Source organism: Streptomyces sp. NPDC052052 (assembly GCF_040680455.1).
Lineage (GTDB): Bacteria > Actinomycetota > Actinomycetes > Streptomycetales > Streptomycetaceae > Streptomyces.
In genome coordinates this window covers 169,365-224,113 of record NZ_JBFAWU010000011.1, presented here as the reverse complement: position 1 = coordinate 224,113, position 54,749 = coordinate 169,365, and the positions used below count along the sequence as shown (strand labels likewise).

Annotated in this window: 56 protein-coding genes (2 of these 56 cut by a window edge); 21 read left to right on the top strand and 35 right to left on the bottom strand. The window is 70.6% G+C overall.

The features are described from left to right. The 8 genes from AB0L71_RS16070 to AB0L71_RS16035 form a co-directional block, all read right to left on the bottom strand. Positions 1–344 carry the 5' end (the start) of an ABC transporter permease gene (locus tag AB0L71_RS16070; RefSeq protein ID WP_365242898.1) on the bottom strand. It extends 532 nt beyond the left edge of the window, so 344 of the gene's 876 nt are visible here — the first part of the coding sequence; it begins with the start codon at positions 342–344; its stop codon lies off the left edge, out of view. After that, positions 341–3,004, bottom strand: a complete 2,664-nt coding sequence (locus AB0L71_RS16065) for an alpha/beta fold hydrolase (RefSeq protein ID WP_365242896.1) — start codon at positions 3,002–3,004, stop codon at positions 341–343. The genes AB0L71_RS16070 and AB0L71_RS16065 overlap by 4 nt, the downstream gene beginning before the upstream one ends. 153 nt (positions 3,005–3,157) lie before the next feature. After that, a complete protein-coding gene (locus AB0L71_RS16060; RefSeq protein ID WP_365242894.1) occupies positions 3,158–3,748 on the bottom strand; it encodes a DUF4291 domain-containing protein in 591 nt (196 codons plus the stop codon). 124 nt (positions 3,749–3,872) lie between these two features. Next, positions 3,873–6,011, bottom strand: coding sequence for a FlgD immunoglobulin-like domain containing protein (locus AB0L71_RS16055; RefSeq protein ID WP_365242892.1), 2,139 nt, complete (start codon positions 6,009–6,011; stop codon positions 3,873–3,875). A 323-nt stretch (positions 6,012–6,334) separates the two neighbouring features. Next, on the bottom strand, positions 6,335–7,672 hold the full coding sequence (locus AB0L71_RS16050; protein ID WP_365242890.1) for an MFS transporter: 1,338 nt from the start codon (positions 7,670–7,672) through the stop codon (positions 6,335–6,337). A gap of 33 nt (positions 7,673–7,705) precedes the next feature. Further along, complete coding sequence (locus AB0L71_RS16045; protein WP_365242888.1) at positions 7,706–8,473, bottom strand: IclR family transcriptional regulator; 768 nt, start codon at positions 8,471–8,473, stop codon at positions 7,706–7,708. A 260-nt stretch (positions 8,474–8,733) separates the two neighbouring features. Further along, positions 8,734–8,949: a DUF397 domain-containing protein gene (locus AB0L71_RS16040; RefSeq protein WP_365242886.1), complete on the bottom strand. Its 216-nt coding sequence runs from the start codon at positions 8,947–8,949 to the stop codon at positions 8,734–8,736. Continuing rightward, the gene (locus AB0L71_RS16035) at positions 8,855–9,772 is read right to left on the bottom strand and encodes a helix-turn-helix transcriptional regulator (RefSeq protein ID WP_365242884.1); all 918 of its coding nucleotides are present in this window, start codon (positions 9,770–9,772) and stop codon (positions 8,855–8,857) included. The genes AB0L71_RS16040 and AB0L71_RS16035 overlap by 95 nt, the downstream gene beginning before the upstream one ends. A 116-nt stretch (positions 9,773–9,888) precedes the next feature. On the opposite strand from AB0L71_RS16035, the gene AB0L71_RS16030 reads away from it, so the two are divergent. From AB0L71_RS16030 to AB0L71_RS16020, 3 genes are all read left to right on the top strand, one after another. Then, positions 9,889–10,116, top strand: coding sequence for a hypothetical protein (locus AB0L71_RS16030; RefSeq protein ID WP_365242882.1), 228 nt, complete (start codon positions 9,889–9,891; stop codon positions 10,114–10,116). Then, positions 10,113–10,256, top strand: a complete 144-nt coding sequence (locus AB0L71_RS16025; RefSeq protein ID WP_365242880.1) for a hypothetical protein — start codon at positions 10,113–10,115, stop codon at positions 10,254–10,256. Before AB0L71_RS16030 ends, AB0L71_RS16025 begins: the two co-directional genes overlap by 4 nt. A gap of 80 nt (positions 10,257–10,336) precedes the next feature. After that, positions 10,337–10,579, top strand: coding sequence for a hypothetical protein (locus AB0L71_RS16020; protein ID WP_365242878.1), 243 nt, complete (start codon positions 10,337–10,339; stop codon positions 10,577–10,579). 60 nt (positions 10,580–10,639) lie between these two features. Here the strand turns inward: AB0L71_RS16020 and AB0L71_RS16015 are convergent, their stop codons facing one another. Continuing rightward, positions 10,640–10,906: a hypothetical protein gene (locus tag AB0L71_RS16015; protein WP_365242876.1), complete on the bottom strand. Its 267-nt coding sequence runs from the start codon at positions 10,904–10,906 to the stop codon at positions 10,640–10,642. Positions 10,907–11,137: 231 nt separating this feature from the next. Then, entirely contained in the window at positions 11,138–11,635 is a 498-nt protein-coding gene (locus AB0L71_RS16010; protein WP_365242874.1) for a hypothetical protein, read from the bottom strand. A 111-nt stretch (positions 11,636–11,746) separates the two neighbouring features. Here AB0L71_RS16010 and AB0L71_RS16005 point away from each other — a divergent pair, with 111 nt between their 5' ends. Both AB0L71_RS16005 and AB0L71_RS16000 read left to right on the top strand, forming a co-directional pair. Next, positions 11,747–12,394 carry a class I SAM-dependent methyltransferase gene (locus AB0L71_RS16005; protein ID WP_365242872.1) on the top strand — a complete coding sequence of 216 codons (648 nt, stop codon included), beginning with the start codon at positions 11,747–11,749 and terminating at the stop codon, positions 12,392–12,394. A 17-nt stretch (positions 12,395–12,411) separates the two neighbouring features. After that, entirely contained in the window at positions 12,412–12,795 is a 384-nt protein-coding gene (locus AB0L71_RS16000; protein WP_365242870.1) for a hypothetical protein, read from the top strand. A gap of 37 nt (positions 12,796–12,832) precedes the next feature. Here the strand turns inward: AB0L71_RS16000 and AB0L71_RS15995 are convergent, their stop codons facing one another. The 5 genes from AB0L71_RS15995 to iolC all read right to left on the bottom strand — a co-directional run bounded on the left by AB0L71_RS15995 (position 12,833) and on the right by iolC (position 19,263). Next, positions 12,833–13,231 (bottom strand): hypothetical protein, encoded by a 399-nt coding sequence (locus AB0L71_RS15995; RefSeq protein WP_365242868.1) that lies wholly within the window; start codon positions 13,229–13,231, stop codon positions 12,833–12,835. Positions 13,232–13,881: 650 nt separating this feature from the next. Continuing rightward, the gene (locus tag AB0L71_RS15990) at positions 13,882–15,381 is read right to left on the bottom strand and encodes a CoA-acylating methylmalonate-semialdehyde dehydrogenase (protein ID WP_365242866.1); all 1,500 of its coding nucleotides are present in this window, start codon (positions 15,379–15,381) and stop codon (positions 13,882–13,884) included. 12 nt (positions 15,382–15,393) lie between these two features. Then, positions 15,394–17,283: a 3D-(3,5/4)-trihydroxycyclohexane-1,2-dione acylhydrolase (decyclizing) gene (gene iolD, locus AB0L71_RS15985; protein WP_365242864.1), complete on the bottom strand. Its 1,890-nt coding sequence runs from the start codon at positions 17,281–17,283 to the stop codon at positions 15,394–15,396. After that, positions 17,280–18,161 (bottom strand): 5-deoxy-glucuronate isomerase, encoded by an 882-nt coding sequence (iolB, locus tag AB0L71_RS15980; protein ID WP_365242862.1) that lies wholly within the window; start codon positions 18,159–18,161, stop codon positions 17,280–17,282. Before iolB ends, iolD begins: the two co-directional genes overlap by 4 nt. Before the next feature lie 64 nt (positions 18,162–18,225). Continuing rightward, positions 18,226–19,263, bottom strand: coding sequence for a 5-dehydro-2-deoxygluconokinase (gene iolC, locus AB0L71_RS15975; protein WP_365242860.1), 1,038 nt, complete (start codon positions 19,261–19,263; stop codon positions 18,226–18,228). Between the two features lie 220 nt (positions 19,264–19,483). Here iolC and AB0L71_RS15970 point away from each other — a divergent pair, with 220 nt between their 5' ends. After that, positions 19,484–20,410: a sugar phosphate isomerase/epimerase gene (locus AB0L71_RS15970; RefSeq protein ID WP_365242858.1), complete on the top strand. Its 927-nt coding sequence runs from the start codon at positions 19,484–19,486 to the stop codon at positions 20,408–20,410. Between the two features lie 156 nt (positions 20,411–20,566). Then, entirely contained in the window at positions 20,567–20,995 is a 429-nt protein-coding gene (locus AB0L71_RS15965; protein ID WP_365242856.1) for a peptidoglycan-binding protein, read from the top strand. Positions 20,996–21,066: 71 nt separating this feature from the next. On the opposite strand, the gene AB0L71_RS15960 is transcribed toward AB0L71_RS15965, so the two are convergent. Genes AB0L71_RS15960 through AB0L71_RS15935 form a run of 6 tightly spaced genes read right to left on the bottom strand, consistent with a single transcriptional unit; the run spans position 21,067 to position 27,808 of the window. Continuing rightward, complete coding sequence (locus AB0L71_RS15960) at positions 21,067–22,815, bottom strand: CocE/NonD family hydrolase (RefSeq protein ID WP_365242854.1); 1,749 nt, start codon at positions 22,813–22,815, stop codon at positions 21,067–21,069. Between the two features lie 18 nt (positions 22,816–22,833). After that, positions 22,834–23,775: an MBL fold metallo-hydrolase gene (locus tag AB0L71_RS15955; protein WP_365242852.1), complete on the bottom strand. Its 942-nt coding sequence runs from the start codon at positions 23,773–23,775 to the stop codon at positions 22,834–22,836. Positions 23,776–23,809: 34 nt separating this feature from the next. Then, a complete protein-coding gene (locus tag AB0L71_RS15950) occupies positions 23,810–24,733 on the bottom strand; it encodes an alpha/beta hydrolase (protein ID WP_365242850.1) in 924 nt (307 codons plus the stop codon). Between the two features lie 4 nt (positions 24,734–24,737). After that, entirely contained in the window at positions 24,738–25,853 is a 1,116-nt protein-coding gene (locus AB0L71_RS15945; RefSeq protein WP_365242848.1) for an FAD-dependent monooxygenase, read from the bottom strand. Between the two features lie 11 nt (positions 25,854–25,864). Beyond that, on the bottom strand, positions 25,865–26,818 hold the full coding sequence (locus AB0L71_RS15940) for a phosphotriesterase (protein WP_365242846.1): 954 nt from the start codon (positions 26,816–26,818) through the stop codon (positions 25,865–25,867). A gap of 36 nt (positions 26,819–26,854) precedes the next feature. Continuing rightward, positions 26,855–27,808 (bottom strand): phosphotriesterase, encoded by a 954-nt coding sequence (locus AB0L71_RS15935; RefSeq protein WP_365242845.1) that lies wholly within the window; start codon positions 27,806–27,808, stop codon positions 26,855–26,857. A 323-nt stretch (positions 27,809–28,131) separates the two neighbouring features. Here AB0L71_RS15935 and AB0L71_RS15930 point away from each other — a divergent pair, with 323 nt between their 5' ends. From AB0L71_RS15930 to AB0L71_RS15915, 4 genes are all read left to right on the top strand, one after another. After that, complete coding sequence (locus AB0L71_RS15930; protein WP_365242843.1) at positions 28,132–29,304, top strand: cytochrome P450; 1,173 nt, start codon at positions 28,132–28,134, stop codon at positions 29,302–29,304. Continuing rightward, on the top strand, positions 29,301–29,489 hold the full coding sequence (locus AB0L71_RS15925) for a ferredoxin (protein ID WP_365242841.1): 189 nt from the start codon (positions 29,301–29,303) through the stop codon (positions 29,487–29,489). The genes AB0L71_RS15930 and AB0L71_RS15925 overlap by 4 nt, the downstream gene beginning before the upstream one ends. Beyond that, positions 29,486–30,631 carry an FAD-dependent oxidoreductase gene (locus tag AB0L71_RS15920; protein ID WP_365242839.1) on the top strand — a complete coding sequence of 382 codons (1,146 nt, stop codon included), beginning with the start codon at positions 29,486–29,488 and terminating at the stop codon, positions 30,629–30,631. Before AB0L71_RS15925 ends, AB0L71_RS15920 begins: the two co-directional genes overlap by 4 nt. A gap of 188 nt (positions 30,632–30,819) precedes the next feature. After that, positions 30,820–31,746, top strand: a complete 927-nt coding sequence (locus AB0L71_RS15915) for a LysR family transcriptional regulator (protein WP_365242837.1) — start codon at positions 30,820–30,822, stop codon at positions 31,744–31,746. Between the two features lie 82 nt (positions 31,747–31,828). Here the strand turns inward: AB0L71_RS15915 and AB0L71_RS15910 are convergent, their stop codons facing one another. Next, positions 31,829–32,437, bottom strand: coding sequence for a TetR/AcrR family transcriptional regulator (locus AB0L71_RS15910; protein ID WP_365242835.1), 609 nt, complete (start codon positions 32,435–32,437; stop codon positions 31,829–31,831). Between the two features lie 310 nt (positions 32,438–32,747). Between AB0L71_RS15910 and AB0L71_RS15905 the strand changes: the two genes are divergently transcribed. Further along, positions 32,748–33,371: a pyridoxamine 5'-phosphate oxidase family protein gene (locus tag AB0L71_RS15905; protein WP_365242833.1), complete on the top strand. Its 624-nt coding sequence runs from the start codon at positions 32,748–32,750 to the stop codon at positions 33,369–33,371. A 73-nt stretch (positions 33,372–33,444) separates the two neighbouring features. On the opposite strand, the gene AB0L71_RS15900 is transcribed toward AB0L71_RS15905, so the two are convergent. From AB0L71_RS15900 to AB0L71_RS15845, 12 genes are all read right to left on the bottom strand, one after another. Continuing rightward, complete coding sequence (locus AB0L71_RS15900) at positions 33,445–34,269, bottom strand: SAM-dependent methyltransferase (RefSeq protein WP_365242831.1); 825 nt, start codon at positions 34,267–34,269, stop codon at positions 33,445–33,447. A gap of 50 nt (positions 34,270–34,319) precedes the next feature. Continuing rightward, a complete protein-coding gene (locus AB0L71_RS15895) occupies positions 34,320–35,735 on the bottom strand; it encodes an aldehyde dehydrogenase family protein (protein ID WP_365242829.1) in 1,416 nt (471 codons plus the stop codon). Next, positions 35,735–36,844 carry a phenazine antibiotic biosynthesis protein gene (locus AB0L71_RS15890; RefSeq protein ID WP_365242827.1) on the bottom strand — a complete coding sequence of 370 codons (1,110 nt, stop codon included), beginning with the start codon at positions 36,842–36,844 and terminating at the stop codon, positions 35,735–35,737. Before AB0L71_RS15890 ends, AB0L71_RS15895 begins: the two co-directional genes overlap by 1 nt. 25 nt (positions 36,845–36,869) lie before the next feature. Then, the gene (locus AB0L71_RS15885; protein ID WP_365242825.1) at positions 36,870–37,808 is read right to left on the bottom strand and encodes a flavin reductase; all 939 of its coding nucleotides are present in this window, start codon (positions 37,806–37,808) and stop codon (positions 36,870–36,872) included. A gap of 24 nt (positions 37,809–37,832) precedes the next feature. Then, a complete protein-coding gene (phzG, locus tag AB0L71_RS15880) occupies positions 37,833–38,471 on the bottom strand; it encodes a phenazine biosynthesis FMN-dependent oxidase PhzG (RefSeq protein ID WP_365242823.1) in 639 nt (212 codons plus the stop codon). A gap of 41 nt (positions 38,472–38,512) precedes the next feature. Then, the gene (locus AB0L71_RS15875; protein WP_365242821.1) at positions 38,513–39,346 is read right to left on the bottom strand and encodes a PhzF family phenazine biosynthesis protein; all 834 of its coding nucleotides are present in this window, start codon (positions 39,344–39,346) and stop codon (positions 38,513–38,515) included. 39 nt (positions 39,347–39,385) lie between these two features. Continuing rightward, positions 39,386–39,733 (bottom strand): hypothetical protein, encoded by a 348-nt coding sequence (locus AB0L71_RS15870; RefSeq protein ID WP_365242820.1) that lies wholly within the window; start codon positions 39,731–39,733, stop codon positions 39,386–39,388. After that, positions 39,730–41,757 carry an anthranilate synthase family protein gene (locus AB0L71_RS15865; RefSeq protein ID WP_365242818.1) on the bottom strand — a complete coding sequence of 676 codons (2,028 nt, stop codon included), beginning with the start codon at positions 41,755–41,757 and terminating at the stop codon, positions 39,730–39,732. The genes AB0L71_RS15870 and AB0L71_RS15865 overlap by 4 nt, the downstream gene beginning before the upstream one ends. Continuing rightward, positions 41,754–42,377: an isochorismatase family protein gene (locus tag AB0L71_RS15860; RefSeq protein ID WP_365242816.1), complete on the bottom strand. Its 624-nt coding sequence runs from the start codon at positions 42,375–42,377 to the stop codon at positions 41,754–41,756. Before AB0L71_RS15860 ends, AB0L71_RS15865 begins: the two co-directional genes overlap by 4 nt. 83 nt (positions 42,378–42,460) lie before the next feature. Then, on the bottom strand, positions 42,461–43,627 hold the full coding sequence (locus tag AB0L71_RS15855; RefSeq protein ID WP_365242814.1) for a 3-deoxy-7-phosphoheptulonate synthase: 1,167 nt from the start codon (positions 43,625–43,627) through the stop codon (positions 42,461–42,463). 38 nt (positions 43,628–43,665) lie between these two features. Further along, entirely contained in the window at positions 43,666–44,127 is a 462-nt protein-coding gene (locus tag AB0L71_RS15850) for a PhzA/PhzB family protein (protein ID WP_365242812.1), read from the bottom strand. A gap of 217 nt (positions 44,128–44,344) precedes the next feature. Next, entirely contained in the window at positions 44,345–45,496 is a 1,152-nt protein-coding gene (locus AB0L71_RS15845) for an acyl-CoA dehydrogenase family protein (RefSeq protein ID WP_365242811.1), read from the bottom strand. 525 nt (positions 45,497–46,021) lie between these two features. Between AB0L71_RS15845 and AB0L71_RS15840 the strand changes: the two genes are divergently transcribed. The 8 genes from AB0L71_RS15840 to AB0L71_RS15805 all read left to right on the top strand — a co-directional run bounded on the left by AB0L71_RS15840 (position 46,022) and on the right by AB0L71_RS15805 (position 53,574). Then, positions 46,022–46,720 (top strand): class I SAM-dependent methyltransferase, encoded by a 699-nt coding sequence (locus tag AB0L71_RS15840; protein WP_365242809.1) that lies wholly within the window; start codon positions 46,022–46,024, stop codon positions 46,718–46,720. A 93-nt stretch (positions 46,721–46,813) separates the two neighbouring features. After that, positions 46,814–47,692: a diiron oxygenase gene (locus AB0L71_RS15835; protein ID WP_365242807.1), complete on the top strand. Its 879-nt coding sequence runs from the start codon at positions 46,814–46,816 to the stop codon at positions 47,690–47,692. Further along, positions 47,689–47,934, top strand: coding sequence for an acyl carrier protein (locus AB0L71_RS15830; RefSeq protein ID WP_365242805.1), 246 nt, complete (start codon positions 47,689–47,691; stop codon positions 47,932–47,934). Before AB0L71_RS15835 ends, AB0L71_RS15830 begins: the two co-directional genes overlap by 4 nt. After that, a complete protein-coding gene (locus AB0L71_RS15825; protein WP_365242803.1) occupies positions 47,934–48,773 on the top strand; it encodes a hypothetical protein in 840 nt (279 codons plus the stop codon). The genes AB0L71_RS15830 and AB0L71_RS15825 overlap by 1 nt, the downstream gene beginning before the upstream one ends. A gap of 94 nt (positions 48,774–48,867) precedes the next feature. Then, positions 48,868–49,719 carry an alpha/beta hydrolase gene (locus AB0L71_RS15820; RefSeq protein ID WP_365242801.1) on the top strand — a complete coding sequence of 284 codons (852 nt, stop codon included), beginning with the start codon at positions 48,868–48,870 and terminating at the stop codon, positions 49,717–49,719. Further along, entirely contained in the window at positions 49,712–50,371 is a 660-nt protein-coding gene (locus tag AB0L71_RS15815) for a 4'-phosphopantetheinyl transferase superfamily protein (RefSeq protein WP_365242799.1), read from the top strand. Before AB0L71_RS15820 ends, AB0L71_RS15815 begins: the two co-directional genes overlap by 8 nt. 142 nt (positions 50,372–50,513) lie before the next feature. Continuing rightward, the gene (locus tag AB0L71_RS15810; protein WP_365242797.1) at positions 50,514–51,926 is read left to right on the top strand and encodes an FAD-binding oxidoreductase; all 1,413 of its coding nucleotides are present in this window, start codon (positions 50,514–50,516) and stop codon (positions 51,924–51,926) included. An 82-nt stretch (positions 51,927–52,008) separates the two neighbouring features. Continuing rightward, complete coding sequence (locus AB0L71_RS15805) at positions 52,009–53,574, top strand: MFS transporter (protein WP_365242795.1); 1,566 nt, start codon at positions 52,009–52,011, stop codon at positions 53,572–53,574. 74 nt (positions 53,575–53,648) lie between these two features. Here the strand turns inward: AB0L71_RS15805 and AB0L71_RS15800 are convergent, their stop codons facing one another. After that, on the bottom strand, positions 53,649–54,575 hold the full coding sequence (locus tag AB0L71_RS15800) for a LysR substrate-binding domain-containing protein (protein ID WP_365242793.1): 927 nt from the start codon (positions 54,573–54,575) through the stop codon (positions 53,649–53,651). Positions 54,576–54,676: 101 nt separating this feature from the next. Between AB0L71_RS15800 and AB0L71_RS15795 the strand changes: the two genes are divergently transcribed. Continuing rightward, a protein-coding gene (locus AB0L71_RS15795) for a nuclear transport factor 2 family protein (RefSeq protein WP_365242791.1) crosses the window boundary here: on the top strand, positions 54,677–54,749 show its start. It continues 293 nt past the right edge of the window; 73 of the gene's 366 nt are visible here — the first part of the coding sequence; the start codon lies at positions 54,677–54,679; its stop codon lies beyond the right edge, outside the window.

The following is a 54,749-nucleotide window of genomic DNA, read 5'->3' as shown; positions in this document are numbered from 1 at the left end:
GACCAGCCGGCCTCGGAGGCGACGGTGTCGCCGCAGAACAGCGCCACCGGGATGACGAGCAGGAACCCGGCGGACACGAACAGGCAGGTCGCGGCGAAGTTCGCGGCGGACGCGGTCGCGGTGTCCATCAGGGTGAGCCGGTCGCCGCCTCCTCGCGAGGAGGGCGTGCCGCCGATCGCGAACGCGGCGATCAGGATGAACGGCAGGGCCGCCAGCACCCCGCCCATGAGGAGGGTGCGGCGTCTGCGCAGCTGCCGCACCGTCTCGACGCGTAGCGGCAGGGTGTGCCGGGCGCGGTAGCCGGGCGCCGCGGCGGCTTCTGTCACATCGGCTGCGGCCTTCATGCGGAGCCTCCGGAGATCAGGGTGAGGAACGCGTCCTCCAGGCGGCGGTGCGGTCCGACACCGGTCAACGGCACGTCCAGGCGTACGAGTTCGGCGATCAGCTCGGGCGGGGTGGCGCCGTCGAGGCGGACGAGCAGGCCGCGGCCGTCGTCCGTCCTGACGGCCGATCCGATCCCCGGCAGTGCGGCGACCTTCCCCGCGAGGGGTTCGGACAGGTCCTGGGCACTGGTGACGAGCAGCATGTCGCCGGATCCGGTGATCTCGGCGACCGGGCCCGCCTGGACGAGCCGGCCGCGGTCCATGACCACGAGATGGGTGCAGGACTGTTCGACCTCGGAGAGGAGGTGGCTGGAGACGATGACGGTCCGGCCGCCGGCCGCGTACCGGATCATCACGTCGCGCATCTCGCGGATCTGGGGCGGGTCGAGTCCGTTGGTCGGTTCGTCGAGGATGAGCAGGTCCGGCAGGCCGAGCATGGCCTGGGCGAGGGCGAGCCGTTGCCGCATGCCCTGGGAGTACGTGCGGACGGCGCGGGCCAGGGCTTCACCGAGCCCGGCGATCTCCAGGGCCTCCTCGATGTGCGCGTCCTCGGCGGGGCGCCCGGTGGCCCGCCAGTACAGGTCCAGGTTGGCGCGCCCGGACAGGTGCGGCAGGAAGCCCGCCCCCTCGACGAACGAGCCGACACGGGAGAGAACGGGCGCGCCGGGTCGGATGGCCTGCCCGAAGACGCGGATCTCGCCGTCGTCGGGCGTGATGAGCCCCATCAGCATGCGCAGTGTGGTGGTCTTGCCCGCGCCGTTGGGGCCGAGGAGCCCCAGCACCTGGCCCTTCTCGACCCGGAAGGACAGGTCCTGCACGGCGTACCGGTCGGTGGACCTGGCGTACTTCTTCGACAGGCCGGTGATCTGGAGGGGCACGTCGGCGAGCGCCGGATCGGGTGCGGGGGTCGCGGTGCGGCGGCGGGCGGTGAGCAGCAGCAGGGCGGCGATCACCACGGCGGCAGCCGGGAGCCCCCAGGTCCACCAGGGCAGGGCGGCCGGGGCGGTCTTCAGTGCGGGGGCGGTGGGGACGGTCAGCGGGCCGGCGGCGGTGACCGTGTACGTCGTCGGCTCGGCCGGTGAGGCGTACCCGAGGTCGGTGGCGGAGAGGACCAGGCGCAGCCGGTGTCCCGCGGCGAAGGAGTGGTCGATGGCGGGGAGGGTCAGACGGACCGGTTTGCCCTGCTGGTCCGGGGTGATCCGGAAGGGGGCGACCAGTTGGGAGGGCAGCACCTGCTGCTCGCCGTCCGGCGACACGTCGTACACCTTCCCGAACAGCACCGCGTCGCCCTGCTGCGCGTCGACGGTGACCGGCACGGTCGGGGAGCCGGTGACGCGCAGGGAGGTGTCCAGGGGTGCGGAGTCGAAGCGGGCGTACTGGCCGGGGAAGTCGATCGAGAGGCCGACGCCGAGGGACGACAGCTGGGAGAGCCCGCCGCCCAGTCCGGGGACGGCGGAGATGGCGGGCGGGTTGGCCCCGGCGGGGTTGTGGACCGTCTGGGTCCGGCGCCCGAGGGCGATCGTTTCCGTTCCGCTGCTCAGCCCGGGGTACGTGTCGCTGCTCTCCCCGCGGGTGAGGGCGGCCCCGTCGGTGGAGTCGATGCCTCCGGTCCGGGTGACGCGGAAGGCCGGCCCGGTGTCGGCGTCCCGGTCGTCCTTCAGGTACCGGTCGAACCAGCCGCCGATCCGCTGCCGCACCCGGTCGGTCTCCGGGTCGCCGCCGTCGTGCCCGCCCGCGATCCAGTCGACGGCGACCGGTGCGCCGTTGCCGCTGATCGCGCGGGCCATGGCGTCGGCCTGGCCGAGCGGGAAGAGGGAGTCGGACTGCCCCTGCACGATGAGCGCGGGCACCTTGATGCGGTCGGCGACGGCGCTCGGTGAGCGTTCGGTCAGCAGCGCCCGCGCGGCGGCGTCGGGCTTCCCGCTGACGGCGACCCGTTCGTACATCCGGCAGAGCTGCTTCTCGAACTTCTGGCAGCCGCCGCCGGTGTTGATGAAGATGCCGGCCCAGAGCTTCTTGAAGACCCCGTCGGGGAAGAGGGCGTCGGCCAGGTTCCAGTAGGTGATCTGCGGTGCGATGGCGTCGACGCGTCGGTCGTACCCGGCGGCGAGGAGCGAGACGGCTCCGCCGTAGGAGGCCCCGGTGACCCCGACCCGGGGATCGCCCTGGGCGTCGAGCTCCACCTCGGGGCGCTGCGCCAGCCAGTCGATGAGCCTGGACACGTCCTTGACCTCGCGGTCGGGGGCGTTGAGCGAGATCTCCCCGCCCGACTTGCCGAACCCGCGGGCGGACCAGGTCAGCACGGCGTACCCGGCACCGGCCAGTTGTTCGGCCTGGTCCCGCACCTCGTCCTTGCTGCCGCCGAATCCGTGCCCGATCAGGACGGCGGGCCGGCGCCCGGTGCCGCCGGTGGTGAAGTACGAGGTGTCGAGGGACACCCCGTCCACCCGCATCATCCGGTCCTGCCGGTGCACGGCGGGTCCGTCACCGTCGCCGGTGACGGCGGTCCAGGTGACGGCACCGGCCAGTACGACGAGGGCGGCGAGGCCCGCGGCCCACCGGCCGCGACGGCGGGGCAGACGGCGCCGCCACCGGGACGTACGCGCAAGAGGGGTCTCCATGGTCCGACCCTAAGCGGACCGCCGCCGCGCACGGACAGCCGTACGGGGGAACTCTGCGGCCTTCTCGCGGCGTAGGGCGCTGCCCTGCCGTACTCCGTACGCGGTATGACGGGCCCCATGTGTCCGACTCCCTGAGGGACGCTCAGCGCACGGTCAGGCGCCGATGGGCCCTCGGGCCGGATACGGCGATTCGCGCGGCAGGACCGCCGCAGCGTCGTCGAGCCGCCCGGCCGCCACCAGCGCGTGGACCTGCCGGGCAAGCGGGGTGACGTCGCGGATCGACACCGTCCACTCGTCCGCGTACTGCCGCGCCGCCTCGCCGGAGAGGCCGAGTTGGAGCGAGCGGTACGGGAGCCGTTGCAGGTGGAGATCGCGTTCGGGGTCCCACTGCACGCGGGCCGGGCTCCGGCGCAGGTTGCGCTGCCAGGCGGCACGGTCGGGGTGAACTCCCCTGACGTAGTGGGAGAGTTCGGAGTGGTCCAGGGCCCAGTCGAAACCCTCGCGGGTGATCTCGACGGCCAGGACGGTCTCCTGCCCCTCCTTCTCGGCCCAGCCGCAGCGGTACATCATCCACAGAAAACTCGGCTTGATCCACGTCATGCGATCCCGCTTCCACACGTCCGGGAAACGCCCGTCACGCGCGGCGGGCAGGCCGATGGAGGGGGTGTACGCCTGATAGACGGTGATGGTCGTGTCCGTGTACTGGGCGCGGATCTCGTGTTGCGGCGTGGTCGGAGCGGTCATGGCTCCATCGGATCACCCACCGGACGGTCGCCGCGAGTGAGTTATGGGGACGCGCGGCGTCATACAGGGCCCGGCCCCTTCCCGGGGCGCCCCGGGAAGGGACCGGTGCCAGGTGCTGCGGTGCTCAGCCGGTGATTTTCACGACGCCGGTAACCGTCACGTCTGCGCCCGTGCCGTCCGCCGGGGTGGCGGTCAGCTGCCAGGTGTAGCCGCCGGTCGCCACCGGGGTGCCCGACTCGGACGTGCCGTCCCAGGTGACCCGGACCGCGCTGCGGGTGTCCTCACCGGTCCAGGTGCGGACGACCTCGCCGGTCGTACGCCTGGTGAGCGTCACCTGCCAGGACGCCGCGGGCTTGGAGAGCCACCATGCGGCGGCCCACTCACCGGACGCCGTGGCTGGTACAGCGGTATGGGCGACACTCAGCGCGGAGACGGCGTGCTGCGGCGCGGTGACGTGGATGGTGTTGTCCGCGCCGACCCAGGCGAGCTTGCCCGCATCCGCGTCAAGGGTCCAGGTGGTGCCGCGCCCGTCGCCGTTCGTGGGCTGCTTCAGTCCCGTGACGGTTCCCAGGTCAGCCGTGGAGCCGTCTGCCTGCAGACCGGTGAGGCGCAGCTCGCCGGAGGCCTCCCGGTGGGCCAGGAAGTGGTCGCCCAGCAGGACGTCGGACGTCGGAGCGGGGAAGGTCTGCTCGGTCGCCAGGTCGCGTACGCCTGCGATGTTCTGCGCAGCGCAACTCCAGTACAGCAGGGTGCCGCTGCTCTGCAGCTCGTCCGGGACGCAGGCGTTGCCGAGGTCGACGGAGCCGGTCACAGAGCCGGTGCGAGCGTTGATCACTTTTACAATGCCAGGTTTCTTCGGCGCCGCCTTGAACAGACGCTTCTGGTTCAGTACGGCGGCCTGCGCCGGCTGTTCACGGACGACGAGGTCACGTGCGGTGTCCACGACGTACTGTGTTCCGCCCGTCTCGTACAGCACGAACTCCGGTGCTGCGTCGAGGATCCGGCCGTTCGCTCCCGGCAGCGCGAGGCTGTCCGTCGGATGCTCGGGGTCGTCGCCGGTCACCAGCACGTCCATGCCCGTGTCGGGGTCTGCGACCAGCCGGGCCAGGCCCTCATCGGTGCCGTCGGCGAAGCGGCCGGCCGTCAGGCCCGGGAACTCGGCGAGCGTCGGGCCGTGCGCCGGTTCGAGCCCGGTGCCGATGTCCTCGCCGTGCAACGTGCGCGTACCGGCCAGGGAGTTGAGGTACCGCAGCTTCCCTCGGTCCAGACTCAGCGCATCGATCGCACCGTCCGCCGTTTTGGTTGCGGCCACTTGACGCAGCGGCAGATCAAAGACAAGCTCGAGGCCGTCGATGCTGAACAGGTGAACAGCCCGCTTGCCGTCGGTGTCTTTGCCGAGCGCAGCCAACGCACCCTTGCCCTCGCTGAGCAGGAAAACCTGCTCGACATCGCTCAGCAGGTTCCGCTCCTTGTCCGGCCCGCCGAACGGGGTGACGTGCAGCGGGCCGCCGTCGCCCTCGTACCAGAGCACGTTGTCGCCCACCACGAAGGACGTCACCTTGCTGTCGGCGGACTGGGTGGCGAGCGGCACGATACGCGGGGTGCCCGTGCTTCCCCGCGGCATGACCCGCACTCCCGGCTCCCCGCTGCGGGAGAACCAGCTGACGGTGGTCTGTGTGATGCGGAAGCTGCTTGCCTCGCCGGTCACGGGCAGCGGGATGACCGTGCCGTTGTACGCGGTGAGGATGCCGTAGCCTCGAGTGCCGTCTGCGGTGCGATAGCCGATGAGGAGCTGGTTGTAGTCGGCGCCGAATAGCTCGGGCTCGGCTCCTGTGGTGGCTCCGTCGGGCAGTTTGACGACGGGGTCGCTGCCGGGGTCCCCACCGCGCGCCACACGCAGCTGGTACGTTCCGTCACCCTGGTCGACGGTGGCCAGCGCCCATCCGTTCGCCACACGTGGGTTGAGGTAACCGGCCGGCACGCTGTAGGTGTGGGTGAGGGCGGCATTCTCTATGCCGACGCGCACGACGTCCGTGCCGCCGCCCTCGCGCGGCTTGAGGTAGGTGACACGGTTGTACTCGTCGTGGCCGGAGACGATGGCATCCTGCGGTACGCCGTCGAGGGCCGGGACAGGCTTCGTGGTGCTGTTGTACGTCGTCGTCCAGAGATAACCGCCGCCCTCGCGGTGCAGTACACCCTGGGCGCCGGTCGCCAGCACCGTCTCGGGCCCGTCGCCGTAGGCGTCGGGCGCGGGTATGAGCACTTCGGTCGCTTCAGCCGCGTGAGCCGATGTCGATACCACGGGTGTCAGTGCGGCGGCAAGCGCGGCGACGGCGACTACGGTAAGGCACGTTCTTCTGATCCGGTTGATTGTGCACAGGTGTTGGGACACCCGACCCCCCAAGTCTGGCTGTCTACAGGCACGTTCGGATAAGCGCAGCGAATATATGCGCATGCGGAGCGTGTAAGACAAGCGGCTCGCCGACGCGCGCGGCGCGGCGGGGGCCGCCTCCCGTGCACGGCTTGCCGGCTCGCCTGCCGAACTGGGCGAACTCATTGCACTGGGAGGGTTGTTCTCCCGCCGTCTCAGCCGATCGGGTCGCGGCGGGCGTCGGGACCCGCGCCCTGCGGGGCTATGTCCCCCGCCGAAGAGGCGGCCACGGTCCCGGGCCGGTCCGCCATGGGAGAGCCCGCGATCACACGGGACGCGGACAAGGTCCGCCGGGCCGCCCGTCGTTGGGCGATCATGATGACCACGCATGCGGCCACGGCGGCGAGCGAGAACTCGACCACAGCCGCGTCCATGCCCTGCAAGGTGATCAGCAGACCGACCGCGATGACCGGAACGCCCAGACCTGCGTAGACGATGGTGTAGAGGGCCGCGAGCACCGACCCGCGCACTTCGGGTGCCTCGGTGACCAGTACCCCGTTGACCTGCTGCATGCCGCCGGAGAAGGCCAGGCCGTGGCCGACGCCTGTGACGGCGGTGGTGACGAAGAGCAGCGGCAGGGAGTGGAGCAGATTCGCCAGGAGCAGGATCAGCATGCCCACGGCGAGCAGGACGAGCCCCAGGCGCTGTCCGAGCCGAGGAGGCAGCCGCCGGACGCTGAGCTGGGTGGCGGCCGAGCAGACCATGGTCAGGGCGGCGGCGGAGCCGCCCACGACCAGGTTTCCGGTACCCGTCATCTCGGTGATCCAGGACGGCACGACGGCCTGGAACAGTCCGACCACCGCCCAGGAGACCGCGGAGGTGGACACGGCGATGGTGAAGGGCGCGCGGATCGTGTGCGGCACCCGCGGAAGCGAGATGCGGATCTTCGGCCGGGTGCCGCGTCCGTGCCCCCGGGAAGCGGGCAGGAGGGCCACGGCCACCAGGGCGGGTACCAGGGTGCAGAGAAACACCAGATACGGCAGGACGAAGCCGTGCGGCAGATACTGGGCGAGAGCACCGGCGAACAGCGGACCGAGCGCCGCGCCGACAGCGGTGGTCGCGGTCGCCGCGGTCGCGGCCTTGGTGTGGTCTCCGTCCGGTTCGTGCTCGGCCAGGGCCGCGGCACCGGCGGCCGAGCAGGTGCCGACGGACAGGCCTTGCGCGATCCGGCCGGCCATGAGCCAGGAGGTGGAGTCGGCGCAGGCCATGAGGGTGGCTCCGAGCACGCCGAACAGCAGGGCAAGAGAGAGCACGGGTCGTCGGCCGATGGCGTCCGACAGCGGTCCGAACACCAGCAGGGCGGGCACGAGAGCCGCCGCGTAGACGGCGAAGATCACGGTCTGCATGACCGGTGAGAATCCGAAAGCCTCGCGGTATGCCCCGTACAACGGGCTGGGCATGTTCGCGCCCACGAGAAGCACGATGAGTATGTATCCGACGCCGTGAAAGTGACGGCGTATCCACCGGTTCGGCTTATGGCCTCCGGTTGTCATGGCCCTCCTTGTCCAGTGTCGATCGATCACGCATCAGCGCCGCTTGGCCCAGAGGGCGGCGGAGCGCTGCAGTTCTTCCGCCCACCGGGCAAGCGCGGCGTCGCCGCCGCGGTCGGCGGGCGCACAGGCCATCAGGGCGAAGCGGTCATGCCAGCCGGGGCCGCCGAGCGGCACTCCCACCGCGTGCATGCCCTCTACCGACTCGCCGCAGCTGACCGCGTATCCCCGCTCACGGGTGACGGCCAGCTCGTCGAGGAGTGCCGCCCGGGACGTGAGCGTGCGTGGGGTGAGCGCGACCAACTCCTCGTCCGGGTAGACCATGCCGACCTGCTCGTCCGTCAGTTGGGACAACAGCAACTTCCCACCCGCCGTGGCGTGTGCGGGGTAGGAGCGTCCGACCTCCAGGACGGCACATACCTCCCGAGGCGACTGGCGCCCGCCGGTGATGACCGTCCGGCCGCCGACGAGGACGACAACCTGGACCGTTTCCGAGGTGCGCTCCCATGCGTCGTCGAGCACGGGCCTCACCCGCTGCTGGGTGGCGTCGTCGAATCCCGAAGGGGCACCCAGACGCGCCAGTTCGGGGCCGGTGGAGTAACCACGACCGGCCGTGTTCCTCGCGAGGAAGCCCTGTGCCTCCAGCGTGGCGACCAGCCGATGCGCGGTCGACCGGGCCACGCCCAGCGCCTTCGCCGCATCGGTGACGGTCATGGCCTGGTCGGTGACGAACAGGCGCAGCAGGCGCAGACCGGCTTCCAGCGACTCGTTGATGTAGGTGGCCTTGGAGGGCTGCTCTTCCACGCTGTTCCTCACTCTTCACGCTCACGGGCCGCCCGCACAGGGGCGAAGGCGCGACGTGCGGGTGACGACAGCCGAGCCACGTGCTGGAGCCTGCCGAAATGTCTCCACCACGGTACACCTTTGCCACCAATGCCCAGAATTTGCATATTTTGTATCGCTGACCGATACAGATGTTGGTGCGGTGTTCTATGTGCGAGTGAGTTGCGGGCATGCGCAAGCCCCGGAATCCTCGGGGATTCCGGGGCTTGTGGGTTGCGATCTCAGAGGCGGCCGGGGGCCTTCAGCCCGGCGACGAACGCGGTCCATGCCTCGGCCGGGAAGACGAGCACCGGACCGTGCGGAACCTTGCTGTCGCGGACGGGGAGCGCATCGGCAAAGCCGTCAGCGACCTCGACGCATTCCCCGCCCTGCCCGTTGCTGTAGCTGGACTTGCGCCAGACGGCGGCGCGCAGACCGAGCCGGTAGTCGTACGTCACGGTACTCATCCTCCACAACGGATCGGATCAGCCCGGCGGATGCCTGCGGCGACAACGCCAGAGCCTGCAGTTCATCGAATGCTAAGGCGAACTCCTCGACCGTCCCAGCATGCTCGATCAACTCCCCCGAGTAGGCGCTCTCCACATACGCGACGTCGGGCTGGGTCGCGAACGACAGGACGGTCGTCGACCCACCCATGATGGGCGCTTCGCCGTGGTCGAACGGAAGCACTTGCAGCGTCACACGCCCCCACTCCGTTGCGGCGTACAGCAGATGCTCCAACTGCCCGCGCATAATGGCCCGGCTTCCGACACGGCGCCGCAGCACCGCCTCGTCGAGGATCACCGACAGCAATGGGGACTCATCGGTACCCAGAATCTGCTGGCGAGCAAGCCTCGCTGCCAGCATCTTCTCCAGTTTGTCGCCGACGCTCGGGCGAGCTCCGCCGATGATCGTCCGCGCATACGGCTCGGTCTGGAGCAGGCCGTGCACGATATGCACCGAGAACGTTCGGATCTTCCGAGCCTGCGGCTCGAAACTCACGTACCGCCGGGCCCAGTCCGGAATCGGCGTCCGCACCACGTGGTGCCACAGGCCCTGGAGGTCGCCCTCCGCCTTCAGCAGCCGGTCCAACGCCTGGGCCACGTTCGGAGCCGGGGTCTCGTTGCCCAGCTCGAACTGGGCGATCCGGCTGTGCGCGATCGGGATCCGGTCGCCGAGTTCGCGCTGCGTCCACCCAGCACGCGTACGGAGTTTGCGCAGCAGCGCCCCGTACAGCGCGGCGAGGGACTGGGTCGGGTCGAGTTCCTTGGGTGCGGGCATGGGGGACCCCGTTTTTCCGTGACGCCCTGAAAACCATTACCTCTGGTGACCGTAGCGTCACTCACCGATGCTGATGGTCGGAACCCGTACGCCAACCACTCGAAAGGAAAGGGCACATGGGAACGACCTCACGCATGGCTGCGGCCGAGCGGATCAGGGAAGCTGAGGGGGTACACGACGAGTTGCGGGACGCGCTCGTGGCGGTGGGGGTCCGCCTGCCGTCGTTGGGAATCGACGGCGCCTCGCTGGCCGCGCAGCATCCCGCGCCGCTCATCACCTTGGGGCGCTGCAACGTCGAGACGGCCCGCCAACTCACCGACGCGCTCAAGCGGAACGCCGCATGAGCGCGGGACCGGAGACCCCGGAACCGACACCGCGGGACGAGGACGGGCCGGTGGAGCCGGCGGAGGGCGAGCAGCGCCATGCGGCGCTGCTCGCCAAGGTCCGTGAGGCCAACAAGCAGAGCGCCAGTCGGCCACGCTGACCCCCCGCTCCCCGCCGGTGGCGTATCACCTGGCAGTGGCTCCCCGGCGGGGAGCGGGCCCACAGGGAACAGGAGAGAACATGCGGCAGTCCGTTGTCCAGACCGTTGCCCGGAACGTGGTCGTCACCGGGGACGGCGTACGCGTCGGCGATGTGATCAGCGTGGGCGGCACCCCGCACACGGTCTGCGATGTGCGCGGGGTCCAACCTGACCGTAAGCGACTGGAGTTCGAGGACGGCAACGTGTATGTGCTGGGGCGGTCACGTCCCGTCCGGGTGGTCCGCATGCAGCCGGCTCGGCGGGGCGGCGTCGGTCGGGTCTGACACTGAGGTACTCGTAGCGGGTCCGGTGGTCGTGGCCCAGGGCCTGACTGACGTCCGCGCTTATTGCGCGTCGTCCCACCGTGCCTGCACCCAGACCAGCTGTGTGTCGCTCAGCAGGGGATCGAATCCTTCGGGGAACAGAAGCATCTCCGGCTGCGGCCACATGTTCTCCGGCCCGTGCTCGTAGCAGTGCAGGGCGACGAGATGTGCCCCTTCCCCGCAGGACTCGTGCCGGTAGGGGCGGTCATGCGTCTGGCAGAAGTACCCGAACCTCCAGCAGTCATCCGCTTCTCTCGGCTCGTAGAAGCCGGGATCGCAAACGATCACGGTCGCAGGCTCCTGCCGGTTGAACCGAGGAGTGGGGCGAGGGTCGCTCCACAGCAGTCGGGGAGGTATCACGCACCCATCCTGCCGCGAGGCCGGTTCATGCGGAACACCGGTGCTGGGCCGGTCATGTCGTTGACTGATGTGCGGTGGTATCGGATTGAGTATTCCGCCTGGACCGGACCCGCGACGAGGCGGACGTTGCCCGATACAGCATGAGTGCCGTTGATCGGGTCATTCGGGCACATCACCCCACGTGATGACCTCGACGGCCGCCGGCCTGGGAAAAGGCATTGTTTCCCAACCCGCGGGCCAGTCTCCCTCGCGGTACTCCGATGCCTCGACCTCCAGGCGACGGGGAACCCGCCGGCCCCACCACCCGGCCCCGTCGTCGGGGCGGCCAGGCCAGGGAACTGTGGCCTGGCGATATCGCTCGTCGATGCAGTCGAGCTCGGACTGTCTGATCGACCGGACACGCAAGGGCAGCAGCGGCCAGACCTTCGCGAGGGCGCTGCGGCACCAGATGCTGTGGTGGAACTCGGGTGCGCAATCCGAGTAGCCTTCCTGCTCCAGATCCGCGGTCATGTCGCTCCACTGTTCGAGCAGAGAGTTGAGCGTGGGCGGCTGTCTGCCGACGCGAGGGTCGGCAACGACGGTGAGGGCTGCGCGCACTGCGTCGTATTCTTCGGCGCTCAGAACGATTGCGTCCACCTGGTCGTCTGCTGGGTTCATGCATCCCCCTCTCTGAACTCCTGCTGAGTGGTGATCGACTCAGGAGTGTCATTGCTCGCGAGATCGCGATTCTGTCGGCCCGCCCCAGCGCCACGAACTACTGTCGCGGGCATGGTCGAACACGATGTCCTCAACACCACCCGCGAGGCCTACGACGCCGCTGCCGCCACCTATGCGGAGATGTTCCGCGACTCGCTGCATGACAGGCCCCTGGATCGCGCGGTCTTGAACGCCTTCGCCGAAGTCGTGACTGCAGGCGGAGGCGGCGAGGTCGCAGACCTGGGGTGTGGACCCGGCCATATCACTGCTTATTTGGACGAGTTGGGCCTTGCGGTCTTCGGCATCGACACCTCTCCCGTGATGATCGAGTTGGCTCGACAGGCCTATCCGGGCCTGCGGTTCGACGTAGGCTCGATGGCCGCGTTGGACATCGCCGACGGCGTGCTGGGCGGCGTGCTCTCACGGTGGTCCATCATTCACACTCCGCCGCAGGAACTCCCCGCCGTCCTGGCAGAGTTCCACCGTGTGCTGGCCCCCGGTGGTCACCTTCTGCTCGGCTTCTCGGCAAGCGAGGGGCCGTCGCAGCCGACGCAGGTCTTCGATCACGCGGTCACGCCGGCCTATCGGTGGTCACCTGACCACCTCGCCGCGATGCTGCGCACGTCCGGGTTGACGGAGGTGGCGCGGATGGTTCGTGAGCCTGAGCCCACCGACCGGCGACAGTTCCAGGAGATTCAACTGCTCGCCCGCAAAGCCTGAGAAAGCAGGGAGGGCACATGGGGCTGGTTCTTTTCCCGGACGGCGGAGACAACAGCAGTCCGGATGTCTCCTGGTCCTACAGCAGCTTTGCCGCGTTCCGGCGGCGCCTGGCCGAGACCGAGGGGTTCGTCCTCTCCGAGATGTGGGGCTTCGGTGGCGAGCGCCCGTGGAGCGACGTGTCCACCGCTTTGGAGCCACTCCTCAATCATCCGGATGACAGCGGTGACGACCTCTCGCCCACCGCGTGCGCTTCGATTCTGCTCCGGCTGGAGGCGATCACCAACCAGTGGGCGCGGGAGGCCGACGACCAGCTCCTCCAGCAACACATCGAGGACGCCCGCCAGCTGGCGGGCGTCCTGCGGCTCTGCGTCGAGAAGGACGTCCCCCTGGCCTTCCTCTGACGCCCACCGACCACGGAACCCACTGACGGGACAACTCTCAGGGCTCGATGGTGATGGTGGTCTCGGCGGCATTGTTCGGGTTCGACGCACAGGCCATGTAGATGCTCTCCACGGTTCCGCGCTTGGCATGTTCGTTGATGTTGGTTATGCCAACGAGCGTTCCCGAGGGGGACTCTCCGGTGATGTCGGGCTTGAGCTCCGTAATGCCGATGGGGGATCTTGCCGTGGTCTCGCCTCCGATGAGCGCGCCCTCGGCACGCCCGCCCTGGCTGGGGTCCTCGCAGTTGCGCAGGGTCACGATGACGGTTGCGCCGGGCTTTGCGGTCTTGGGGAAAACGGTGCCGATGGGGTTGGGGTCCTCGGTCGCCATCGCGGCGGGGGACGACAATCCCAACACGACGCAGCCTGCGATGGCGGCAGCGGGTATTCGGAGCACGGTTGCCTCCCTCGGGCGCAGCCTGTGGGGGTCTCCCGAACAAGATGACCGCACCCCGTCCCTTCCGACCGTAGGAACGCAGGGCGTGCGCGGCGATGTCGATCAGCCCACATGGGTGAATGCCTCGGGCAGCGGTCACTCACGGCGAGACTCGCGTGCTTGATGGAGTAGGGAAACTTTTGCCGCCCAGTCGGACCTAAAGGACTGCCTGGCCGCGCGCGCGATCGGATCCGATCTGCCGGACGGGGAGCCGTCAGGCCCCCACGCATCGACTCGTGATCAAGGCCCATCACCCGTTCGCGCTCCGATCGGCTCTCTGGACTCCAGTCGGAGAAGAGGCAGCCGGTCCGTTCGTCGTCGATCTCGATGGAGAGGTTGCCGTCAAGAGTCCACGGATCGCGCTGCTGGGGCAGGTGTCGATCGAGCAACGCGGTGATCTCATCCCGCTCACCCGCGGGAAACGCGAAGACGCTGCGCATGGGAGGGAGCGTAGGCGGGGCAGCGGCGCGGCACCACGGGTATACGGGCCGGTGCGAGTCCGTGGGCGTGCCGGTGGTGCGGACGACCGCCGCCTCTCTGCGCCGACGGCCCGTACGGACACAGCTTCCGTACAGGCCGTCGGCGCAGTGGGACAGCGGAACCAGGGGCGGTCAGTGGTTGCGCGGGAAGCCCAGGTCCACGCCTGCCGGGGCGTCGGCCGGGTCGGGCCAGCGGGTGGTGACGACCTTGCCGCGGGTGTAGAAGTGCACGCCGTCGTTGCCGTAGATGTGGTGGTCGCCGAAGAGGGAGTCCTTCCAGCCGCCAAAGGAGTGGTAGCCGACCGGCACCGGGATCGGCACGTTGACGCCGACCATGCCGGCCTCGATCTCCAGCTGGAAGCGGCGGGCGGCGCCGCCGTCGCGGGTGAAGATCGCGGTGCCGTTGCCGAACGGGGAGGCGTTCATGAGGGCGACGCCCTCCTCGTACGTCTCGGTGCGCAGGACGCACAGCACCGGGCCGAAGATCTCATCCTTGTACGCGTCGGAGTCGGTGGAGACGTTGTCGAGGAGGGAGAGGCCGATCCAGTGGCCGTTCTCGAAGCCCTCGACGGTGAAGGCGGTGCCGTCGAGGACGACGTCGGCGCCCTGGGCGGCGGCGCCGGTGACGTAGGAGGCGACCTTGTCGCGGTGGGCGGCGGTGATCAGCGGGCCCATCTCGGACGTCGGGTCGTTGCCGGGACCGATCTTGATCTTCTCGGCGCGCTCCTTGATCTTGGCGACGAGTTCGTCGGCGATGGAGCCGACGGCGACGACCGCGGAGATCGCCATGCAGCGCTCACCGGCGGAGCCGTACGCGGCGGAGACGGCGGCGTCGGCCGCGGCGTCGAGGTCCGCGTCGGGGAGCACCAGCATGTGGTTCTTCGCGCCGCCGAGCGCCTGGACGCGCTTGCCGTTGGCGGAGGCGGTGGCGTGGATGTAGCGGGCGATCGGGGTGGAGCCCACGAAGGAGACCGCGGCCACGTCGGGGTGGGTCAGCAGGCCGTCGACGGCGACCTTGTCGCCGTGCAGGACGTTCAGCACGCCGTCCGGCAGACCGGCCTCGGCGGCCAGCTCGGCCAGCAGGTTGGCGGCCGACGGGTCCTTCTCGCTGGGCTTGAGGACGAAGGTGTTTCCGCAGGCGATGGCGAGCGGGAACATCCACATCGGCACCATGGCCGGGAAGTTGAACGGGGTGATGCCGGCGACGACACCGAGCGACTGGCGGATCGAGGAGACGTCGACCTGGCTGGAGACCTGGGTGGACAGCTCGCCCTTGAGCTGGGTGGTGATGCCGCAGGCCAGCTCGACGATCTCCAGACCGCGGGCGACCTCGCCGAGCGCGTCCGAGTGCACCTTGCCGTGCTCGGCGGTGATCAGTGCGGCGATGTCCTCGCGGCGGGCGTCCAGCAGCGCGCGGTAGCGGAAGAGGACGGCCGTGCGGGTGGCCAGCGAGGAGGTGCCCCAGGTGGCGTAGGCGTCCTTGGCCGCGGCGACCGCGGCGTCGACCTCTTCGAGGGAGGCGAGCGCGACCTGGGTGGTGACGGCGCCGGTGGCCGGGTCGGTGACCGGGCCGTAGTTGCCCGACGCGCCCTCGACGGTCTTGCCACCGATCCAGTGGTTGACGGTCTTCATGTCCAAACTCCTTCAGAGGTGATGGCGTCGGTCGGCGACATGGCGGTCGTACTCTTCCCGGGCTTTCACGGCCGACGGCCGGGTGGCCGTTTCGGCTACAGGAACATCCCACCACGCCTGCGCCGGGGGCGGGGCCGACACTGTGTCTGCCGTTTCGGTCTCGACGTAGACACAAGTGGGACGGTCCTCGGTACGCGCCTCGGCCAGGGCTTCCCGCAGGTCACGCACGGTCCTGGTACGCAGCACCCGCATGCCCAGCGAGGCCGCGTTGGCCGCGAGGTCGACGGGGAGCGGCGGGCCGGTGAAGGTGCCGTCGGCGGCGCGGTGGCGGTAGGCCGTTCCGAAGCGTTCGGCGCCGACGGTCTCGGAGAGGCCGCCGATGGACGCGTAGCCGTGGTTCTGCAGCACGATCAGCTTCACGGGGAGTCGCTGCTGCACCGCGGTGACGATCTCGGTGGGGTTCATCAGGTAAGTGCCGTCGCCGACGAGGGCCCAGACGGGGCGGTCGGGGGCGGCCAGCTGGACGCCGATCGCGGCCGGGATCTCGTAGCCCATGCAGGAGTAGCCGTATTCGACGTGGTACTGGTCCACGGAGCGGGTCCGCCAGAGTTTGTGCAGGTCGCCGGGGAGCGAGCCGGCCGCGTTGATCAGGATGTCGTCCTCGGTGACGAGGTCGTCGAGGAGGCCGAGGACCTGGGCCTGAGTGGGGCGCGCGTGCGGGTCGTCGGCGGTGAACGCGGCGGTGACGCGGCGTTCCCACTTCTCCTTGGCGTCGGTGTACTCGGCCTCGTAGGACGGGTCGACGCGGTGGGTGCGGAGGGCCGGTTCGGCGGCGAGGGCTTCGAGGGCGGTGCGGGCGTCTGCGACGAGCGGGAGTGCGCCGAGCTTGTGGGCGTCGAAGCCGGTGATGTTGATGTTGAGGAAGCGGACCTGCGGGTTCGCGAAGAGGGTGCCGGAGGCGGTGGTGAAGTCGGAGTAGCGGGTGCCGATGCCGATCACCAGGTCGGCGGTGCGGGCGAGTTCGTCGGCGGTCGCGGTGCCGGTGTGGCCGATGCCTCCGACGTCGGCGGGGTGGTCGTGGCGCAGGGAGCCCTTGCCGGCCTGGGTGGCGGCGACGGGGATGCGGGTGGCGGTGGCGAACGCGGCGAGGGTCTCCTCGGCCGCGCTGTGGTGAACGCCGCCGCCCGCCACGATCAGCGGCCGGCGGGCGGTGGACACGGCCCGTACCGCGCGGTCGAGTTCGTACGGATCGGGGGCGGGCCTGCGGACGTGCCAGGTGCGTTCGGCGAGGAACTCCTCGGGCCAGTCATGCGCCTGGGCCTGCACGTCCTGCGGCAGCGCGAGGGTGACCGCGCCGGTCTCCGCCGGGTCGGCGAGGGTCCGCATGGCCTGGAGGGCGGCCGGGATCAGGGCCTCGGGGCGGGTGATCCGGTCGAAGTAGCGGGAGACGGGGCGCAGACAGTCGTTGACCGAGAGGTCGCCCGCGAAGGGGACTTCGAGCTGCTGGAGGACGGGGTCGGCGGGCCGGGTCGCGAAGGTGTCCCCGGGCAGGAGCAGGACGGGGAGGTGGTTGATGGTGGCGAGGGCGGCGCCGGTCACGAGGTTGGTGGCGCCGGGGCCGATGGAGGTGGTGACGGCGTGGGCGGAGAGCCGCCCCGACTGGCGGGCGTAGCCGACGGCGGCATGCACCATGGCCTGCTCGTTGCGGCCCTGGAGATAGGGCATCGCCGGGCCCGACTCGACCAGTGCCTGACCGATTCCGGCGACGTTGCCGTGGCCGAAAATGCCCCAGGTGGCGGCGATCAGGCGCTGCCGGTGCCCGTCGCGTTCGGTGTACTGGCGGGCCAGGAAGGTCACCAGGGCCTGGGCGGTGGTGAGCCGGCGGGTGCGTGGCGTGCTCATGCGGTGGCCTCCGGGCCGGGGAACGGAAGTCTGGGGTCCACGGGCTGGGCGGGCCAGGTCTCACGGATCCAGGCGTGGTCGGGGTGGTCGCTGATCAGCCACTCCCGCTTCTCCCCCGGGCCCGCCATCACGTTGAGGTAGTAGAGGGTGCGGCCGGGTGAGGCGATGGACGGGCCGTGCCAGCCGTCCGGGATCAGGACCGCGTCGCCGCTGCGGACCTCGGCGAGGACGTCCGTACCGCCGTCCCTCGACGGTGACACCCGGTGGTAGCCCAGGCCGTCGTGCTCCACCTCGAAGTAGTAGATCTCCTCCAGCACGGATTCGATGCCGGGGCGGTGCTCGTCGTGCTTGTGCGGAGGGTAGGACGACCAGTTGCCGCCCGGGGTGAGGACCTCGACCGCGATCAGCCGGTCGCAGGGGAAGGTGTCGGCGGCGGCGAAGTTGTTCACCTGGCGGGAGCAGTTCCCGGCGCCGCGCAGTTCGACGGGAACCTCCGACGCGGGACCGTGACGAGCGGGGAGTCGTCGCTCGCACTTCGCTCCTGCCAGGGCGAAGCGGCCCCCTGCGCCGGAGGCGATCTGTGCCTGGGCGTCACGCGGTACGTACGCGAAGTCGGACACCCCGCTGAACACACTTTCCCGGCCCAGCAGTTCAAAGATCTCATCTGAGGTGTGCACCGTACAGCCACCGGACAACGGCAGAATGATCCACTCGCTCTCCCCGGTGACGAGGGTGTGAACTCCACCCGGCTCCAGATCGAGCACGCGCAGGCTCGACCGGTCCCAGCCGGCCCGCTTCGGGTCGATGTCGAGGGTGTAGGGGCCGCTTGCGGCGCTTCCCGCACGGAGGTGGTGGAGCGAGGGGTTGTGCGTCGTCATGCTTCCTCCCTACCCGCTCCCCGGCCTCCGGCCGTGCTTCTCGGGGGCCGATGCGGTCGGGGTGTCATGGGGTGGCTCCGGTAACTCCCGTGGCTCCTGTGGGTGGGGGGACGACCGCGCCTTCGGTCAGGGCCGCTTCGACTTCGTGCGGGAACGGCATGGCCGAGGAGCAGGCGAGCCGGGAGGCGACGATGGCGCCGGCGGCGTTGGCATAGCGCATGGTGCGTTCCGTTCCCCATCGGGCGAGCAGTCCGTGGCAGAGCGCCCCGCCGAAGGCGTCACCGGCGCCGAGCCCGTTGAGGACCTCGACGGGCAGCGGCGGCACCTCGGCCACGGTGCCGTCGCGGTGGACGGCGAGCACACCCTTGGGGCCCTGTTTGACGACGGCGAGTTCGACCCCTGCGGCGATCAGGGCGCGGGCGGCCCGGTACGGTTCACGCTCGCCGGTCGCGATCTCGCACTCGTCGAGATTGCCGACGGCGACGGTGGCGAGGGCGAGGGCCTCGCGGTAGCGGGCGGTGGGGACGTCCGCGGCCGGGGAGGAGGTCTCCTCCGCGGTGGCCCGGTCCGCCGCGGGCCAGAACATCGGGCGCCAGTCGAGGTCGAAGACCGTGATGCCGGACCGGTCGCGGGCGCGCAGGGCGGCCAGGGTCGCGGTACGGCTCGGTTCGGCGCACAGCCCCGTGCCCGTCATCCAGAAGACCCGGGCGGAGCGCACCGCGTCGAGGTCGAGTTCCGAGACATGGATCTCCAGGTCGGGGGCCTTGGGCTGCCGGTAGAAGTAGAGGGGGAAGTCGTCCGGCGGGAAGATCTCGCAGAAGGTGACCGGCGTCGGATACGCGTCGACCGGCGTCACCCACCGGTCGTCCACCCCGAACTCCCGCAACTGGTCGTGGAGATAGTCCCCGAAGGCGTCGCGGCCGGTACGGGTCACCACCGCGGTCCGCCGGCCGAGCCGGGCCGCCGCGACGGCGACGTTGGTGGGTGAGCCGCCGAGGAACTTTCCGAACGTGTCGACCCGGGCCAGCGGCAGACCGGCCTGGAGGGGATAGAGATCCACGCCGATCCGGCCCATGGTGATCACGTCGTACGGCTCAGGCATCTGCATCCCTTCGAGCGGCGACCGGGACGGCTGCTCCCCCGTCCAGGTCCAGGAGGTGTCCCGTGGAACGTGTCGGACTCACGGCGCCTGGATGACGCGCCCCGATCCCGCCTGATCCACAGGACACCCCCTACCTCTTCCCTGGAAACCTGTCAACGTTTTGTCCAGACATATGCGCGAATAATTGACACGTATCCCGGGGGCCGAGAGGCTGGGCGGCATGACCTCCTCGGCATCGGCTCCGGCCCGTATCCGTATCGGTTCGGCACCCGACTCGTGGGGGGTGTGGTTCCCCGACGATCCCCGGCAAGTGCCCTGGCACCGCTTCCTCGACGAGGTCTCCGAAGCGGGCTACGAGTGGATCGAGCTCGGCCCGTACGGGTACCTCCCGACCGACCCGGCCCGCCTCGCCGACGAGACCGGCCGCCGGGGGCTCAGGGTCTCGGCGGGCACGGTCTTCACCGGACTGCACCACGGGCCGGACGTCTGGGACCGGACCTGGGCCCAGGTCGCCGATGTCGCGGCTCTCACCCAGGCGATGGGCGCCGGGCATCTCGTGGTCATCCCGTCGTTCTGGCGGGACGACCGGACGGGTGAACTCCTGGAGGAGCGCACGCTCACCGCGGAGCAGTGGCGCTTCCTCACCACCCAGACGGAGCGGCTGGGCCGCGAGGTGCGGGACCGCTTCGGGCTGCGCATCGTCGTCCATCCGCATGCCGACACCCATGTCGACAGCGAGGAGAACGTCAGCCGGTTCCTCGACGGCACCGATCCCGACCTGGTCTCGCTCTGTCTCGACACCGGCCACTACGCCTACTGCGGCGGCGACAGCGTGAAACTGATCGAGACCTACGGGGAACGGATCGGCTATCTGCACCTCAAGCAGGTCGATCCGGAGATCCTGGCCGACGTCGTGGCCGAGGAGGTGCCGTTCGGGCCCGCCGTGGCGCGCGGGGTGATGTGCGAACCGCCGGGCGGGGTGCCGGCGCTGGAGCCCGTGCTCGCCGCCGCCCGGAAGCTGGACGCCGATCTCTTCGCCATCGTCGAGCAGGACATGTATCCGTGCCCGCCCGACCGGCCCTTCCCCATCGCCCGCCGCACCCGGGAGTTCCTGCGTTCCTGCGGCAGCCCGCGCCCGGCGCCCTGACACGCCGAGCGGGCCCGGACAGTGACGTACGGGCGGTACGCGGTGTTGTGCTCGGTGAGGACGGTGCGCGGCTCGGGCCGGGCACCGGCACCCCGTCGCACCGGCACCACCCGCACCATCCCGCCCGTACCACCACCGCACCAGGAGCAGCTCACCATGATCCGGAAGATGCTGTCGTTCCGCAGGACCGCCAGGGTCTCGGCCCTGGCCGCCATCGCCGTGGCCACCGTCGCCCTGACCTCCGGCTTCACCGCCGCCCCGGGCGCCTCGGCCGACTCCGGCGCCCCGACGCCACCGCCCGGGTCCGGGGCCGTCTGCGTCTTCTACGAGGGCGACGAACTGACCGTGTACGGCGAGCAGGGCGACCGGGTCTCCCAGGTGCAGTGCATGCTGGCCAACCGTCACTATCTGCCGTGGACCGCGGTCGACGGAACGTTCGGGCCCCGGACCCTGCTCGCCGTGCAGAGCTTCCAGGCGGACCATCCGCCGCTCCTGCCGAGCGGCCTGGTCACCCCGGTCACCTGGTCGGCGCTCTGGCACGCGGGGCCGACGCGGACGAGCCCTCTGCCCTATCCGCCGGTGTGACCGGGCAACGCCGGGGCCCTCTCCTCCTGACGCGTCGGTGACGCGTCAGGAGGAGAGGGCCGGTCTCCTTCTCAGTCGTCCGCGGAGCCCGCCCGGGTCTTCGCCGTCGTCGTGAACGGCAGCACGAGCCGGGACGGGTGCGCGGCGTCACGGTAGATCTTGTGCGTGACGGGGCGGCCCACCGGCAGGTGGAACGCGTCCGGCGGCAGCAGGGCGTTGTGCTCGTCGGCCAGCGGCTCGTCGTTGGAGAGCTCCGCGACCAGCTTGTGCCCCGGCAGGAACGTCGCCGCGAACGGGTAGACCCGCAGCACGTACTCCTCGATCTTCCCCGGCTCGACCGGCACCGCGCGGGTGTGCGGGTGGTAGGGGTCGCCCTCCGTGGTGCGCTCCTCGTCCAGCTCGCGGTGCGATGCCTTGAGGTAGGCGGTCGTGAGGAGCTGGCGCTTGCCGTTCGGGGCCTCGTCCCACATGCGCAGGATGAAGTTGGTGTCGGGCTGGTCGATCTCCACGAAGAGGTGCGCCGCGCCCTGGCCCATCATCTCGGTGGGCTCGGTGAACGGGGCGGTGCTCCAGCTGAGGATCTCCACCTTGTCGGTCACCGTCAGCGGTGCCTGGTAGAAGCCGTCGGGCGCGGCGTGCTCGGCGCCCATGAGCTCGGGCTCGAAGGAGAGCTTGCGGCGCGGGCGCAGGTAGAGGGACTTGTGCTCGATGTCCTTCGGCGGCCACTGCGCACCGGTGACGGTCTCGCGCGATCCCTCGACGTGGACGGTCACGGCGGGCTCGTCCATGATGCCGTTGTCGATGCCCTTGAGCCAGTACTCGTACCAGCGGAACATCTTGTCGTGCTCTTCGATGAAGGGGCGCGACTGCATCGGCGGGTACGGGCCGATGTCGAGCTTCTTCGGGCCCTTCAGGGCGTGGTACGTCTCGATGGTGCCGTCCATCGTCCAGCCGCGGCCCTGGTCGATCTGGAGCCAGACCGGGATGTCGATGCGGGGCGCGAGCGTGATGGGGTTGCGCTCCTCGTACCACTCGCCGTCGACCTCGTTCATCACGATGTCGAACCAGGCCTCGTGATTCTTCGGGTAGTTGAGCACATGGAACAGGTTCGGCCAGGCGGCCACGTCCGGGTCCTGGAGCCGCTTGGCGACGCGCTCCTTGATCTCCTCGGGCGAATAGGTCTCCAGCATGCGGGACTTGACGCCGTCGGTGAAGGCCCAGCCGGAGTCGCCGCCGCGTCCCTCACGGGCGGCGCGCGGCATGAACCACATGACACCGCCGTGGTAGGTGGTCTCGTAGAAGTCGTAGTGACCGCCGCTGACGAAGATCGCCTTGAGGCTCGGCGGACGCTCGGCCGCCGCCAGCACCTGCATCGAGCCGAAGTAGGAGATGCCGATCATGCCGACGTTGCCGTCGCACCACGGCTGGGCCGCGACCCACTCGATGAAGTCGTACGCGTCCTGGCCGAGCGAGACGCCACCGGCGTTGTAGTTGCCGATGTGCTCGCCCTCGGAGGCGCCGGAGCCGCGCAGGTCGCCGATGACGTGGACGTAGTCCTCCTTGACGACGCGCGCGATGTCACCCGCCTCGATGCAGCCGTCCCACATCGGGCTGGGGCGCCGCTGCGGCGGCGTGGTGAGCGCGAGCGCCTGGAGCTCCTTGCCGTACGGGCTGAGCGCGACGAGCGCCGGACGCGGCTTGTCGTCGACGCCGCTGTAGGTGTCGGCCGCCAGCGTGACACCGTCCCGCATCGGGACCCGGAGGTCCTTGCGGACGGCGATGTCCTGCTCCCCCGCTCGGATCGTCTGGAAGTCAGTCATGAGTGCGAAGCTCCTGTGTCACGAGTTCTGGTCGAGGTGCGTGCGGTAGCCGTGCATCGACGTGAAGAACGGCGACGGCTCGAGCGTGGGGTCGCCGGTGTAGCCGAGGTCCGCGGCGGCGCGGGCGAACGGCGAGTACGGCGAGTCCGTCTCCGGCAGGCCGGCCTGCAGACAGCCGCAGGCGGCCGCGTTCACACGGCCCTCGATGGTGAGGCTCTGGGTGATGGCCTCCTGGGCCTGGTCGGCGTCGAGCTCGACGTCGTACGGCGTGCCGTCGGCCCGGCGGTAGGGATGCCCGAGGTACAGGTGCCGCGGGCGGATCTCGTCGCGCAGGTACTCCAGGCTGGTGCGGTAGGCGACCGGGTCCGTGTAGCCGGGGAAGCCGTTGGCCGCGCCGTGGACCTGCACGGAGTCCCCGACGAACACCGACTGCTGCCCGTCGACGACGTAGGCGACCGACCCGGGCGTGTGGCCCGGGATCGAGTGCACCGAGACGGTGACATCGCCGCCGAGCGAGAGCGTCTCCCCGCCCCTGACCAGCAGGGAGGGCTCCATCTCCCCGGAGATGACGGCGTTCCCGGCGGCGGTCACCTTCGCCTCGCCCTCGGGGTCGCCCAGGTACTGGCCCCGCGCCGCGAGGTACTCCTCCACATGGGCCCGCCGCGAGCGGAGCATGGGCGCGTCGGCCTCGTGGATGACCACCTTGGCGCGTCGGCCGGTGAGCTCCCACAGGGCGTACGCCCCGCCGACGTGGTCGATGTGACCGTGCGTCAGCAGGATCCATCGCACGTCCTCGATGCGGCGCCCGATCGCCTCCAGGGCGGGCGCCATGCCCTCGGCGGGCGAGGTGGCGATGCCGGTGTCGACGATGGCCGGCTCCGGAGCGTCGATGAAGAAGCTGTAGAGACCGAACCGTCCCCAGGGGGAGAACAGGGGATGGACGGAGACTTCGTGCGTCATGGCCCTCTTTCCGAACTCGTACGCGGGTGTGCCGTCAGCGGCGACTGAGGAAGTCGCGCGTCTGGGTGAAGGCCTGGTGGTACTCCGGGAGCCAGGAGAAGTGCTGGACGAATCCGTGCCCGGCGCCCTCGTACCGGCTCACCGTGGCGTCCACGCCGGCCTCCGCCAGTCGCTGCCCGTACAGCTCGCCCTCGTCGCGCATCGGGTCGAACTCGCCGGTGAGGACGAGCGCCGGGGGCAGCCCACCGAGGTCGGCGCGCTTGATCGGCGAGACCAGCGGGTCGGCGGGATCGGCGCCGCTGTCGAGGTAGAAGGCGTTGAAGGGCTTCAGCCCCGCCGTCTCCAGGCCGTAGCCCACGGCGTTCTCCCGCAGCGAGGCGTAGCGGTCGACGTCGAAGTCCAGGTCGAGCGAGGGGTAGTAGAGGATCTGGTGGGTGATCCGGTCGAAGCCGTCGTCGTGGGCCCGGGCCGCGACCGCGGCGACGAAGTTGCCGCCCGAGCTGTCGCCGGCGAGGGCGAGGGTCGTGCCGTCCCAGGTCGGGACACCGCCCTCCTCGCCGACCCAGCGCACCACCGCGTAGCAGTCGTCGAGACCGGCCGGGAAGGCGGCCTCGGGCGCCAGGCGGTAGCCGACGGAGACGACCGTGAGCCCGGTCTCCTTCGCCAGCGAGCGCGCGACGTGGTCGTGCGTCTCCAGGCTGCCGAGGAAGAACGCGCCGCCGTGGAAGTAGACCAGCACACCGTGGCGGTCGGCCTCGGTCGGCGTGTAGATCCGCACCGGTACGTCACCCGAGGCAGTCCGTGCGGTCAGGTCCTCGACCGCGTGGAGCGGCAGGCGCTCCTCGACGGGGGCGACGTGGGCCTCGTCCGCGGCGCGCATGGCGACCGGGTCGAGCGGCCCCTCGGGCGGGGTCGGCAGGCCGGCGAGGAAACTGGCGATCTCGGGATGCAGGGGCATCAGGTCACTCCTGTCCGGCAACGGTTGCGGGCTTCTGGCCGGGGAAGACGTCGTCGATCTCCTCCTCGGTCCACCCCGAGCGCGAGATGCGCTGCAGCTCGTCGGTCACCGGCTTGCGGGTGGCCTGGTACAGGGCCAGGGCCTCCTTCACCGAGTCCGCCTCCCGCAGGGCCTCGGCGAGCGCGCCGGCGTCCTCGATGGCCGAGTTCGCGCCCTGGCCCTGGTGGTGCAGCATCGAGTGGGCGGCGTCGCCGACGAGGACGACGGAGTCCGAGTGCCAGGTGTCGACCGGGTCGATGTCGTAGACCGCGCGGATGTTGACGGTGTCCATGTCGAGGTCGCGCGTGATGTTGACGATGCGCTCGTCGAAGCCTTCCACCGTCGCCAGGAGGTCGTCCTTGGTGATCTGCGGCGCCCAGGTGCTGTCCGGGCACAGGGCGGTGATGTCGAACGAGACCTGGCCCCGGTGGCGCAGCGGCAGCAGGTAGACCTTCGTGCCCCGGCCGATGTACATCCGGAGGTTGTCGTCGGTGACCATCCCGTAGGCGTCGTCGGCGGAGATCACGGCGCGGTAGGCGTGCTCACCGGAGAACACCGGGCCCTTGTCGCTGAAGAGCTGCTGGCGCACCACCGACTTGATGCCGTCGGCACCGACGACCAGGTCGGCCTCGACCGTGTTGCCGTTGGCGAAGGTGAGGACGGAGCGGTCGCCGTTGTCCTGGATGCTCTCCAGCTTGTGGCCGAGGTGCACCATGCCCTCGGGGAGTACGCCCAGGAGCGCCTCGATGAAGTCGCCGCGGTGGATCAGGTGGGTGTGGACCTGCTCGCCCGCGACCGGCCACGCCTCCTTCATGATCCGTTCGTCGGTGGCCGTGAGGATCTCGAAGTAGTCGCTCGGCGAGGTCACCTTGGCGATCGCGTCGAAGATGCCCCACTTGCGGAACCAGTTCATGGTGGACGGACGCAGGCCGATGCCGGCGCCGACCTCCCGGATCTGGTTCGCCTGCTCGTAGACGTTGACGTCGGCGCCGAGCAGGCTGAGGGCCTTGGCCGCTGCCGCGCCGCCGTACCCGGCCCCGACGATGGCGATCTTCAGGTTTTTCAGGTCTGAGAGCTGCATGGTGGTTCTCTCTACTTCTGGATGGTGAGGAAGTCGGCCGGGTTGTCGACGAAGATCGTCTTGATCGCGGCCTCGTCGAGGCCGGCGGCGCGGAGGTCCGGGATGAGGTCCTCGAAGATGTAGTTGACGGTGTGGCCCTTCACGCCCGGCCAGCCCAGCGGGCTGCAGTTGGCGTCGGCCGAGGCGAGGACCTGGTTGATCCGGCCTTCGCCGATGAACCGGAGGAAGTGGTCGAGCCGTTCCTTGCGGGGGCGGGCCCAGAACGGCGGGTCCGGCAGCTCGGTCTCGTAGCCGAAGGTGTCGAAGCCGATCCGGCCGCCCTGCTCGGCGATCCAGACGTCCCGGGTCTTGTCGGCGTTCACACCGTCGTCGACGTGGCCGAACAGGACGCGGTGCAGCGGAAGACCCTCTTCTTCGAAGATCGCGATCGCGTTCTCGGCGTCGATCGCGAGGTGGGTCAGGATCGGCACGCCCGTGGTGAGCGAGGCGCGGGCAGCGGCGCGGTAGATGCGCTTGTCCAGGTCCGTCATCCGGCCGCCGCGGCTCACCCCGACCTTGATGACACCGGCGAGGCTGCCGGTGTTGCCGATGCCGACGGTGATCTCGTGGACGAACTGCTGGGTCAGGTAGTCCACATCGGCCTGGGCGAAGTGCCGCAGGGCGGTGTCGCCACCGACGAAGCCGGTGCAGGCGACGATGTGGACGCCGGTCTTCGCGGACAGCGACTTGTAGTAGTCGACGTCACGGCCGTTGCAGATCCCGGTCGCGTCGACGAACGTGCCGCCGCCGTACTCGTGGAAGGCCCGCAGCTTCGGGACGGTCTCCTCGTACCGCTGCTCGGGGGTCTTCCACCACTTCGTGTCCAGTTCGGAGCCGGGCATGCCGTAGCCGACGTGCTCGTGGACGGCGACAAGGCCCAGCTCCTCGGCCGGGATCGGCCCCAGGACGGTGTTCACTCTCGACACAACACTCACCTTCGAAGAAAGAGACTTGACGGTCGCTCAGCGCACCGACAGCAGTTCGCGCGGGTTGTCCACGAGAATCCGCTGCGCGTCCTCGTCGCTGAGGCCCTGGGCCTTCAGGAGCGGGACGAAGGTGGTCAGGACGTAGCTGTACGGCAGGTCGTTGCCGGGATGCCCCTTCGCCACCCCGGTCGCGCTGCTCGACAGCAGGATCCGGTGGCCGAAGCCGGCCCGCACCAACTCGACGACCAGGGCGGCGCGTTCGGCGTCGGCGATATGGGCCTCGTCCTCCACGCCGACGTGGTCGAACGCGACGTAGGCGCCCCGGCGGGCGATCTCCTGGGGCGCGCCGGCGGCGACGGCGTCCTTGCGGTCGAGTCCGCCGACGACGACCCGGTCGGCCGGGAGCTTCTCGTCCAGGACGACGTCGAGGTCGTGCACGGCGTCGCTGCCGTACTGGAGGGAGACCGCGACGCCGGTGCTCAGCGCGGTCCGGGCCGCACCCCGGAACAGGCTCTCGTCGGTCGCGGTCATGCCCTCCGGGGTCGCGACGGTGGCGACCAGGCCGGCCCCGCCGCGCCGCTCCACGCGGGGCACCACCATGCCCTCGACGACCTCCTTGGTGAAGAGGTCGGCGAACTTGTCGGCCGGCCACGGCGTCGGCGGGTTGGTCTGGGGCGTGAGGAAGTAGCCGCCGAGCGACTCCTCCGGGCCCTGGCCCGTCGAGGCGACGATGTGCACGCCGGTCGTACGGGAGAGGCTCTCGTACAGCCGGACGTCCCGGCCGTGGAACATGCCGGTGCTGTCGACGATCGTGCCGCCGCCGTGGGCGCGGAAGTCCGTCAGCTTCGCGGCGAGGATCTCGAAGATCTCCGCGCGGTCGATGGTGATGTCGAAGGCGTACTCCGCACCCGGCACCACCGACAGCAGCGCCTCATGGACCGAGACGACGCCCAGTTCCTCGGCCGGCACCGGGCCCAGAACGGTGTTCACGGTATTGCTCTTGACGCTCATGCCTGCCCTCACGTGTCCGGGTGGGATGCGCTGCACCCTGTTGGCTGCTGGCACACTAGCCACTCGTTTTACACGGCGTCAATGAATTGAACACACAGAAAAAACAATGTACGCGGAGGGTGTACTCGACGGTGGGAGGCGGCCGCGTGTCGCCCGCAAGCAGGGCGGGAACCCAGTCGCGGGGCGCTTCGACGGCCACGGAGGCCCCGCGGCATGGAGAGCCGGGCCATGCATGACGTGCATGTCGCCGCATGCAAAACATTCATTTGTTGGATGTAAGGTCTGCCACTTTCACTGGGGGCATGAGCACCCCACCCACCTCGGACATCGACCTCTTCGCCGACGAGGTCCTCCTCGACCCGTACCCCGTCTACGCCGAGCTGCGGGAACAGGGCTCCGTCGTCCACCTCCGCGGCAACGACGTCTACGCGCTGACGCGCTATGACGTCATCCGTGGCGCGCTCGCCGACTGGCAGTCGTTCTCCTCGACCTCGATCGGGTTCAACCCGATGGCCAACGAGGCCCTCACCGGCACCTCGCTCGCCTCCGATCCGCCGCTCCACACCCAGCTGCGGGCCACGCTCACCGAGAACCTCTCGCCGCGTGCGCTGCGCGGCCTGAAGGGGCAGATCGAGGCGAAGGCCGACGCTCTGGTCGCTGAGCTCGTCGAGAAGGGTTCCTTCGAGGCGATCGACGCACTCGCCCGGACCTTCCCGCTGGAGATCGTCGCGGACCTGATCGGCTTCACCGGCCATGTGCGCGACAACATGCTCCGCTGGGGGCAGGCCGCCATGCAGGTCATCGGGCCGATGAACCAGCGCACGGCCGACAACTTCCCGATCGCCGGCGAGCTCTACGCCTGGTGCTCCCAGGTCAGGGCCACCGACCTGGCCGAAGGCTCCGTGGGCCGCGGCATCTTCGACGCCGAGGCCCGGGGCACCATCCCGCCCGACACGGCCGGTCACATCATCCACCAGTACCTCGGGGCCGGCGTCGACACCACCATTGCCGCCATCGGCAACCTCGTCGCCCTCTTCGGCTCCCACCCCGACCAGCTCGCCCTGGTCCGCGAGGACCCGTCGCTGGTGCCGGCCGCGTTCAACGAGGCGCTGCGTTTCTGGGCCCCCGTCCACGCCTGGGGCCGACGGGCCACCCAGGACGTCGAGATCGACGGGACCGTCATCCCCGCGGGGGCGCAGATCGCGATCCTGTTCGGCGCGGGCAACCGCGACCCCCGGCACTACGAGAACCCGGACGCCTTCCTCGTGGAGCGCAATCCGGTCGACCACCTGTCGTTCGGCTACGGCCCGCACGGCTGCGCCGGCCAGGGACTCGCCCGCCTGGAGGCCCACGCCGTGATCGAGGCGCTGTCCCGGCGCGTCGAGCGCCTCGTCGTCGGGCCCGAGGTCCGCGTTCCCAGCAACATCACCCGGAGCATCGAGGAGCTCCCCGTCCTGGAGGTGATTCCCGCATGAAGATCGTTCTTGACCGCCCCCGTTGCGAGGGCCACGGCCTGTGCGAGGAGGCCGCCCCGCAGCTCATGCACCTCGACGACGAGGGCGAGCTGGTGCTCGACCGCGAGCAGGTCGACGAGGCCGACGCCGCTCTGGCGAACGCCGCCGTCCGGGTGTGTCCGGTCGCGGCGCTGAGGATCGTATGAACGGCGACCGGATGGACCGCGTCGTCGTCGTCGGCAACGGGATTGCCGGACTCACTGCGGCCGACACGCTCCGCGAGGCCGGCTTCGACGGCGAGCTGACCATCGTCGGCGACGAACCGCACCCGGCGTACAGCCGCCCGGCCCTGTCGAAGGCGCTCCTGCTCGACAGCGACGACCTGTCGTCGCACGAACTGCCGCCCGCCGGCCACGGGGCGAAGGAACTTCTGGGCGTACGCGCGACCGGACTCCGGCTCGACGAGCGGCTCGTCACGCTCGACGACGGTACGGCGCTGCCGTACGACCGTCTCGTCCTGGCCACCGGCTCCCGGGCGCGGCGCCTGTCCGACCTTCCCGAGGAGCTCACCCTGCGCGGCCTCGATGACGCGCTCGCCCTGCGCAGCCGGCTGGCGGGCCGGCCCTCGGTCCTCGTGATCGGCGGAGGCCCGCTCGGGATGGAGATCGCCTCGGGCTGCCTGGCCGCGGGCTGCCGGGTCACCCTCGTCTCCCAGGGGGCGCCGCTGCTGCTCCAGCTCGGCCCGTACCTCGCCGATGTCTTCGTCAGGGCCGCACGGGAGCAGGGGCTCACCATCGTCGAGACCCCCGGATCGGCACGGCTCGAACGGCACGACGGAAGCGCTCGCGCCGTCCTCGACGACGGCTCGGTCCTGGAGGCGGAGGTGCTCCTGTCCGCCGTCGGCGACATCCCCAACACGGAGTGGCTCGCGGACACGGGCCTCGTGGTGCGCGGCGCCGTCCCGGTCGACTCGCACGGGCTCGTCCGCCCCGACGTCGCCGCCGTCGGGGACCTCGCGGCCTTCCCCACCCCGCAGGGCCTGCGCCGCCTCCCCTTGTGGAGCAGCGCGATCGAACAGGCGAAGGTCGCGGCACGGGCACTCCTCCACGGTGACGACGCGCCGCCGCTCCGGTTCCAGCCGTACTTCTGGACCGAGCAGTTCGGTCTGAGCCTCAAGGCGGTGGGCCATCTCCCGCTGGAGGGCGAACCGGAGTACGTCGACGGAGAGCCCGGCGGTGGCCCGGCGTTGATGCGCTGGCCGCACGAGGACGGCACCGGTGTGGCCGCGGCACTGAACTACCGGATCCCGATGCCCCGGTTGCGCCGCATGACGCAGCAGGCCGCTTAGGGCGTGCTTCGAAAGTCCCGCCTGCTCGGCGACGCCTGGCACGCACGCTCGCCGCGTTGTCGGGCTCACCCCGATACACCCGGTATCGGGGCGACCCTCCGCCTTGCGATCGCACGCACCAGACGCCGCCGAGCCTGCCCTTCGGGCAGACGACGCTACTTTCGAAACACGCCCCTAGAGTTCACTCCATGGACGACACCGAAGAAGGCACCACGGGTTCGGGGTTGGACCGGCTCGCCTCGGTCAACCTCAACCTGTTGGTCCCGCTCCTCGCGCTCCTGGAGGAGCGTTCGGTGACCAGGGCGGCGGAGCGGGTCGGCCTGTCACAGCCGGCGATGAGCCATGCCCTCACGAGAATGCGACGCCTGCTGGGCGACGACCTCGTCGTCCGGCAGGGGGCGGGCGTGACCCTGACCCCGCGCGCGCTGGAACTGATCGCGCCGCTGCGCAGTGCGCTGCAACAGGCGGCACAGATCGTCGACTTCCCCTGCTTCGATCCCGCCACGGACCGGCGCGTCATCACGATCGCCATGACGAACAGCACGGCGTTCGTCGTCGCCCCTCGGCTGACCCGGCTCATGGCCGAGCGTGCTCCGCACGTCCTGCTGCGTCTGCGGACGATCACGGTGCCGACCGAGGCCACCTTCACCGACAAGGGCGTCGACGTCGTCCTGATCTCCGAGGGGCACTTCTCTCCGTACCCGCGCGAGCGCCTGTACAACGACCGCTGTGTGGTGGTGGCCTCGCCGGACGCGCCACCCGAAGCGAGCGCGCTCGACCTCCTGACCACCCAGCCGCACATCGTCGTCGACACCGACCGGCGGGTCTTCCCCTATTCGGTGCTGGAGGACATGGGTGTCCCCTACCGCGTCGGCGAGTTGGTCTCCGACTTCCTGCTGGTGCCCTTCCTGGTCGCCCGCGCGGGCGGCAGCGTCGCTCTCCTTCGCCACCAGGTGGCCGCCACCATGCGGACGCTCTCCGAGCTGCGGATCGAGGAGTTCCCGTTCCCGCTCCCGGGGCTCGGGATCGACATGGTCTGGAATCCCCGGCTGGCCGATCAGTACTTCATCGAATGGCTCCGGGCGCTGCTCTTCGAGGTCGCGACGCAGCTCTGAGGCGCGGACCGCCGCACCGGGCCGGGCGGAACCGCTTGAACGGCACGGCCCTGCCCCCGCACTCCCCGTCCCGGGGGCGGGATCAGGTCAGCAGCTGTACCCAGCTGGCGCTGAGCTCGTCGAGCATCTGGTCACGCGTGAGCTTCCAGTCGGCGCCGGCCCAGTTCTGGGCGACGAAGTCGAGCTGCGCCATCGCGAGCACACCACGGAAGTGGCGCTGATGGGGCTCGAAGCGCCCCGCCGTCACCAGACCGTCCTCGATGTCGCTGATGGCCTCGCCCATCCACCGCTCGACCAGGTCGGTGAGTTCCGGGTCGATCACCGCGGCATCGCGGCCGCAGCGGATGATCGGCCGGATGGCCGGCCAGTTGTCGGCGGTCCGCCGCAGCCACGCCGTGATCGCCTCCGGTGTCCCCTCGACGATCGTGGCGACGAGGTCCTGCGCCGTGGAGCCGTGCTCGGGGGAACTGACGCGCTGCAGCGCCTCGTTGAGCCGCTCGTCGATGAGCGCCTTCATCAGTTCGCTGCGGGAGGAGAAGTACGCGTAGAAGGTCACTCGCGTGGTGCCCGCCGCGGTGGCGATGTCGTCGACCGTGGTGGCCGCGTACCCCTTCTTCTCGAAGAGCTCGAGTCCAGACTCCAGCAGCAGACGACGGGTCATCCGCTTCTGTGCCTCACGAAGGTTCGCCATGACCGGAATCCTAACGCGCCACCGCAAAGTGACCGCACATACCGGCTTTACATATCACACATTGCACAACATTTTTACGCTCCGTAAAGCGCGACGAGCACCATTCGCGCCGGCCGGCCGGGAGGTCACCGGTGTCCTTTGCCCGCAACGGATCCGCGGCTATGGTCGGCCTCGAACGCGGCTTGCTCTCCTTCGCGAACGGAGGATCGGCGCACTGCGGTTCGCCCCGACGGCGAGCCACGGCTTGTCGCCCTGCTCTGCGGAGTCCGCCTCCCCCTCCGAACAGCGAAGCATCCACGGAGGACATCAGATGAACCGATACGCCCATCTCGCCTTCACGGAGAACGTGCGCAGCGTCCAGCGGGAGCGGGGAAGCGCCGAGGCGATGGCACGGATGCTCGGTGGGGACCCGGAGGAACTCGACCGGATCGGCCGGGACGAGGCGGCGTTCATCACGCAGAGGGACGGTTTCTACCTGGCCAGCGTGACCGCCGACGGCTGGCCCTATGTGCAGTACCGGGGCGGGCCGCCGGGCTTCGTGCACGTCCTGGACGCCGGGACCCTGGCCTACCTGGAGGTACGAGGCAACCGGCAGTACATCACCACCGGCAACCTCAGGGGGGACGACCGGGTGTCCCTCTTCTTCATGGACTACGCGCGCCGGATCCGGCTGAAGGTGATGGCGCGGGCGGAGACCCTGGACACCGCGGAGCAACCGGAGTTGAGTGAGCGGCTCGCCGACGTCCGTACCGACGGCAGGCCCGAACAGCTGATGGTGATCCGCGTCGAGGGGCTCTCCTGGAACTGCTCCAAACACATCACCCCCCGCTTCTCGGAAGCCGAGCTCGCCGAGGCACTCCAGCCGGTACGGGAGCAGCTCGCCGCCCTCGCGGCGGAGAACGAGATGCTGCGCGCGCAGCTCAGGGACCGCTGACCGCTGCCCTCGCACGGGCGGCCCGGCGCCGTGGGTGGACCCCATGGCGCCGGGCCGCCCCATTGCCGCGTGGTCAGCCCGCGGCGAGCTTCGCCCGGATCAGCCAGAGCCGGTTGGCGTGCCGCCGTCCGCGCGGCTGCACGTCGTAGGGCCAGCGGCCCTCGCCGGCGCCGGGCTGTCCCGGCTCCTTCAGGTCCACGACGTCCCAGCCGTTGGCCTCCAGGAAGGGCTCCGGCTCGTCGGTGCCGAAGATCCACGGGGTGCCGTCGGCAGCCAGCTTGTCCAGGAAGGGCCTGGAGAACGGGGAGCGCAGCAGAGCCCGGCCCAGGATGTCGAAGGCCAGGTGGCTGCCCGGCGCGGAGGCCGAGGCGAGCAGCCGCAGCAGGCCGGCCGCCTGCTCCTCGGTGAGGAAGAAGGTCAGTGCCTCCGCGACCCACAGAGTGGGCCGGGACGGGTCGAAGCCCGCCTCCTCCAGGGCGGGCAGCCACTCCTGGGTGAGGTCGGCGGACACCTCGTTGCGGCGCACCGCGGGCTTGGCCCCCAGAGCGTCCAGACGGCGCCGCTTCTCCTCGATGAGGGGGCCGTGGTCCACCTCGTAGAGGTCGATGTCCTGGGGCCAGTCCAGACGGAAGGCGCGGGTGTCCATGCCGGCGGCTATCAGCACCACCTGCTGGATGGAGCCGTCGGCGAGCAGGTCGCGGATCGCGTCGTCGAGGTAGCGGGTGCGGATGGTGATGAACGGCAGCAGTCCGCCGCCCGCGTAGCGGTCGATCAGATCGAAGCCCTTGGGCTCGGCGAGATCGCGGGCCAGCGGGTCGACGTACAGGGCGTCCTCGCGCTCTGACTCCAGGGCGCGGGCGGCGGCCATCCACTGGGCGGTGTACGAAACGGCGTGCATGGGTGAGGTGATCCCTTCTGAGATGGAACGGAGTGTGGTGGGGTGACGGTTCAGCGCCGGATGACCGCCTTGCTGCGCATCAGGAACTCACCGAGGAACCCGTCGTGCGGCAGGCCCGGCTCGATCCGGTGGGTGGGTTCGTCACCCACGTACACGTTGCTGATGGTCGGTTCGTCCAGGAGCCGGTCGATCAGCTCCTCCTGTCGGGTGAGAACGGTGAGGACGAGGCTGTCCCGCAGGACCTTCGTGCCCGCCTCCGGGGTCCAGGGGGCGACCCAGACGCAGGGGAACGGAAGCTCGATCCCGGTCTGTGGCGCGTCGGGGCGGTCGACCTGGTGCACGGCCGGCCGCAGGGCGGCGCTCCCGTCGCCGAGCTCGGCGACCACCGCGTCGGCGCCCCGCCACGCCCGGGTTCCCTCGGCCCGCCGTGCGAGGTGCGCCGCGATGGCCCGGGCCGTGGCGCCGGGCTGGACGGGGAGCACCGCCTTGGGATCGTCCGGTGGCAGGGCCGGAAGTGCGCCGAGGCGTTCGGCGAGGGCCTCGCACAGGGGGGCCGGGTCGCCCTCGACGTAGACCGCGGTGGCGTTGACGCAGCCGGTGCCACCGTGGTGGGCGATGGAGTCGACGACGGTGTCGAGATGGTCGCGCCAGTCGACGTCCCCGGTCAGCAGGACCTTGGACCGGCCGGGTCCCTGGGTCAGCACCGTCGGGTCGGTCCGGTAGCGCCGCACCACGTCCTCGCCGCCGTAGACCATGCCGAGGTCGGCTTCGCGCAGCAGGTCGTCGGCCCGCTCGTGGTCGGTGGGCAGCAGGGCCACCTGGTCGTCGCCGAAGCCCTCGGCGCGCAGGGCGCTGATCAGCCGGTGCGGAGTGAAGGGTTCGCGGCGGGAGGGGCGCACCGCGACGCGGTAGCCGAGCGCCAGCGCCTCCGGCCACAGGCTGTGGGTCCCGGGGTGGTTGCCGGCCGCGTTGACCGCGAACACCTCGCCGCGCCGGGTCCACACCGCGCGGCCGGCCCGGGTCCTCGGGTCGCGCCAGTGGTCGGCGGCGCCCTGCGGACGGGCCTGCTGGGCGCTCTCCCAGGCCGCCTCCAGCCGGGTGGCGATGGCACGGGTGGCCAGGCGGACGACTCCGAGCGGGACGCCGCCGACGCGGCTGACGTCACGTTCGTGTTCCTCGACGGTGCGGCCGGCGACCGTGCCGGTGGCGAACCGTTCCGCGGCGCGGCGCAGTGCGGCGACCCGTTCGTCGGGGGGCAGCGGGGTGGAGTTCCGCAGGGCCGCGAGGGTCCGGTTCACGAACAGGGCCGGGACCAGGCTGAGTTCGGCGGCCGGGGCGCCGCGTACGTCGGTGACGGTGAGCCGGTTGCGGGCCCGGTAGGGGCCCTTGGGGCCCAGTGCCTCCAGCGTGGCGGGGGCACCGGCCCCGCCCTGTGGCCGGTCCGGGGTGCCGGGGGTGCCGGCCATCAGTAGACGCCCTCGATGACCTGCTCGCTCTCGAAGGTCTCGACGGGGGCGATGTCCGCGACCGAGTCCCCGAAGCCGCCCTCGGGTGGCGCCATGCGGGTGGCCAGGTCGCGTTCCAGGTTGTTGGGCAGCAGGAAGGACCGGCTGAGGTGGTGCGCCACCACCCGCCCGCGCTCCCCGTAGGCGACGGGCTCGCGGGTCTCGGGGTCGACGACGCCGAACGTGACGTGCGGGCCGAGTGTGTCGAAGACGCACGGGTCGTCGTCGGACAGCCCCGGACGCTCGCCGGCGAAGCCGACGATCATGGTGCTGCCGTAGTTGCCGGCGAGCACCGTGTCGGGGAAGACCTCGGTGCGGTAGAGGTGGCGGGAGTCGGGGTCCAGCTGGGTGCCGCCCCAACGGATCGCCCGCACCTTCTCGTTGACCAGCTCGACGAGGTCCTCGCGCCGGGCCAGCCGTTCCAGCAGCGGCGGGGTGATGGTCATGACGCCGATGTCCTGGCTGCGCAGGACGTCGGCGGCCTGGTCGATCACGTGCTCGGCGTACGCGGACGCCTCCGCGCCGCGCCCCTCGGCGATGCACCGCTTCACCCAGCGCGGGTCGAGGTCGATGGCGAAGCCGTGGCGCCCGAAGGTGGCGGCGGAGTGCCGGAAGTACTCGCCGACGATGTGCGGACCGGTGGGGACCAGTCCGAGCCAGTCGGTGCCGCGCGGGAAGCCGTGTGCGTCCAGGGTGGCGTTGCTCCAGGCGAGCATCCGCTCCAGCCAGTCCCGCAGCAGGACGACCCGCTTGGGCACGCCGGTGGTGCCTCCGCTCTCGAAGACGCCGACGATGTCGGGGTGTTCGCCGTAACCGCGCGGCACGAGGTCCGCGACCGGGGTGTGCCGCAGTTCGCCGGAGACGTTCGGGAAGCGGGCGAGATCGGCGAGTGTGCGGATGTCCTTGCGGGGGTCGAAGTCCAGTGTGCGGGCCCGGTCCAGCCAGAAGGCGGATCCGGTGGCCGGGCTGAAGTGCCAGTCCATGGCGGCGCGTACGAAGGCGTCCGGATCGGTCCGGGTGTCCGGCGGCGGTTCGAGCAGTTCGGTGAGCTCGGCGATGTCCAGCGTCATGGTGCGTCCCGGGGGAGGTATGTGGTCAGGGGGTGATCGCGCAGGCGACGGCGACGGGGTTGCCGTCGGGGTCCAGGACGTGGGCGATGCGTTCGCCCCACGGCATGTCCGTAGGGGCGCGCAGCAGGGGCACGCGTCCGTCGGTGAGCTGCTTGAGGGTGGTGTCCAGGTCCTCGACCAGGACGAACATCTCGAAGCGCGGTCCGGGGCCGGGCGGGATGCCGCACTGGGTGACGGACCAGTCGGCGGAGACCACGGCCAGTTCGGTGGAACCCCGCCGCAGACCGATGTACGTGGGCTCGCCCTCGGGCGGGTTCCGGCTCTGCCGGGTGAAGCCGAGCAGTTCGTAGAACTCGGCGGTGGCCTCGACTCGTTCGGCGAAGATCAGCGGGAACGCGCGTCCGGGCATGGGCGGTTGGCTCCTGGAGTCGGGTCCGGCGAGCCGTCCGGTCGGGTCCGGCCGGTTCGGGGCGGGATTGGTCGGGGCGGGGTGGTTCGGGGCGGGGTGGTGGAAGAGGCGGTCGACATGGACCAAGGGGGTCCGGTCGCTGGTGAAGGTCTCCTCGACGCGACCGAGCAGGGCCGTGTGGTCGCCGGCATCCAGCACGGAATGCAGGCTGCAGGCGATCCGCGCACTGGCACCCGGCAGCCCCGGCAGCCCGAGCTCCTGAGGGCTCATGTCCCCGGCGGCGAACCGGTCGATGCCGGAGGTCGCGAAGCGGCCGGCCACCTCCTGCTGTCCCCGTCCCAGCACGTTGACGAGGAACCGCCGGGTGGTCGAGAACGCCGGGTGGGTGCTCGCGCCCTTGTCCAGGCAGACCAGGACGAGGGGCGGATCCAGCGAGGCGGAGCAGAACGAGCCGGCGGTGAACCCGTACGGGACGCCGTCCGGACCGTACGTCGTCACGACGGTCACCGGGCTCGGCACGCGTGCCATCGCCGTGGTGAAGCTGACCGTGTCCATGAATGCCGCTCTCCCTTCGCTGCGCTACGGCTGGAGCCGGGTGGCGTGCCAGACGTCCCCGTCCCGGCGGTAGAGCAGCCGGTGGTGGAGCCGGTCCGAACGCGCGCACCAGAACTCCACCTCGTCCGGGCGCAGCCGGTAGCCGACGTACCGTTCGGGGCGGGGCAGGGCCGACCCGGTGGCGGCCAGTTGCTCGGCATGCGCCTGCAGGCCGGCCGGGTCGGCGAGCGGCTCGCTCTGCCGGGACGCCGCCGACATGGCGTGCAGCGGGACGGGGCGGGCGGCCCACAGGGCGTCCGCCCGGTCCTCGGGGACTGCTGTCACCGGGCCGTTCAGGCTGATCTGCTGGCCGGTCTCGCGCCAGTAGAAGAGTCCGGACGCCCAGCCGGTCTCGGCGATCTCGCGGCTCTTGCGGCTGGTGCTGTGGGTGGTGAACAGCAGGCCGTCGTCGTCGATGGTGATCACCGCGACGATACGGGTGGAGGGGCGTCCCCGTCCGTCGGCGGTGGCCAGCGCCAGCGCCCGCGGCTCGCGGACCTCCAGCTCCACCGCGCGGTCCAGCCAGCTCCGCACCAGCCCCGTCGGGTCGGCCGGCGGGTCGTCGTACTCGGGGAACCGGAGATCGGTCGCACCGGTGAGACTCTCGAACCTGCTCGTGTTCAACTCCCGTGCCTTTCTCGCTGCTTCGTGCCGCCGGAGCGTGTTCAGACGAAGAGGGTGCCTCTCCCGGCCGTGACACCGTGGCCCCCGACATGGACGGATTCGACGCTCTCACCGGTGCCCCGGGCGGTGGCGCGCATCAGGGAGGGCCGGCCCATCTCGACCCCCTGCCAGATCTCCAGTGCCTGGCCGTAGCGGGCGAGGCCGTGCCGGGCCAGATGGATGGCGAGAGGTCCGGCCGCCGAACCGGTCGCCGCGTCCTCGACGACCCCGTAGGCGGGGCTGAACATGCGGGCCCGCCAGTTCGTCCCCTCCCCCGCGAAGCAGTTGGCCGCCATGTCGGGGAACCGGGCGAGGGCCCGGTGGTCCGGCCGCAACGCGGACAGCGCGGACACGCTCTCCAGGCCGACGAAGACGTGCCGGGGGCCGTTCCGGTAGACCTCGACGGGGGCGACGGACGCGGACACGCCCAGTGCCGCCAGGAGTTCCTCGGCGTGCTCGTACGGCTCCCACACGGGGTGCGGCTGACGCATCCGTACGGTGACCGCGCCGTCGTCGTCGCCGAGCTCCACCGGGATGACGCCCATGGCGGTCTCCAGTCGCAGCCGGTCCTGCTTGCGCGTCTCCCCGAGGGCGACCGCGGTGCCGAGCAACGGGTGCCCCGCGAAGGGGAGTTCGTTGACCGGCGTGAAGATCCTGATGCGCGCGTCGCCACCCTCCCGCGGAGGCAGCACGAAGGTCGTCTCGGAGAGGTTCATCTCCCGTGCGATGCGCTGCATCTGATCGTCACTCAGGTCCACGGCGTCGAGGAACACCGCGACCGGGTTGCCGTACAGCGGTCGGCGGGAAAAGGCGTCCACGAGCATGTATGCGTGCATGAGAACGTCTCCTGGGGCATCGGGTGCGGGCGGGAGCGGTCAGTGGGGCGCGGGCGGCGACAGCGCGGCACCGAGGCCGTGCAGGACGGGCTGGGTGTACAGGCCCTCCGCCACGGCTTCGACCTCGAAGCCCATGCGGTGGCCGACGGGCCGTCCGATGAGTTCGGCCGCCCGGTTGGGCGGCAGGGCGGCGAGGTCGGGGCGGTCGTCCTCCCACACCATGACGGCGCCCCAGCGGTTGCGGTCCCGGTCGGCGATCCAGAACTTGGCACGCAGTCCGGGGACGCCGGCCCAGTCGTCGGCGACCCCCTCCCGCAGATGTGCCCCCAGCGAATCGACCGTCTGCGGCGTGCCGTCCAGGTCCCACCAGGCGATTTCCAGTCTCACCGGGCCAGCACTCCCTTCAGGGCGTCGGCGAGCAGCCGGGGCCCGTCCACGGTGAGCACCGACTCCGCGTGGAACTGGAAGGACGCGAAGTGGCCGCCGCGCAGCGCGGCCACCTCGCCGGTGGCGGGATCCCGGCCGACCGTCACCCGCCCCACGTCGGGCACGTCGAGGTGGGCGGCAGGGCTGACCGCGGAGAAGGTGTTGTAGAAGCCGACCCGTTCCGGCCGTCCGAACAGGTCGATGGTCCGCTGCACGCCCTGGTTGGGCTCGTCTCGCTGCACCAGCTCCAGGCCGAGCCGGAGGCTGAGGACCTGGTGGCTGAGGCAGACCGACAGGAACGGGACGCGGTCGCGCAGCAGCCGCGCGGTGGCCGCGTCGAGCGCCGCGATCTTCGGGTCGCCGAGGGCGCGCGGGTCTCCGGGGCCCGGTCCCATCACGACCAGGTCGAAGCCGTCCGGGTCGTACGGCTCGTCGTACCGCACGACCTGTGCGGTGGGGCCGAGGGCTTCGAGCTGCTGCACGATCATCGCGGTGAAGGTGTCCTCGGCGTCCACCACCAGGGCCTTCAGGCCGAGCAGGGACGGCACCGTCAGGGAGCTCGGTGCGGTGGACGCCAGCCAGAAGTCGGCGATGCCCGCGTTGCGTCCCCGGAGCGCCTCGCGGACCGCCGGGTGGTCGGCGAAGCGCGTCGGCCCCGGACCCCCGGGCCGGTTCGGCCCGTTCACCCCGTTCGCCCCGGGGGACGGCGCAGGGCCGTGCTGCTCCGCCTCCAGGGCCTGGAGCAGCCCGGCAGCCTTGGCGCGGGTCTCCGCGGCCTCCGCCTCGGGCGACGAGTGGCGCACCAGCGTCGCGCCGACCGCGAGGCGCATCCGGCCGTCCGCGTCGATGTCGGCGGTACGGATGAGGATGGCGGAGTCCAGCGACCGTTCACCGCAGGAGTCGCGTCCGATCAGCGCCGCGACCCCGCTGTAGTAGCCCCGCCCCTGCGGCTCGTAGCGCGCGATGACCCGGGCCGCGCTCTCCACCGGGCTTCCGGTGACAGTCGGCGCGAAGAGCGTCTCGCGGAGGATCTCCCGTACGTCGCGGCGGGTGCGGCCCTCGATGAAGTACTCGGTGTGGGCCAGGTGTGCCATCTCCTTGAGGGCGGGCCCGGTGACCCGGCCGCCCTCGGCGCAGACCCGGGACATCATCTTGAGTTCCTCGTCGAGCACCATGTAGAGCTCGTCGGTCTCCTTGGGGTCCCGCAGGAAGGCGGTGAGGCCGTCGAGGGTCGGCCCGTCCGGCGGGTAGCGGTAGGTGCCGCTGATCGGGTTCATCACGGCGCGGCCGTCGCGCACGGAGATGTGCCGTTCGGGGGTGGCGCCGACGAACACCCGGCCGTCGACGTGGATGACGAACGTCCAGTAGGCGCTCGCCTCCCGTTCGGTCAGACGTCGGAAGACGGTCAGCGCGGTGTGCGGGGAGTAGTCGCCCATGTCCGCCAGCAGGGTGCGCCGGAGGACGAAGTTCGCACCCTCGCCGGTGCCTATCTCGTCGGCGACCACCCGCCGCACGATCTCGGCGTACTCCTCGTCGGACAGGTCGAAGCGGGAGGGCGACAGGTGGACCGGCGCCGTCGGCAGCCGGTCCAGGACGTCCGCCAGCGGCAGTGCGGTCTGTTCGGTCACGGCGAGGGCGAGCAGCGGCGCCCCGTCGTCGGGGGCCGCGAAGCCGCGCTCGGCGAGCTGCCGGTAGGGCACCAGCACCAGGGCGTCGTGGCGCGGGGCGCCGGGGGCGCCGGCCGGCAGCGGCAGCCGGGCCAGCGAGTCGGGGTGGGAGACCTCGCCCACCAGGACGTCGACCGTATCCGGGCTGCCGCTCTCGGGTCGGTGCAGCAGGGCGAAGGCGGGCGGGTGCGGATCGGCCAGCAGCCGGTCCAGGAGGTCCGGCCCCGTCTCCGTCCCCCTCTGTGTCCCCGCCCGTTCCGGGGCGGGGACGGATGCGGCGGTCCCGGCGGCCGGGGCTGCGGGTGCCGGGGCGTTCATATGAACACCCGTTCGCTCAGGACAACCACCCCGCACCGCTGGGCGACGTACTCCAGCGCGAACCGGTGCTGCTCGGCGGAGAAGTCCGCGACGGCGTCGGCGGCGAGGAACACCTGGATGTCATGGCTGAACGCCTCGATCGCGGTGGCCAGCACACCGATATGGGCGTAGACCCCGCACAGCACCAGCTGGTCGCGACCGGCGGCGCGCAGCCGCTGCAACAGGTCGGAACGGAAGAAGGCGCTGTAGCGGCGCTTGGTCAGGAGCCAGTCGCCGTCCGCCGGGGCCAGCTCGTCGACGATCTCGCGGTCCTCGGCCGAGATGCCCATGCCCGGCCCCCAGAAGTCGGCCAGCAGCCCGCGCTCCTCGGGCGTCATCCCGCCGGGCTGCGCGGAGTAGGCGACCGGTACGCCCAGGGACGCGGCCCGCTTGCGCAGCCCGGCCGCGTGGTGGAGGAGCTCGGAGCGCAGCGGGTCGGGGAAGGGGCGCAGGAAGAAGCGCTGCATGTCGTGGACCACCAGAGCCGCGCGGTCCGGGACCGGCGTCCAGTCGGCCAGGTTCACCGGGAGGCTCTGCTGGGTCGGCAGGTCGTACGGGACGATGGCGGGGATGCCAACCATGGGGCCGGCTCCTTTCGGTGCGGTGGGGGTGCGAGCGGACGGGCGCGTCGCCGCGGGGAGGCCGACCGGGCCGGCCGGTGTGCTCAGAGCGTCCGGGCCCAGGCCTGCACGAGTCGTACGGCCTGCTCGGGGTTGAGCCGGGGGTCGCAGAGGGTGGTGTGCCGGTCGCCCACCGAACCCAGCTCGGATGCGTCCGCGGCGCACTCGGTGACGTCGTCCGGGGTGGCTTCGAGGTGCAGACCGCCGTTGATGCCCTCCGTCTTCGCCATCGCCTCGTTGAAGTCCTGGATCTCGGACGTCATCGCGTCCAGCAGCCGGGTCTTGTACCCGTCCGGGCTGATGACGGTGTTGCCGTGCATCGGGTCGCAGAGCCAGATCACCGGGTGACCGGCGGCGCGGACCGCCTCCACCAGCGGGGGCAGCCGGGTGGAGACGAAGCCGTTGCCCATCCGGACGACCAGCACCAGCCGCCCCGGCCGGCGTTCCGGGTCGAGCCGGCCGGCCAGCGCGACGACGTCCTCGGCGCCGGCTCCCGAACCGATCTTGCAGGCCACCGGGTTGCTGATGGCGGACAGCATCCGCACGTGCGCGCCGTCCGGGTGGCGGGTCCGCTCCCCGGCCCACGGCAGGTGGGCCGAGCCGAGAAACGGCCCGTCCGGGCCGGCGAGCCGCAGCATCGGGATCTCGTAGTCGAGGAGCAGGGCCTCGTGGCTGGTCCACACCCGTTCCGCGTCCGGGCGGCCCTCGTTGAGCGCGTGCAGCTCGCGGACGACGTCCCGGGCCGCCCGGTGGCAGGTCAGGATGCGCTCCGGGTCGGGGCGCCGGTGAACGGGTTCGGGGGCGTTGACCATGTGACCGCGGAAGGCGGGCAGGGCGACGCCCTCGATGTCCTCGACGGGCTTGGACCGCGGCTTGGCGAACTGCCCGGCGATCCGGCCGATGCGCAGGACCGGTACACCGACGACGTCCTGTGCGGTCCCGGCGAGCCGGTCCAGCAACGCGGCCTTGCGCCGCACGTGGTGCGGGGTGGACTCCGCCGGGTCCTCGGCGCAGTCGCCCGCCTGCACCAGACGGGCGCGGCCGGCCACCACCTCGGCGAGCAGTGCGCGGAGCTGTGCGGCTCCCTCGGCGGAGACCAGCGGCGGTTCACCGGAGAGGGTGTCGTGAACCCGCCGCACCGCGGCCGGGTCGTCCCACACGGGCTGCTGAAGGGCCGGTGCTGCGTGGATTTCGTGGATCGTGGTGCGCACTGTCCCCTCCTGCGGGGTCGAGGGCCGGCCGACGGACGTCAGGTGGGGATACCGTCCCGGCGGACCGAGGGCACCTCGATGCCCAGGGCCCTGAACTGCTGGCAGGGGTTCATGAACTCGCGCTGCTGTTTGATCTTCCCGTCCTCGAACAGGAAGGAGTGCAGGAAGTGGTTGCGATAGATGCCGGGCTCGTACCCGGGGAAGAGGATCTGGCCCTCCCCGTCGCACTCCACCCAGAAGCGGTCGGGGTCCTGGGTGTCGAAGATCTCGATGTTGGTCCAGGCCCAGTCCGGGAAGCACTTGAGCGACCAGACGGCGTGCTCGCCGAGGCGGTCCTTGCCGTTGATGACGATGGGCTCGCCGGTCTCGGTGGTCCACAGACCACCGGTGCCGTCCTCGGTGAACAGCAGGTGTCGCTCCAGGCGGTCCTGGCCTCGGGTGTTCATGTACTGCGCGACGACGGCGCGGTTGTGCTCGCGTACCTCGTTCTCGTCGGACATGCGCGTTCTCGCTTTCCGTGACGGGGTGCGGGGCGTGGGGCTCGTTGCGTCAGGAGGTGTGTGTGCCGTTCGGTGCCCGCCGGGAAGGAGCGCCTGCGGCACGCACGGGCGGTGCGCGTCGGGAGGGCCGGCGGGCCGGTCCGTACGGTGACGTGTGGTGTCCGCGGGGGTCCGCCGGACGCCGTGGGGCACGGCCGGGAAGGCTCGCGGGACCGGCTCAGAGCATCATGGTCAGCGTGCGTGGGTCCTTGCCGACCAGCGCCGTACCGTAGGCCTGTTCGGGGATGCCCATGCCGAATCCGGCATGGCGGCTGCCGACGTTGACGTCGCGCCAGATCCGCTGCAGGGGGTTGGACTCGTCGAAGGCGGAGGAACCGTACACCGAGACGATCTCCTCGACCGCGGCCCGGCACTGCTGGGCGACATGCGTGGCGTCCATCCGGGCCCGTGCCCGCACCGGCACGGGTGGGTTCTCGCCCGCCTCGGCGTGGTGGTCCACGGTGTCGGCCAGCCGTCGGGCGTGCAGCACCGCGGTGTCGATACGGGTCGCCGCGGCGGCCAGCCCCAGCTGGGCGGCGGGCGACTCGGACTGGTCGGCGTAGGTCGAGCCGGCCACGCGGCGGGTCGGCGCCCGGTCCAGCGCGTACTGGAGGGCCGCGCTCGCACCACCGATCATCGAGCCGATCAGACCGACCATGAACACACCGGTCAGGCTGTTGCGGTAGGGGCGGTCCGCCGGGACCAGACCGTCGGTACGTCCCGCGAGGAGCGGCCCGTACGGCAGGAGCCGGTGGGCGGGCACGAAGACGTCCTCGGCGACGACGGTGTTGCTGCCGGTGCCGCGCATTCCGACGCTGTGCCAGGTGTCCCGGACCGTCACCTCGGCGGCCGGCATCAGCGCCATGTGCGGCTGCGGGCCGGTGCCGGTGTCCGCGAGGACGAGGCCGCCGATCCAGTCCGCGTGCAGCGACCCGGAGGCGTACGGCCACTCACCGCTGACCCGGACACCACCGTCCGCCTTCTCCACGGTCCGTACCGGAGCCCCCAGGATGAGCGCGGTCCGGGCGTCGGGGCGCTCGCCCCACACCTCGTCGCGGGTGCGGTCGGGGTAGAGCGAGACCACGAAGTTCCCGACGTTCAGCACACCGGTGACCCACGAGGTCGAACAGCAGCCGCGTCCCAGCTCGACGCAGGCCTCCAGCAGGGTGCGTACCGGGGTCTCGTGGCCTCCGAACTTCCGGGGGGTCAGCAGCCTGGTCAGCCCGGCTCCGGTGACGCGGGCGACGAGTTCGTCGGACAGCCGACGGGCGCGGTCGGATGCGGCCGCGCTCTTCCAGAGCTCTTCCCTGAGTTCGACAGCCCGGCCCACGAGCTCGGCATTCGGGATTCGAAAGTAGTTGCCTGAGTCACGCAATGGCTTTCCCTTTCCAGATTCTCTGGAGGCGGACGCCCCGGCGGGGATGAGGCTCCGAATTCCCGACAGCCGTTCCCCCCTGCCGCCACGGCATCGTACGGGGACGACGACCGGGTCACCACCTCGGAAAAATTCGCCGCACATGCGAAATTCGACATTCCGCTTCCCGACGGAAGGGATGTTTTTTTTCTGCGGGAGAAATGGAACCCTGCATTCCGATCGCCGCGGCCCACTTCGGGGCGCTCCTAGCAATGCCGCGCACACGTTCGCCTGAGGATTTTCCTCAGTTGAACATGACTGCTCATGGCTGTTTCGGACGGGGCCGCGAACCGTCCGAAACCGATCGGGGCGCGGTGTGGACTGCCCCGGTCCGGTCAGCCCGCAGCTGGGACGCCGCGCCTTACGCACAGGACGGCCGTGTGGTAATCCCTTTGGTTCGGCAGTTCCGGAAGAAGGACCCCACTCCCCCTGGAGACGCGCATGAGCAAAAGCACGGACCAGTCCTACGATTTCGCTACCGCCGACTTCAACTCCGTCTATCGCGGAGGTGAACTGCTGGGAGACGCCGGTATAACCAGGGCGCCGTGGGACATCGGCGAGGCGCAGCCGGGTGTGATTGAATTCGAGCGGCGCGGGCGAATTCGCGGAGCCGTACTGGACGCCGGTTGCGGCCTGGGCGACAATTGCATTTTCCTCGCCTCCCGCGGATACCGGGTCACGGCCGTCGATGCCGCCTCCGCGGCCATCGAACTGGCCACCGAGCGGGCCGGCGGCGCCGACATCGAGTTCGCCGTCGCCGACGCCACCAGCCTGACCGGGTTCGAGGACCGCTTCGACACGGTCCTGGACAGCGCGCTGTTCCACACCCTGGACGCGGACGGCCGCCGCCGGTACGCCGCCGCTCTCCACCGGGCCGCCCGGCCCGGCGCCTGGCTCGACATGTTGTGCTTCGCCGCGGTCCCCGGCGGGATGCCGGAACCGCTGTCCGTGAAGGAGGAGACGGTCCGTCAGGTGCTGGAGGAGGCCGGATGGAAGGTGACCGAGCTCCAGCAGGCCATCTACTGGGGGGTCGCCGAGGTCACCCGGGACTTCCTGGCCAGGACCGGCACACAGGTGGAGACCGACGCACAGGGGCGGACCCAGCTCCCGGTCTGGTCCGTCCTGGCCGAGCGGGCCTGATCCGCCCACCCTTCGGGACCCCGCGGTCCTCCACGGCGCGGTCCGCCGGACCCGCCCGCCGCACCACCGACATCAGCAGAGAGAGGCCTGCCCGTGCCTACGACCGTCAAGCCCGTGAAGCTGGATCTGGACCGGCTCGAAGCGATGGCGGAATCGGACTACTACAACCCCTACACGATCTTCGACTGGCCCGAGACCCTCGACGAGAACCTGCCCTGGATGAGCGAGGACCTCGTCACCCTGGCCGGCACCGAGGAGTGGGACGCGCTGACGCGTGAACAGCAGCTCGCCGTGACGCGTCACGAGGCGGTGAACTTCTTCAGCCTCAACGTGCACGGCATCCGTGAACTGCTCAGCGAGGTCGTCCTGCGCATCCACACCAAGACCTACGCCGATGCCTCGGAGTTCCTGCACCACTTCATCGGCGAGGAGAACGAGCACATGTGGTTCTTCGGAACCTTCTGCCTGAAGTACGGCGGGAAGGTGTACCCGCCGGTGCCGCAGGTGGGCATGGGCGGGATCGAGGGGGTGGGCGACGCCGCGAGCGAACTGGTCATCTTCGCCCGCATCCTGATATTCGAGGAGCTCGTCGACCACTTCAACGCCCTCATGGCCACGGACCAGGCCCTCCCCGAGATCGCACGGGAGATCAACCGGGTCCACCACCAGGACGAGAGCCGGCACGTCGCCTTCGGGCGCCACCTCTTCGGCAAGCTGCTGGAGCAGGTCAGGGAGACCCGGCCGGAGGACATCCCGGTTCTCGCCACGTACCTGGACGACTACCTCGAGTACAGCGTCCGGAGTCTGTACAACCCCGCCGTCTACCGCGACGCCGGCCTGCCCGAGCCGCTGGAGCTCCGGCGCCGGCTGCTGGAGCACCCGGCACGGCACGCGGCGCACGACCGCATCTTCAAACGCACCCGCAAGTTCCTCGCCCGCAACGGCCTTCAGGTTCAGGGGACCCCCGCATGAGCGACGACAAGATCGCCAAGATTCTCGAATTCATCCACCAGCGCAACCCCGAGGTGGGCGAGCTGGGACTGGACGACGACCTGATCGACCGCCGCGCGGTGGACTCGCTGGCGTTCGTCGAGTTCCTCTACCTGCTGGAGGAACTGAGCGGGGAGGCCATCGACCCCGAGGAGATCGACGTCGACGACTTCCGTACCCTGCGCTCCATCGACAAGCGCTTCCTCTCCGGAGCGTCGGCCTGATGACCGACACCGACGGCACCGCGGACACCGGTCTCGGTGTCCTGGGCCCCGACGAGCTGCACCTGCTGCGGACGTTCGACTCCCTGGTACTCGGCTGGGCGCAGCAGGCACAGGCGCAGGAGCGCCGTTATCCGTTCCTGCTGCGGGCAGCCGACCTGGAGGACATCGACTACTACGAGAACTTCCCGCATCTGGGCCTGGCCGCTGCCTCGGCCGACCCGGGCCGGCTGTCCGCACTGCGGTCCGGTGCCGAGGAGCCGCTGCGGGAACTGCCGGCATCGGTCCTGAACGACACGGGGCTGGCCCTTCCGTCGGCGGCCTGTTACTCGGTCTACTTCGACCTGCGGGGCCGGACGCTGCCCGCGGAGGAGAACCGGGTCACGACGGTGGCCACCTGCTTCCGCAACGAGACGCACTACGAGGGGCTGCGCCGGCTGCTCGGCTTCTCCATGCGCGAGGTCGTCTTCGTCGGCACGCCGGGGGGTGCGACGGAGCACCTGGCACGTTTCAAGGGGCTGGTGCTGGAGCTGGCCGACCGGCTGGGCCTGAAGATGGAGACACAGGTCGCCACCGACCCGTTCTTCGACCGCAACGGGTCGCGCGCCAAGATGCAGCAACTGTTCCCCGTCAAGGAGGAGTTCGTCGTCGACGGCCTGGCCGTCGGCTCGGTGAACTACCACCGGAACTTCTTCGGGGAGCGGTGCGGAATCACGCTGCCCGACGGCAAGCCCGCTTCGACGAGCTGCTCCGCGTTCGGCCTCGAACGATGGGTTCACACGCTGACCACGCGGTTCGGTGACGCCCGAACGGCCGCCGAGGCGTTGCTCGAAGCGGCTTGAGCCGTCCGGCCGCGACACCGTACGGCCGCACGGCCCGTCCGGCCCGGGCACAGGGCCGCCTTCCGTCCGATCCGCTCCCGCCTGAGGTGAACCGATGACCGACACCACCGTCGACGACGCCATAGAGACCGGCACGGTCCGGGTGAACGACGATGTCCAGCTCACCTACGAGCGACGCGGGTCCGGCCCCGACGTCGTCCTCGTCAACAACTTCTTCATGGACCGCAAGTCCTGGCGGTCGTACACCGCGAGCCTGGCCTCGACCGCCCGCCTGACCTCGTACGACCTGCGCGGGCAGGGCGACTCGGGGCCGCAGGTGGGCGAGCCGGTGTGGGAGGAGCACATCACCGATCTGAAGGCCCTCTTCGACGAGTTGGGCCTGGAGAAGGCGGTGCTGGTCGGCACCTCGTTCTCCACTCTGGTCTGCCGGGACTTCGCCGTGGCCTACCCGGAGCGGGTGCACGGGCTGGTCCTGGCCGGCCCGGCGATGAGCCCGCACGGGCCGCAGCGTCTGCGCCGGATCACCAAGGCCTGGCTGAAGACCCTGGACACCTCCGGACTCGGGGTCCTCTACGACCAGTTGTACCCCCTGGTCTCCGGCGACCTGGCGGTGGAGCAGGCCGGCCCGATCGGGTTCATGGGCCGCAAGCAGAACTTTCTCGGCATCCACACGGTGGAGTCGTTGCGGGCCGGTCTGTCGGTGTCGGTGAAAGCACCGCTGGACCCGGAGATCATGACGCGGGTGGCGCAGCCCACCCTGCTCTTCGTGGGCGGGGACGACTTCTCCCTGAGCACCAGCGCGGTGGAGGAGATGACCCGGCTCTTCCCGGACACCACGACCGTCACCGTGCCGCGCGGCGGGCACCTCGCGTTCCTGGAGGAACCCGAGTGGTTCCAGCGGGAGGTCGTGAAGTTCATCGAACGGGTGGCCGGGCCGGGTGACTGAGCGGTCGGCGTCCGCGGGGCCCCCGAGCGCATGGCTGCTCGGGGGCCCCGGGCGTCCCCGGCGGGTCCTGCTGGAGACCGTCCCGGTCACCCCCGCGGACAGCGCCGCCGCGCAGCACCGCGCCGGCCGTGCGGCGGCCGCCACGGTGCTGCGGCGTGCGGGCAGCGCGACGACGACGGTCGGCCGCCGGCGCAGCGGGGCGCCCGTGTTCCCCGACGGCTACGCCGGTTCCGTCACCCACGCCCACGGACTGGCGGTGGCCGCCGTCGCACCGGGCGCCCGTTCGGTCGGGGTCGATCTGCAGTCCCGGCTGCCGCCGCTGCACCTGCACCGGTTCCTCCTCGACGACGCCGAGCGGGACCTGCTGTGGCAGGAGGGTGACCAGGAGCAGTTGCGGCGGCTGTTCACCGCCAAGGAGGCCGCGTTCAAGGCACTGACGGAGTGTCGCGAGAGCCATGGAGGTCTCTTCTGGCGGGTCCGTCTCCGGTCCTGCGGTGACGTTCTGTGGGCCCGGGCCGGCGACCGGTACGCGGTGGTGCGGGATGTCGTCACCCCCGACTACGCCTTCGCGGTGGCGGTCGGCGTCGGTGAATCTTCCGGACCGTGGAGCCCGCGGACTGCGACGAATCCCCGCGATGACCTGGTGCCATAAGAAGAAGTTAGGCAGTCCCAAGAAACCAGGTCTTGGACTTCTGATCCAGCGCTCACGACCATGAACAGCGGAAGTCCGTGCCGTCGGGAGAACCCCCGTTCTCAACGGCTCGGACTTCCGCCCGACGAAAGGAACACGCAGCGTGACTCCGCAGCCCCGGCCCGACGCCCCGTGGGGCGACCGGGCGGCGACGAGCAAGCTCAGCGGGAGCGTCCGCGGCCCCGTCCTGGTCGCGGGCGACGACGGCTACGACGAGGAACGCATCCGGTACCAGACCTTCCGGCCGCACGCCCCGGCCGTGGTGGTCGGCGCCGTCGACGAGGAGGACGTGCGGCTCGCGGTGGAGTTCGGCGCCGCACACGACGTGCCGATCGGAGTTCAGGCGACCGGGCACAGTCCGGCCCTGCCCGCGGAGACGGGCGTGCTGATCAGCACCCGGCGGATGAACGAGGTGCGGATCGATCCGGCGTCGCGCACCGCCCGGCTGGGTGCGGGGGTGAGCTGGCAGCAGGTGGTGAGCGCCGCCGCGCCGCACGGGCTGGCGCCGCTCAACGGAAGCGCCCCGCACGTCGGGGCGGTCGCCTACACCCTCGGGGGCGGACTCGGCCTGCTGGCCCGCCGGTTCGGATACGCCGCCGACCATGTCCGGCGGATCGAGGCCGTCACCGTGGACGGCAGGCTGCGGGAGATCGACACGGACCACGCACCCGATCTCTTCTGGGCGCTGCGCGGCGGCCGGGACAACTTCGGCGTCGTCACCAGCATGGACGTCGAACTGGTGCCGGTGGAGCGGCTGTACGGCGGCGCCCTGTACTTCGACGGCTCCCTGGCCGAGGAGGCGGTGACCGCCTGGCTGGACTGGACCACGGGCGTCCCCGAGGAGATGACCTCCTCGCTCGCGCTGGTCCCGCTGCCCGATCTGCCGTCGCTGCCGCCGCCGTTGCGGGGCCGGTACGTGGTCCACATCCGCATCGCCCTGCTGGGCGAGGCCGCGGAGGGCGAGCGCCTGATCGCACCGCTGCGCGCCCTCGGCCCGCGGCTGGCGGACACGGTACGGATGCTCCCGTACACCGAGTCCGGGACCATCCACAACGACCCGGTTCCGCCGGCCGGGTACAGCGGCACCAACGCCATGCTGAGCGGCCTGGATGCGGACACCGTCCGCCGGGTGCTGTCGCTGACCGGACCGGACGCCCCGGTCACCAGCATCGTGGAGGTGCGCCACCTCGGCGGTGCGCTGAGCCGCGCGCCGCACCCCCCGAACAGCGTCGGCAACCGGGACGCCGCCTATCTGCTCGCGGTGCTCAACCGGGTCACGCCCGAAACGGCCGACGAGGTCAGGGCCGCCCACACCCGGCTGACGGACACCCTGGCACCTCTCACCACGGGGCGGTCGCTCAACTTCCTGTACGGCGCGAACGCGACACCCGACCAGGTGGCCATGGCCTACTCCCCCGACGACCACCGGCGGCTGCGGCGGCTGAAGGCCGTGTGGGACCCCGCGAACCTTCTGCGGCTCAACCACAACATTCCGCCGGCCGACGCCCCCCGCTAGTGCCGCGACGGGGCAAACGTTGCCTGTTGCGGCACTAGCACCCCGGCACCGGCCGATCCGCTCCCCAACCGAAGGAACAGAGATGCACAAGAAATGGTGGACGTTGTTGGGGGTGTGCGGCGGGACCTTCATGCTCCTGCTCGACACCACCATCGTCTACGTCGTGATGCCCGACGTGCAGGAGGACCTGGAGGCCAGTTTCGCCGACCTCCAGTGGGTGATCGACGGCTACGCACTGGCGTTGGCGGCCCTGCTGCTGACCAGCGGAACCATCGCGGACCGGTTCGGCCGCAAGCGCCTCTACTCGATCGGCGTCGTCCTCTTCACGTTCGCGTCGCTGCTGTGCGGCCTGGCGCAGTCCCCGCTGATGCTGATCCTCGCCCGGATCCTCCAGGGCGTCGGCGGCTCGGTGATGTTCGCGACCGGGCTGGCGCTGCTCGCGGGCAGTTTCGAGGGCAAGGAACGCGGCACCGCGTTCGGCGTGTGGGGCATGGTCACCGGTCTCGCCTCGGCGATCGGTCCGGTGGCCGGCGGCCTGATCTCCAACGGCATCAGCTGGCGGGGCATCTTCCTGATCAATGTGCCGGTCGGCATCCTGGTCGCGCTGATCATCACGCTGCGGGTGGACGAGGCCAAGTCGCCGTTCGCCCGCAAGCTGGACTGGCCCGGCTTCGTCCTGCTGACCGCGGGTCTGGCCACCCTCGTCTACGGGCTGATCCTCGCCGGTGAGAACGGCTGGAGCGATTCCGGCGCGGTGACCTACCTCGTCGTCGGCGGTGTGCTGCTGCTGGCCTTCCTCGTCGTCGAAGCACGGGTCGAGCAGCCGATGTTCGAACTGAAGCTGTTCCGCATCCCGACCTTCGTCGGCGGGTCCGTCGCGGCGTTCGCGATGAACGGATCGCTGTTCGCGATGTTCCTGTTCCTGGCCATCTACTTCCAGGAAGTGCTGCAGTACACGTCCCTGGAGACCGGTGTCCGGCTGCTGGCCGCCTCGCTGTCGATGCTGGTCGCCTCGCTGGTCGCGGGCCGCGTCAGCGCCAAGATCCCGGCCCGCTTCCTGATCGGCGGCGGGCTGCTCCTGGTCGGCGTGGCCCTGCTGCTCATGGGCGGGATCGACGAGAACAGCGGCTGGGAGCACTTCCTCCCCGGTCTGATCCTGGGAGGCATCGGCGCCGGCCTCGTCAACCCGCCGCTCGCCTCCACCGCCGTGGGCGTCGTGGACTTCTCCCGCTCCGGTATGGCCTCGGGCGTCAACGGCACCTTCCGCCAGCTCGGCGTGAGCTCCGGTGTCGCCGTACTCGGCTCCACCTTCGCGGTGATCATCAGCGACCGGCTCCGCGACGGCCTGGCGGGCATCCCCGGTGTGGGCGAGCGCAGCGACCAGCTCGCCGCGCTGGTGCGGGGCGGCGAGACCGACAAGGCCGTGGCACTGGTGCCCGAGGCGCAGCAGCAGACCGTGGAACGGCTCGCCGTGGACGGCTACGTCGACGGCCTGAACACGCTGCTCACCATCTCGGCGGGTCTCGCGCTCGTGGGCGGACTGCTGTCCCTGGTGCTGATCCGGGCGGCCGACTTCCAGGCCGCGCAGCAGCCGAAGGCGCCCGCCCCCGAGGCCACCGGCCCCGCGGCGGTGGCCGCGGAGAGCTGACCGCCGCCGCTCCCCGCACGTGTGCCGTCGGCACCGGCTCCGGCCGGGGTCGACGGCACACGGGTGTCCGGGGGTCAGCCCCTGCGGGCGGCGTTCCGCCCGGCCGAGACCAGCGCCTGGTCGGCCGGAGCCCCGAAGGACTCCCGGCAGTGCACGAGCAGTTCGCGCAGCGCCGGGCTCTTGGTGGGCGCGGAGATCAGGGCCAGCACCGCGGCGACGTCGGCATCGGTGATGGGTACGGTCCGCAACTGCGGGTGCTGGGCAAGCATGGATTCGGACAGAACCGCCACGCCCAGTCCGCGCTCGGCCAGGTGGACCACCGCACCCGGCGCACTGGCCTCCAGGGCCACGGTGGGCGTGACGCCGCGCGCGGCCGACGCCTGGTCCAGTACGGCCCGGATGCCGGTGCCCCGCGGCAGGCAGATGACCGGATAGGCGCTCAACTCGGCCAGCGAGATGCCGTCCTCGCCGGCCAGCTGATGCCCGGGCGGCACCGCCGCGACGATCGCCTCGCTGATCACCAGTTGACCGTCCAGGTCCTCCGGAGCCCGGTCGGCCGCGCCGATCAGCGCAAGGTCGACGGCTCCCTCGCGGACGTACTCCGCCAGCTTGGCGGAGTCGTCCTCGACGAGGCTGATCTCGACGCCGGGGTGGGCGAGATGGAAACTGGAGAGCGCTTCGAACAGCGGGGTGACCGTACACGCCGTCACCATGCCGACGACCAGACGGCCGCGGACCAGGCCGTTCATCTCGTCCACCGCGTGCCGGAGCGCCTCCACTGCGGCGAGAACAGCGCGTGCGTGGCCGAAGGCCACCTCCCCCACCGCGGTCAGTCCGGCACTGCGGCCCGACCGGTCGATGAGGACCGCGCCGAGGTCGTTCTCCAGCTGGCGGATCTGAGCGCTGATTCCTGGCTGGCTGACGTGCACGCGCTCAGCGGCCCGGGTGAAGTTGGATTCCTCTGCCACGGCCAGAAAATACTTCAGCTGCCTCAGTTCCATAACCCCTGATTATAGGAGCGATCGGGATGATTGATTGGACGTAATCTGAGCCAACGTTGGACCATGGGAGGCCTGAATTCGCCCCCCATGAAAGGAACGTCGTGTCCGAGAACGAGAAGGCCCTGAAGCCCGAGGACCTCACCCGCCTCTTCGTGGAACGCGCCAATGCCGGTG

What these genes read in the sequence shown, in the direction of transcription:
- AB0L71_RS16035 (WP_365242884.1), bottom strand. Translation starts at nt 9,772, where the DNA reads ATGCCCGCACCCAAGGAACTCGACCCGACCCAGTCCCTCGCCGCGCTG.
- AB0L71_RS16060 (WP_365242894.1), bottom strand. Translation starts at nt 3,748, where the DNA reads ATGACCGCTCCGACCACGCCGCAACACGAGATCCGCGCCCAGTACACG.
- AB0L71_RS15915 (WP_365242837.1), top strand. Translation starts at nt 30,820, where the DNA reads ATGGACGACACCGAAGAAGGCACCACGGGTTCGGGGTTGGACCGGCTC.
- AB0L71_RS15950 (WP_365242850.1), bottom strand. Translation starts at nt 24,733, where the DNA reads ATGCCCCTGCATCCCGAGATCGCCAGTTTCCTCGCCGGCCTGCCGACC.
- AB0L71_RS15860 (WP_365242816.1), bottom strand. Translation starts at nt 42,377, where the DNA reads ATGGTTGGCATCCCCGCCATCGTCCCGTACGACCTGCCGACCCAGCAG.
- AB0L71_RS15905 (WP_365242833.1), top strand. Translation starts at nt 32,748, where the DNA reads ATGAACCGATACGCCCATCTCGCCTTCACGGAGAACGTGCGCAGCGTC.
- AB0L71_RS15960 (WP_365242854.1), bottom strand. Translation starts at nt 22,815, where the DNA reads ATGACTGACTTCCAGACGATCCGAGCGGGGGAGCAGGACATCGCCGTC.
- AB0L71_RS15920 (WP_365242839.1), top strand. Translation starts at nt 29,486, where the DNA reads ATGAACGGCGACCGGATGGACCGCGTCGTCGTCGTCGGCAACGGGATT.
- AB0L71_RS15800 (WP_365242793.1), bottom strand. Translation starts at nt 54,575, where the DNA reads ATGGAACTGAGGCAGCTGAAGTATTTTCTGGCCGTGGCAGAGGAATCC.
- AB0L71_RS16010 (WP_365242874.1), bottom strand. Translation starts at nt 11,635, where the DNA reads ATGAACCCAGCAGACGACCAGGTGGACGCAATCGTTCTGAGCGCCGAA.
- AB0L71_RS16005 (WP_365242872.1), top strand. Translation starts at nt 11,747, where the DNA reads ATGGTCGAACACGATGTCCTCAACACCACCCGCGAGGCCTACGACGCC.
- AB0L71_RS15890 (WP_365242827.1), bottom strand. Translation starts at nt 36,844, where the DNA reads ATGACGCTGGACATCGCCGAGCTCACCGAACTGCTCGAACCGCCGCCG.
- AB0L71_RS15820 (WP_365242801.1), top strand. Translation starts at nt 48,868, where the DNA reads ATGACCGACACCACCGTCGACGACGCCATAGAGACCGGCACGGTCCGG.
- AB0L71_RS15990 (WP_365242866.1), bottom strand. Translation starts at nt 15,381, where the DNA reads ATGAAGACCGTCAACCACTGGATCGGTGGCAAGACCGTCGAGGGCGCG.
- AB0L71_RS15910 (WP_365242835.1), bottom strand. Translation starts at nt 32,437, where the DNA reads ATGGCGAACCTTCGTGAGGCACAGAAGCGGATGACCCGTCGTCTGCTG.
- AB0L71_RS15840 (WP_365242809.1), top strand. Translation starts at nt 46,022, where the DNA reads ATGAGCAAAAGCACGGACCAGTCCTACGATTTCGCTACCGCCGACTTC.
- AB0L71_RS15850 (WP_365242812.1), bottom strand. Translation starts at nt 44,127, where the DNA reads ATGTCCGACGAGAACGAGGTACGCGAGCACAACCGCGCCGTCGTCGCG.
- AB0L71_RS15930 (WP_365242843.1), top strand. Translation starts at nt 28,132, where the DNA reads ATGAGCACCCCACCCACCTCGGACATCGACCTCTTCGCCGACGAGGTC.
- AB0L71_RS15970 (WP_365242858.1), top strand. Translation starts at nt 19,484, where the DNA reads ATGACCTCCTCGGCATCGGCTCCGGCCCGTATCCGTATCGGTTCGGCA.
- AB0L71_RS15805 (WP_365242795.1), top strand. Translation starts at nt 52,009, where the DNA reads ATGCACAAGAAATGGTGGACGTTGTTGGGGGTGTGCGGCGGGACCTTC.
- iolC (WP_365242860.1), bottom strand. Translation starts at nt 19,263, where the DNA reads ATGCCTGAGCCGTACGACGTGATCACCATGGGCCGGATCGGCGTGGAT.
- AB0L71_RS16050 (WP_365242890.1), bottom strand. Translation starts at nt 7,672, where the DNA reads ATGACAACCGGAGGCCATAAGCCGAACCGGTGGATACGCCGTCACTTT.
- AB0L71_RS15955 (WP_365242852.1), bottom strand. Translation starts at nt 23,775, where the DNA reads ATGACGCACGAAGTCTCCGTCCATCCCCTGTTCTCCCCCTGGGGACGG.
- AB0L71_RS16025 (WP_365242880.1), top strand. Translation starts at nt 10,113, where the DNA reads ATGAGCGCGGGACCGGAGACCCCGGAACCGACACCGCGGGACGAGGAC.
- AB0L71_RS15830 (WP_365242805.1), top strand. Translation starts at nt 47,689, where the DNA reads ATGAGCGACGACAAGATCGCCAAGATTCTCGAATTCATCCACCAGCGC.
- iolD (WP_365242864.1), bottom strand. Translation starts at nt 17,283, where the DNA reads ATGAGCACGCCACGCACCCGCCGGCTCACCACCGCCCAGGCCCTGGTG.
- AB0L71_RS15945 (WP_365242848.1), bottom strand. Translation starts at nt 25,853, where the DNA reads ATGCAGCTCTCAGACCTGAAAAACCTGAAGATCGCCATCGTCGGGGCC.
- AB0L71_RS16020 (WP_365242878.1), top strand. Translation starts at nt 10,337, where the DNA reads ATGCGGCAGTCCGTTGTCCAGACCGTTGCCCGGAACGTGGTCGTCACC.
- iolB (WP_365242862.1), bottom strand. Translation starts at nt 18,161, where the DNA reads ATGACGACGCACAACCCCTCGCTCCACCACCTCCGTGCGGGAAGCGCC.
- AB0L71_RS15925 (WP_365242841.1), top strand. Translation starts at nt 29,301, where the DNA reads ATGAAGATCGTTCTTGACCGCCCCCGTTGCGAGGGCCACGGCCTGTGC.
- AB0L71_RS15825 (WP_365242803.1), top strand. Translation starts at nt 47,934, where the DNA reads ATGACCGACACCGACGGCACCGCGGACACCGGTCTCGGTGTCCTGGGC.
- AB0L71_RS15900 (WP_365242831.1), bottom strand. Translation starts at nt 34,269, where the DNA reads ATGCACGCCGTTTCGTACACCGCCCAGTGGATGGCCGCCGCCCGCGCC.
- AB0L71_RS16030 (WP_365242882.1), top strand. Translation starts at nt 9,889, where the DNA reads ATGGGAACGACCTCACGCATGGCTGCGGCCGAGCGGATCAGGGAAGCT.
- AB0L71_RS16000 (WP_365242870.1), top strand. Translation starts at nt 12,412, where the DNA reads ATGGGGCTGGTTCTTTTCCCGGACGGCGGAGACAACAGCAGTCCGGAT.
- AB0L71_RS15965 (WP_365242856.1), top strand. Translation starts at nt 20,567, where the DNA reads ATGATCCGGAAGATGCTGTCGTTCCGCAGGACCGCCAGGGTCTCGGCC.
- AB0L71_RS15885 (WP_365242825.1), bottom strand. Translation starts at nt 37,808, where the DNA reads ATGGACACGGTCAGCTTCACCACGGCGATGGCACGCGTGCCGAGCCCG.
- AB0L71_RS16065 (WP_365242896.1), bottom strand. Translation starts at nt 3,004, where the DNA reads ATGGAGACCCCTCTTGCGCGTACGTCCCGGTGGCGGCGCCGTCTGCCC.
- AB0L71_RS15865 (WP_365242818.1), bottom strand. Translation starts at nt 41,757, where the DNA reads ATGAACGCCCCGGCACCCGCAGCCCCGGCCGCCGGGACCGCCGCATCC.
- AB0L71_RS15895 (WP_365242829.1), bottom strand. Translation starts at nt 35,735, where the DNA reads ATGGCCGGCACCCCCGGCACCCCGGACCGGCCACAGGGCGGGGCCGGT.
- AB0L71_RS15875 (WP_365242821.1), bottom strand. Translation starts at nt 39,346, where the DNA reads ATGCACGCATACATGCTCGTGGACGCCTTTTCCCGCCGACCGCTGTAC.